The 57,671-nt window shown below is 67.5% G+C and carries 48 protein-coding genes and 1 tRNA gene (2 of these 49 cut by a window edge); 21 read left to right on the forward strand and 28 right to left on the reverse strand.

Annotated elements, in window-relative coordinates; all coding sequences use genetic code 11:
* From EJ105_RS08895 to gltA, 4 genes are all read left to right on the forward strand, one after another.
* Positions 1-164 carry the end of a hypothetical protein gene (locus EJ105_RS08895; protein WP_250166033.1) on the forward strand. 406 nt of this gene lie to the left of the window's left edge, so 164 of the gene's 570 nt are visible here — the last part of the coding sequence; the start codon falls outside the window, past its left edge; its stop codon occupies positions 162-164.
* A gap of 254 nt (positions 165-418) precedes the next feature.
* Complete coding sequence (locus EJ105_RS08900) at positions 419-3,166, forward strand: glycosyltransferase (protein ID WP_250166034.1); 2,748 nt, start codon at positions 419-421, stop codon at positions 3,164-3,166.
* A gap of 98 nt (positions 3,167-3,264) precedes the next feature.
* The gene (mobA, locus tag EJ105_RS08905) at positions 3,265-3,915 is read left to right on the forward strand and encodes a molybdenum cofactor guanylyltransferase MobA (RefSeq protein ID WP_250166035.1); all 651 of its coding nucleotides are present in this window, start codon (positions 3,265-3,267) and stop codon (positions 3,913-3,915) included.
* Positions 3,916-4,084: 169 nt separating this feature from the next.
* Positions 4,085-5,395 carry a citrate synthase gene (gltA, locus tag EJ105_RS08910; RefSeq protein ID WP_024279289.1) on the forward strand — a complete coding sequence of 437 codons (1,311 nt, stop codon included), beginning with the start codon at positions 4,085-4,087 and terminating at the stop codon, positions 5,393-5,395.
* A gap of 100 nt (positions 5,396-5,495) precedes the next feature.
* Here gltA and lpxB read toward each other — a convergent pair whose 3' ends face one another.
* From lpxB to EJ105_RS08990, 16 genes are all read right to left on the reverse strand, one after another.
* Complete coding sequence (gene lpxB, locus EJ105_RS08915; protein ID WP_250166036.1) at positions 5,496-6,692, reverse strand: lipid-A-disaccharide synthase; 1,197 nt, start codon at positions 6,690-6,692, stop codon at positions 5,496-5,498.
* Positions 6,689-7,612, reverse strand: a complete 924-nt coding sequence (locus tag EJ105_RS08920) for an LpxI family protein (RefSeq protein ID WP_250166037.1) — start codon at positions 7,610-7,612, stop codon at positions 6,689-6,691. Before EJ105_RS08920 ends, lpxB begins: the two co-directional genes overlap by 4 nt.
* A gap of 3 nt (positions 7,613-7,615) precedes the next feature.
* Positions 7,616-8,422: an acyl-ACP--UDP-N-acetylglucosamine O-acyltransferase gene (lpxA, locus tag EJ105_RS08925; protein WP_250166038.1), complete on the reverse strand. Its 807-nt coding sequence runs from the start codon at positions 8,420-8,422 to the stop codon at positions 7,616-7,618.
* Positions 8,422-8,928, reverse strand: a complete 507-nt coding sequence (fabZ, locus tag EJ105_RS08930; protein ID WP_051679217.1) for a 3-hydroxyacyl-ACP dehydratase FabZ — start codon at positions 8,926-8,928, stop codon at positions 8,422-8,424. The genes lpxA and fabZ overlap by 1 nt, the downstream gene beginning before the upstream one ends.
* Complete coding sequence (gene lpxD / locus EJ105_RS08935; RefSeq protein WP_250166039.1) at positions 8,925-10,022, reverse strand: UDP-3-O-(3-hydroxymyristoyl)glucosamine N-acyltransferase; 1,098 nt, start codon at positions 10,020-10,022, stop codon at positions 8,925-8,927. Before lpxD ends, fabZ begins: the two co-directional genes overlap by 4 nt.
* Before the next feature lie 456 nt (positions 10,023-10,478).
* Positions 10,479-12,977: an outer membrane protein assembly factor BamA gene (gene bamA / locus EJ105_RS08940; protein WP_029558282.1), complete on the reverse strand. Its 2,499-nt coding sequence runs from the start codon at positions 12,975-12,977 to the stop codon at positions 10,479-10,481.
* Between the two features lie 206 nt (positions 12,978-13,183).
* Entirely contained in the window at positions 13,184-14,341 is a 1,158-nt protein-coding gene (gene rseP, locus EJ105_RS08945) for an RIP metalloprotease RseP (RefSeq protein ID WP_250166154.1), read from the reverse strand.
* Positions 14,342-14,445: 104 nt separating this feature from the next.
* Positions 14,446-15,615 carry a 1-deoxy-D-xylulose-5-phosphate reductoisomerase gene (dxr, locus tag EJ105_RS08950; RefSeq protein WP_250166040.1) on the reverse strand — a complete coding sequence of 390 codons (1,170 nt, stop codon included), beginning with the start codon at positions 15,613-15,615 and terminating at the stop codon, positions 14,446-14,448.
* Positions 15,616-15,625: 10 nt separating this feature from the next.
* Positions 15,626-16,438 carry a phosphatidate cytidylyltransferase gene (locus tag EJ105_RS08955; RefSeq protein ID WP_250166041.1) on the reverse strand — a complete coding sequence of 271 codons (813 nt, stop codon included), beginning with the start codon at positions 16,436-16,438 and terminating at the stop codon, positions 15,626-15,628.
* A 5-nt stretch (positions 16,439-16,443) separates the two neighbouring features.
* A complete protein-coding gene (locus EJ105_RS08960; protein WP_250166042.1) occupies positions 16,444-17,256 on the reverse strand; it encodes an isoprenyl transferase in 813 nt (270 codons plus the stop codon).
* A gap of 69 nt (positions 17,257-17,325) precedes the next feature.
* On the reverse strand, positions 17,326-17,889 hold the full coding sequence (gene frr, locus EJ105_RS08965) for a ribosome recycling factor (protein ID WP_024279300.1): 564 nt from the start codon (positions 17,887-17,889) through the stop codon (positions 17,326-17,328).
* A gap of 278 nt (positions 17,890-18,167) precedes the next feature.
* On the reverse strand, positions 18,168-18,938 hold the full coding sequence (gene pyrH, locus EJ105_RS08970; protein WP_284145363.1) for a UMP kinase: 771 nt from the start codon (positions 18,936-18,938) through the stop codon (positions 18,168-18,170).
* 23 nt (positions 18,939-18,961) lie between these two features.
* Positions 18,962-19,885 carry a translation elongation factor Ts gene (gene tsf / locus EJ105_RS08975; RefSeq protein ID WP_024279302.1) on the reverse strand — a complete coding sequence of 308 codons (924 nt, stop codon included), beginning with the start codon at positions 19,883-19,885 and terminating at the stop codon, positions 18,962-18,964.
* Between the two features lie 121 nt (positions 19,886-20,006).
* Positions 20,007-21,011, reverse strand: coding sequence for a 30S ribosomal protein S2 (locus EJ105_RS08980; RefSeq protein WP_038193451.1), 1,005 nt, complete (start codon positions 21,009-21,011; stop codon positions 20,007-20,009).
* A 249-nt stretch (positions 21,012-21,260) separates the two neighbouring features.
* Positions 21,261-22,913, reverse strand: coding sequence for a long-chain-fatty-acid--CoA ligase (locus tag EJ105_RS08985; protein WP_250166043.1), 1,653 nt, complete (start codon positions 22,911-22,913; stop codon positions 21,261-21,263).
* Positions 22,914-23,099: 186 nt separating this feature from the next.
* Complete coding sequence (locus tag EJ105_RS08990; protein WP_029558274.1) at positions 23,100-24,452, reverse strand: OmpP1/FadL family transporter; 1,353 nt, start codon at positions 24,450-24,452, stop codon at positions 23,100-23,102.
* A 401-nt stretch (positions 24,453-24,853) separates the two neighbouring features.
* Here EJ105_RS08990 and EJ105_RS08995 point away from each other — a divergent pair, with 401 nt between their 5' ends.
* The 5 genes from EJ105_RS08995 to EJ105_RS09015 all read left to right on the forward strand — a co-directional run bounded on the left by EJ105_RS08995 (position 24,854) and on the right by EJ105_RS09015 (position 31,496).
* A complete protein-coding gene (locus EJ105_RS08995) occupies positions 24,854-25,255 on the forward strand; it encodes a MerR family transcriptional regulator (RefSeq protein WP_250166044.1) in 402 nt (133 codons plus the stop codon).
* A gap of 211 nt (positions 25,256-25,466) precedes the next feature.
* Positions 25,467-26,612, forward strand: a complete 1,146-nt coding sequence (locus EJ105_RS09000; protein ID WP_250166156.1) for a thiolase family protein — start codon at positions 25,467-25,469, stop codon at positions 26,610-26,612.
* Positions 26,613-26,622: 10 nt separating this feature from the next.
* Positions 26,623-28,953, forward strand: coding sequence for a 3-hydroxyacyl-CoA dehydrogenase/enoyl-CoA hydratase family protein (locus tag EJ105_RS09005; protein ID WP_250166045.1), 2,331 nt, complete (start codon positions 26,623-26,625; stop codon positions 28,951-28,953).
* A gap of 209 nt (positions 28,954-29,162) precedes the next feature.
* The gene (locus tag EJ105_RS09010; RefSeq protein WP_250166046.1) at positions 29,163-30,953 is read left to right on the forward strand and encodes an acyl-CoA dehydrogenase C-terminal domain-containing protein; all 1,791 of its coding nucleotides are present in this window, start codon (positions 29,163-29,165) and stop codon (positions 30,951-30,953) included.
* A 231-nt stretch (positions 30,954-31,184) separates the two neighbouring features.
* Complete coding sequence (locus tag EJ105_RS09015; protein WP_029558269.1) at positions 31,185-31,496, forward strand: SCP2 sterol-binding domain-containing protein; 312 nt, start codon at positions 31,185-31,187, stop codon at positions 31,494-31,496.
* Positions 31,497-31,530: 34 nt separating this feature from the next.
* Here the strand turns inward: EJ105_RS09015 and EJ105_RS09020 are convergent, their stop codons facing one another.
* The 7 genes from EJ105_RS09020 to EJ105_RS09050 all read right to left on the reverse strand — a co-directional run bounded on the left by EJ105_RS09020 (position 31,531) and on the right by EJ105_RS09050 (position 44,024).
* Entirely contained in the window at positions 31,531-33,582 is a 2,052-nt protein-coding gene (locus EJ105_RS09020) for an acyltransferase family protein (RefSeq protein WP_250166047.1), read from the reverse strand.
* 215 nt (positions 33,583-33,797) lie between these two features.
* Positions 33,798-35,882: an acyltransferase family protein gene (locus EJ105_RS09025; protein WP_250166048.1), complete on the reverse strand. Its 2,085-nt coding sequence runs from the start codon at positions 35,880-35,882 to the stop codon at positions 33,798-33,800.
* A gap of 196 nt (positions 35,883-36,078) precedes the next feature.
* Positions 36,079-39,228 carry an efflux RND transporter permease subunit gene (locus EJ105_RS09030; protein ID WP_250166049.1) on the reverse strand — a complete coding sequence of 1,050 codons (3,150 nt, stop codon included), beginning with the start codon at positions 39,226-39,228 and terminating at the stop codon, positions 36,079-36,081.
* A 4-nt stretch (positions 39,229-39,232) separates the two neighbouring features.
* Positions 39,233-40,408: an efflux RND transporter periplasmic adaptor subunit gene (locus EJ105_RS09035; RefSeq protein ID WP_250166050.1), complete on the reverse strand. Its 1,176-nt coding sequence runs from the start codon at positions 40,406-40,408 to the stop codon at positions 39,233-39,235.
* 174 nt (positions 40,409-40,582) lie between these two features.
* On the reverse strand, positions 40,583-41,767 hold the full coding sequence (locus EJ105_RS09040; protein ID WP_250166051.1) for an aminotransferase: 1,185 nt from the start codon (positions 41,765-41,767) through the stop codon (positions 40,583-40,585).
* Positions 41,768-41,817: 50 nt separating this feature from the next.
* Positions 41,818-42,141: a hypothetical protein gene (locus EJ105_RS09045; protein WP_024279318.1), complete on the reverse strand. Its 324-nt coding sequence runs from the start codon at positions 42,139-42,141 to the stop codon at positions 41,818-41,820.
* Between the two features lie 104 nt (positions 42,142-42,245).
* Complete coding sequence (locus tag EJ105_RS09050) at positions 42,246-44,024, reverse strand: potassium/proton antiporter (RefSeq protein WP_250166052.1); 1,779 nt, start codon at positions 44,022-44,024, stop codon at positions 42,246-42,248.
* Positions 44,025-44,169: 145 nt separating this feature from the next.
* On the opposite strand from EJ105_RS09050, the gene EJ105_RS09055 reads away from it, so the two are divergent.
* Positions 44,170-44,457, forward strand: coding sequence for a hypothetical protein (locus EJ105_RS09055; protein ID WP_250166053.1), 288 nt, complete (start codon positions 44,170-44,172; stop codon positions 44,455-44,457).
* A gap of 10 nt (positions 44,458-44,467) precedes the next feature.
* Here EJ105_RS09055 and EJ105_RS09060 read toward each other — a convergent pair whose 3' ends face one another.
* The 5 genes from EJ105_RS09060 to EJ105_RS09080 form a co-directional block, all read right to left on the reverse strand.
* A complete protein-coding gene (locus tag EJ105_RS09060; RefSeq protein ID WP_250166054.1) occupies positions 44,468-44,689 on the reverse strand; it encodes a hypothetical protein in 222 nt (73 codons plus the stop codon).
* Positions 44,690-44,738: 49 nt separating this feature from the next.
* Positions 44,739-44,981, reverse strand: coding sequence for a hypothetical protein (locus tag EJ105_RS09065; RefSeq protein ID WP_024279322.1), 243 nt, complete (start codon positions 44,979-44,981; stop codon positions 44,739-44,741).
* A gap of 41 nt (positions 44,982-45,022) precedes the next feature.
* Positions 45,023-45,994 carry an L-histidine N(alpha)-methyltransferase gene (gene egtD, locus EJ105_RS09070; RefSeq protein ID WP_250166055.1) on the reverse strand — a complete coding sequence of 324 codons (972 nt, stop codon included), beginning with the start codon at positions 45,992-45,994 and terminating at the stop codon, positions 45,023-45,025.
* The gene (gene egtB, locus EJ105_RS09075) at positions 45,994-47,304 is read right to left on the reverse strand and encodes an ergothioneine biosynthesis protein EgtB (protein ID WP_250166056.1); all 1,311 of its coding nucleotides are present in this window, start codon (positions 47,302-47,304) and stop codon (positions 45,994-45,996) included. Before egtB ends, egtD begins: the two co-directional genes overlap by 1 nt.
* Positions 47,305-47,467: 163 nt before the next feature.
* Entirely contained in the window at positions 47,468-48,283 is an 816-nt protein-coding gene (locus EJ105_RS09080) for a LysR family transcriptional regulator (protein WP_250166057.1), read from the reverse strand.
* 96 nt (positions 48,284-48,379) lie between these two features.
* On the opposite strand from EJ105_RS09080, the gene EJ105_RS09085 reads away from it, so the two are divergent.
* The 11 genes from EJ105_RS09085 to EJ105_RS09135 form a co-directional block, all read left to right on the forward strand.
* A complete protein-coding gene (locus EJ105_RS09085; protein WP_250166058.1) occupies positions 48,380-49,510 on the forward strand; it encodes an NAD(P)H-dependent flavin oxidoreductase in 1,131 nt (376 codons plus the stop codon).
* Positions 49,511-49,610: 100 nt separating this feature from the next.
* The gene (locus EJ105_RS09090) at positions 49,611-50,570 is read left to right on the forward strand and encodes a PDR/VanB family oxidoreductase (RefSeq protein ID WP_250166059.1); all 960 of its coding nucleotides are present in this window, start codon (positions 49,611-49,613) and stop codon (positions 50,568-50,570) included.
* A gap of 49 nt (positions 50,571-50,619) precedes the next feature.
* Positions 50,620-50,820 carry a hypothetical protein gene (locus EJ105_RS09095; RefSeq protein ID WP_024279328.1) on the forward strand — a complete coding sequence of 67 codons (201 nt, stop codon included), beginning with the start codon at positions 50,620-50,622 and terminating at the stop codon, positions 50,818-50,820.
* 170 nt (positions 50,821-50,990) lie between these two features.
* Positions 50,991-51,067 (forward strand) — tRNA-His (locus tag EJ105_RS09100).
* 212 nt (positions 51,068-51,279) lie between these two features.
* Entirely contained in the window at positions 51,280-52,101 is an 822-nt protein-coding gene (locus tag EJ105_RS09105; protein ID WP_081762645.1) for a GntR family transcriptional regulator, read from the forward strand.
* Positions 52,102-52,193: 92 nt separating this feature from the next.
* On the forward strand, positions 52,194-53,384 hold the full coding sequence (locus EJ105_RS09110; RefSeq protein ID WP_250166060.1) for an ABC transporter substrate-binding protein: 1,191 nt from the start codon (positions 52,194-52,196) through the stop codon (positions 53,382-53,384).
* A gap of 28 nt (positions 53,385-53,412) precedes the next feature.
* Positions 53,413-54,366, forward strand: a complete 954-nt coding sequence (locus EJ105_RS09115) for a hypothetical protein (protein ID WP_250166061.1) — start codon at positions 53,413-53,415, stop codon at positions 54,364-54,366.
* A gap of 1 nt (position 54,367) precedes the next feature.
* On the forward strand, positions 54,368-55,303 hold the full coding sequence (locus EJ105_RS09120) for a hypothetical protein (RefSeq protein WP_250166062.1): 936 nt from the start codon (positions 54,368-54,370) through the stop codon (positions 55,301-55,303).
* Between the two features lie 181 nt (positions 55,304-55,484).
* Positions 55,485-56,366, forward strand: a complete 882-nt coding sequence (locus EJ105_RS09125) for a branched-chain amino acid ABC transporter permease (RefSeq protein WP_250166063.1) — start codon at positions 55,485-55,487, stop codon at positions 56,364-56,366.
* A gap of 4 nt (positions 56,367-56,370) precedes the next feature.
* Positions 56,371-57,372, forward strand: a complete 1,002-nt coding sequence (locus EJ105_RS09130) for a branched-chain amino acid ABC transporter permease (RefSeq protein WP_250166064.1) — start codon at positions 56,371-56,373, stop codon at positions 57,370-57,372.
* Positions 57,369-57,671, forward strand: the beginning of a protein-coding gene (locus EJ105_RS09135) for an ABC transporter ATP-binding protein (protein WP_250166065.1). The gene runs 489 nt beyond the window's last position; only the first 303 of its 792 coding nucleotides appear in the window; its start codon is at positions 57,369-57,371; the stop codon falls past the right edge of the window. The genes EJ105_RS09130 and EJ105_RS09135 overlap by 4 nt, the downstream gene beginning before the upstream one ends.

Raw genomic sequence — 57,671 nt, forward strand, 5'->3', positions numbered from 1 at the left:
GCTGCCTCGTTCGGCAGGGCAAGATCGACACCAAGGCCGGCGAGAAGGTCGCGGCCCGTGCGCAGCAGTGCTGGGTGAACCCTGACTTTGTCGCCGCCGCACCGGCCCCTGCGGCAGGCGCAGCGCCGGCCGCGCCGGCCGCCCCTGCCGGCGCTGCGCAATAATCAGATCATTGCGCAGACACTCGGCTGACGCAGCGTCGTCGAAGAGGCGCCATGATCGGGATTTATCTCTCTGCGTGAGAGTGTTAGTGTCTCGATGCATTGCAGCGTAAATTTACCATTAATGCTGCAATGCCGACCTTGGGGCAGGTCGAAAGGGTGCCCTGGTACGTTCGCGTAATTCCCGGAAACGTCCTCTGGAACCTGTGCCTTAAGCCAGCGTTGGGTTCCGACTTCCCCTATGGGTGGGCCTCGCCATGCGTCCCGGTCTTGCTGCTGCGGCAGCGGTCATTGCGGTTGTGACCTCGTTCCACGCCGCGATGTGGCTTTCCATGCGTCCCGAGGCGAGCGCTCCGAACATCACGGACCGCTTCCAGAGCCTGTCCTTCGCGCCCTTCGCGCGGAACATGAGCCCGGAAGGCGACGCCCCCACCACCGAGGCGCAGGTGCGCTCGGACATGGCGGTGGTCGCGCCCTACAGCCGCGGCGTGCGCACTTATTCGTCCACCAACGGCAAAGAGCTGATCGCCCCCATCGCGGCCGAGCAGGGCCTGCGCGTGACCGCCGGCGCCTATCTTAACCGGGAAGTCGACAAGGATACGGGCAAGCCGATTGAAGTGGTCGACAAGGCGACCGGCAAGAAGGTCACCGTCAAGGAACGCAACGACATCGAGATCGACGGGGTCGTCAAGGTCGCCCGCCAGAACCGCAATGTGAACGCGGTGATCGTCGGCAACGAGACGGTCCTGCGCGGCGATATGTCGAAGTCCGAGCTCGCCGCCGTCATCCGCAAGGTGAAGCGTCAGGTCAACGTGCCGGTGAGCACCGGTGAAATCTGGAACACCTGGCTGGAGCCGGATGCGCCCGAGCTGGTCGCGTCCGTCGACTTCATCCTCGCCCACATCCTGCCCTACTGGGAAGACGTGCCAGCCGATCAGGTGGTCGACTACACCATCAACGCCTACAACCGCCTGCGCGCCGCTTATCCCGGCAAGCGCGTCGTGATCGGCGAGTTCGGCTGGCCCTCGCACGGCTACAACCGTGGCGCCTCCGTGCCTGATCCCATGGAGCAGGCCAAGATCATCCGCAATTTCGTCGCCCGCGCCGATGCGCTGGGCATCGAGTACAACATCATCGAGGCGTTCGACCTGCCCAAGAAGCAGAACGAAGGCTCGGTGGGTCAGTACTGGGGCGTGTTCGATGCGGACCGCACCCTGAAGTTCCCCCTCACCGGCCCGATCTTCGAGAAGACCTACAACCAGACCGCCATCCTGGCGCTGCTCTTGGGCGTGCTCTTCACCCTGCCGCTGCTGCGCATGCGTGACCTCACCGTGACGCAGGGCCTTGTGCTGGCCGCCTCGGCCAACGGCGTCGCAGCATGGCTGGCGCTGGTGGTGGACTACTGGCTCAACCATTACGTCAGCGGCGGTGACTACCTCACCCTTGCCCTCAGCGTCGTGATGCTGGTGCCGCTGGTGTTCGTCCTGCTCTATCGCATCGAGGAACTGGCGGCGGTGGCCTTCGGCAGCGGCCCCAAGCGCCTCGTCGAAGAGCAGAAGCACGCCGCGCCCTCGCGCTTCCCCAAGGTCTCCATCCACGTGCCCGCCTATCGCGAGCCGCCGGAGATGCTGATCCAGACCATCGATGCCCTCGCCCGGCTGGAGTATCCCAACTACGAGGCGATCATCATCGTCAACAACACGCCGGACCCGGCGATGGTGGAGCCGGTGCGCGCCCACTGCGCCACGCTCGGCGACCACATCAAGTTCATCAACGCCGAGAAGGTGGCGGGCTTCAAGGCCGGTGCCCTGCGCATCGCCCTCGATGCGACGGCCCCCGATGCCGAGATCATCGGCGTCATCGACGCCGACTATGTGGTGACGCCCGACTGGCTGAAGGACCTCGTGCCCGCCTTCGACGATCCGACCGTCGGTCTCGTCCAGGCGCCGCAGGATCACCGCGATGCCCATCGCAGCCCGCTGCACGAGGCGATGAACGCCGAATATGCCGGCTTCTTCGACATCGGCATGGTGCAACGCAACGAGGACGACGCCATCGTCGTCCACGGCACCATGTGCCTCATCCGCCGCGCGGCCATGGTGGAGGCCGGCAACTGGTCGTCCGACACCATCTGCGAGGACACCGACCTCGGCCTGTCCATCGCCGAGAACGGCTGGAAGACCCACTACACCCGCAAGCGCTATGGCTATGGCCTGCTGCCCGACTCGTTCGAGGCCTTCAAGAAGCAGCGTCACCGCTGGGCCTACGGCGGATTCCAGATCATTAAGAAGCACTGGCGCCGGTTCCTGCCGGGCAATTCCCGCCTGACCACGGCGCAGAAGCGGCACTTCGTGCTCGGCTGGATTTCCTGGCTCGGCTCGGAATCGGTGGGCGCCTTCATGGCCGTTGCCTCGCTGCTGTTCGTGCCCTTCGTCGCCTACTTCTCCATCTCCGTGCCGGCCCATGTGCTGACGCTGCCCATCCTCATCACCTTCCTGGTGTATGTGCTGCACTTTATCAGCCTGTACCGCCTCAGGGTGGAGACCACGCCGATGCGCATGCTCGGCGCGGCGGTGGCGGCCAGCGCGGTGCAGTTCACGGTGGCCAAGGCGGTGTTCGACGGGTTCCGCTACAAGGATCTCGCCTTCGCCCGCACCGCCAAGGGCAACAACTGGCTCGCCGGCGCGGCGCGCTCCTTCCCGGCCCTGCCGGAAGCCATCATCGGTGGCCTGCTGATCGCGGCGGGGACCTACATGCTGGTGGCGAACAACCTGCCGGGCTCCACCATCGTGAAGACCTCCAACGACTGGCGCCATATCCGCGAGATCAACCTCTACGGCATCGCTCTGCTGGTGCAGAGCCTGCCGTTCGTGGCCGCGGCGATCATCGGCGCCTTCGAGCCTTCGCGCCTCAATGACTTCGCCACCTGGCGGGTCATCGGCGCCAAGCTCTCGGCGGTGCCCCGCCGCCTCGGCCTCAACGCGCGCCGCGCCGTCGTGGACTGACCGGGGCCGCAGACCTGAACCGAACGCCCGGCCCTCGTGCCGGGCGTTTTCGTTTGTCCTCCCCTGCGCCGCCCGGAACGGTGGCGTCCTGAGCCGCGATGCCCGAGCAGCCGACCAGCCCCCCACCCTCCCCGGCTCCCCCCGCCCTGATCCTCGCCGGGGGCCTCGGCCGGCGGATCAACGCGCCGGCGCTGGGGGCCGCGGAAAAGCCGCTGGTGGCGCTGGGAGGCCGGCCCCTCATCGCGTACGTCATCGAACGCCTGAGGTCGCAGGCCGGCCCCCTCCTCATCAACGCCAACGCCCCCGCCGGGACCTATGAGAGATTCGGCCTCCCGGTGCTGCCGGATACCATCGCAGGCTATCCGGGGCCGCTCGCCGGGGTTCTGGCGGGCCTTGACCATCTGGCGCAGATCGCGCCCGCCTCAAGCCTCGTCACCGTCGCCGCCGACACGCCGTTCCTGCCGCAGGATCTCGTCGCCCGGCTGACGGAGCGGCACCGGGAGACCGGCACCGTTGTGTGCGCGGCATCGGGTGGACAGCGCCATCCCGTCATCGCCCTGTGGCCGGCAGCGGCTCGCGCCGCGCTGCGGCAAAGCCTTGAGGCGGGACGGCTGAAAGTCGGGCTTCTCCTCGATGCCCTCAATGCCGTAACGGTGTCGTGGGATGGCCTTCCGGATGACCCATTCTTCAACGTGAACACGCCGGAAGACCTTGCCATTGCAGAGAAACGCCTCGCTGCCCGCCAATGAAGCATGGTCATGCTTGCGGCAGGATTGGGGAGGGTTTAGGACTGCAGGACGGCGGCTTCGCATTCGCGAAGATGCCGGAGCGGAGACGGACTTGCCGCTCGGAGACCGGACCGCCACCTCCGGCCCTCCGCCGAAAACGGGGTCTGTCCGCCCAAAGGATGAGGGATCCATGGACGCCACCACCAACACCGGGGCAAAAGCGGCCAAGCTAAGCTTGGGGGAGAAGAGCTGGGACCTTCCGATCCACGAAGGCTCCATCGGACCCGACGTGGTCGACATCTCCAAGCTCTACGGCCAGACGGGGATGTTCACCTACGACCCCGGCTTTACCTCGACCGCTTCCTGCGAAAGCAAGATCACCTACATCGACGGCGACGAAGGCGTGCTGCTCTATCGCGGCTACCCCATCGAGCAGCTTGCCGAGAACGGTGACTTCCTCGAGACCTGTTACCTCCTGCTCTACGGCGAACTCCCCACTGCGGCGCAGAAGGCGGAATTCGACAAGTCCGTGACCAATCACACGATGGTCCACGAGCAGATGACCCGCTTCTTCCAGGGCTTCCGCCGCGACGCCCACCCGATGGCCATCATGGTGGCGTCGGTCGGCGCGCTCTCGGCCTTCTATCACGACTCCACCGACATTTCCGACCCCACCCAGCGCCTGATCGCATCGATCCGCATGATCGCGAAGATGCCGACGCTGGCGGCCATGGCCTACAAGTATTCCATCGGCCAGCCGTTCGTTTATCCGAAGAACGATATCGACTATACGTCGAACTTCCTGCGCATGTGCTTCGCTGTCCCGTGCGAGGAATACAAGGTCAACCCCATTCTCTCGAAGGCGATGGATAAGATCTTTATCCTCCACGCCGATCACGAGCAGAACGCGTCCACCTCCACGGTGCGCCTCGCCGGCTCTTCCGGCGCCAACCCCTTCGCCTGCATCGCCGCCGGCATCGCCTGCCTGTGGGGCCCCGCCCACGGTGGCGCCAACGAGGCGGCCCTCAAGATGCTGGCCGAGATCGGCTCCGTGGACCGCATCCCCGAATACATCAAGCGCTCGAAGGACAAGAACGATCCTTTCCGCCTGATGGGCTTCGGCCACCGGGTCTACAAGAACTACGACCCGCGCGCCAAGATCATGCAGCAGACCTGCCACGAAGTGCTGACCGAGCTCGGCATCAAGGACGATCCGCTGCTCGACGTGGCCGTGGAGCTGGAGCGCATCGCGCTTCACGACGACTACTTCATCGAGAAGAAGCTCTACCCGAACATCGACTTCTATTCGGGCATCACCCTCAAGGCGATGGGCTTCCCCACCACCATGTTCACCGTGCTGTTCGCCCTCGCCCGCACCGTGGGCTGGATCGGCCAGTGGAAGGAAATGATCGAGGACCCGAGCCAGCGCATCGGCCGTCCCCGCCAGCTCTACACCGGTGCCGCCCAGCGCGACTACGTGGCCATGTCCAAGCGCAAGTGATCTCCAAGCGCAAGTGAGCGCTGGAGGTCGTCTGAATAAGGAAAACGCGGCCTTCGGGCCGCGTTTTTCGTTTGAGGATCAGTGTGGCCGCACCAGCGCTTCAGCCCGGTGACGGCAGGGTGCCGGGGCGGCCGTCCCGCGCGAGGCGCAGCACCACCTCGGCCGCGCGCGCGCTGGGGCTTGGGCCGGCAATGCCGAAGATGTCGTCGAAGCTGGCGAACGCCGCCTCCTGCCGCTGCCGCGCCGGGCTGTCCTCCAGAAGACTGCCGAGGGCACCGACGAGCGCCGGCACCGTGCAATATTCCTGCAGGAACTCCGGCACCACATTCTCCCCCGCCACCAGATTGGCGAGGATCACCGTCGTGCCCTTCAGCACCCGCCGGCCGATCTGCGCCTCCAGCCAGCCGATGCGGTAGGCGGCAACGTGGGGAATGCCGGCGAGTGCCAGTTCCAGCGTCACCGTGCCGGAGGCGGCGAGCGCGGCGTGGGCGGAACGGAAGGCTTCCAGCTTCTCCGCCTCGCGCGTCACGATGCGCGGCTTCAGCGGCCAGCTGGCGATGGTCTCGCGCACCAGCCCCTCCAGCCTTGGCAGGGTGGGCAGCACAAGTTCCATCTCGTGGGCGCGACCGACCTCAGCCAGAGCCGCGCCGAAATCCGCGCCAATGCGCGAAATCTCCCGCCGCCGGCTGCCCGGCAACACCAGCACCAGCGGTGGCTTCGCCTGCCGCCGCTCGGCCTCGGCGGGCGACGGGCGCAATTCGCCCAGCCGCTGCAGCAGGGGATGGCCCACATAGAAGGTGGGCGGCCCACCCAGCTTGCGATGGACCTCCGGCTCGAACGGCAGCAGGGCCAGCAGCGCGTCCACATAGGGCCGCATGGCCGCCGCCCGCCCGGACCGCCAGATCCACACGGTGGGCGACACATATTTGACGATGGGAATGTTCGGGTTGCGCGCCCGCACCCGCGCCGCAACGCGGTGGGTGAAGTCCGGCGCATCCACCAGCACCAGTACGTCCGGCGCGTCGGCCAGCACCGCCTCGACCGTCTCCTTCAAGCGCCGAAGGATGGTGGGGAGCTTCCCGACCACGGCGGCGATGCCGATGGCGGTCAGGTCCTCCATGGGATAGAGGCTTTCGAGCCCGGACGCGCCCATGCGCCGGCCGCCGACCCCCCGGAAGGATGCGCCCGGCGCGGCCTCGACCAGCGCTTCCATCAGCGCGCCGCCGAGCTGGTCCCCGGACTCCTCACCCGCAACGATGAAGACCTTCGGGGAGCGCGTACCGTTCTGCGGGGTCACGCGGTATGCCCTCCGATGCCGGCGACGAACAGGCCGGCCGCATCTGCGGCCTCCACCAGCGCCTGCGCATCCGGCACGATGGCCCCGCCCGCCTCGAAGGCGATGCCGGCAAGGCCGACCTCCGCCGCGCGCGTCACGGTCTGCGGGCCGAGGGAGGGCAGATCCACCCGGCGGTCCTGCCCCGGCTTCGGCGCCTTCACCAGCACGCCCTTGCCGGCGGCGAAGCGCAGACGGCCGGAACGGCGCATCTCGCCGTAGCGCGCCAGCATCTGGTCGGTCCCCTCGGCCGCCTCGACCGCTGCCACCAGCCCGTCCACCACGATCACCCCCTGCCCCACGTCGAATGGGCCGAGGGCGCGGATGACATCCAGACCACGCCCGATATCCGCCTGCTGGGTCTCGCTGGGGGTGCGCGCGCCCAGCACGCCCTGCGGCAGCAGCAGGCGCGGGGCCACCTCGTGCGCGCCGACCAAGGTGAAGCCCTGTTCCGAAACCAGGCCCAGCACGCCCGAGAGGAGATGATTGTCGCCGCCGCGGAACAGGCGGGCGATGCGCGGCAGCAACCGCAGCATGGTGAAATCGAAGCCGAGGTCGCGCAAACGCGGGCGGGTGAGCGCACCCACCATCACCACCTCGCGCACCCCGCGCGCTCGCGCCCAGGCCGTGACGGAGCCAAGCGAGCCAAGCCGGAACCAGCGGTGCGGATAGCGCTCCAGCGCCGGATCGGCAAATCCCTGGATGAGGAGCAGCACGACCTCGCGGCCCTCCGCCCCGGCCGCTTCCGCAACCGCCGCAGGAAAGGCGCCGCTGCCGGCGACAATGCCGAGCGGGGTCCGCTTCTGCGCCGCACAGGGGCCGGACGCATCCGGGCGGCGCGCCGCCCCGGCACGCCCCTGCCCGTCTTCCCCCGGCAGGCCCACGGCTCAATCCTCCTTGATGACGCCCCGCGCGGGATGGCAGATCGGGCGCTTGCGGTCGGCATCGATGAAGGCCACCACGGCCGCCGCGAACGCCGATTCCCCGACCATCTGCCGCACCTTATCGAGGCGCTGGTCGAACGTGCCCTCGCCAAAGAAGAGGTCGCGATAGACCGCACGGGCCGCATGCAGGTCGGACTTGGTGAAGCCGCGCCGCTTCATGCCCACCACGTTGAGGCCGACCAGCTTGCCGGCCTGCCCGAGCACGTTGGCGAAGGGGATCACGTCCTCGCGCACGCCGGTGAGGCCGGAAATCATGCACTGGGCGCCGATGCGGGTGAACTGGTGCACCGCGCACTGGCCGCCGAGGAAGGTGAAGTCACCGACGCTCACATGGCCGCCGAGCACGGCATTGTTGGCGAAAATGACGCCGTTGCCCACCGTGCAGTCGTGGCCCACATGGGAGCCCGTCATCATCATCACGCCATTGCCGATGCGCGTGATGCCGCCGCCGCTCACCGTGCCCGTGCTGGCGGTCGCGTGCTCGCGAAGCATGCAATCCGTGCCGATGACGAGCTTCGTCGGCTCGCCCTTGTAATGCACCGACTGGGGCGCGGACCCCAGAGAGGCGAAGGGGAAGACCTGGGTGCGCGCACCGATGGTGGTGACGCCCTGGATGACCACATGGGCGTGCAGCTTCACGCCCGCTTCGAGCACCACATCGGGACCGAGGATGGCATAGGGACCGATCTCGACATCATCCGCGAGCCCCGCCGGGTTCTCCACCCGGGCGGTGGGATCGATCTTCGCCACTAGCTGTTCTCCACGATCATCGCGCCGACTTTGGCCTCGGCCACCAGCTCGCCGCGCACCTTGGCCTCGCCTCGGTACCACCACATGTTGCGGCGGCGGCTGATGCGGGTCATGTGGTATTCGAGCACATCTCCCGGCACCACGGGCCGGCGGAACTTCGCCTCGTCGATGGTCATGAAATAGACCAGCGAGGGCTTCTCCTTGTTTTCCTTGCCCAGCACGCAGACGACGCCCGCGGTCTGCGCCATGCCCTCGATGATGAGCACACCCGGCATCACCGGATTGCCCGGGAAGTGGCCGAGGAAGTGCGGCTCGTTGGCGGTGACGTTCTTGACGCCGATGCAGGAGAGATCGCCGTCGATCTGCTCCACGCGATCCACCATCAGGATGGGATAGCGGTGCGGCAGGCAGGCGAGCACCCTCTGGATGTCCGCGCTGCCGAGCACCTTGGGGGCTTCGGCCTGGGCCGCGCCGGCTTCGCCGGCTGCGCGCGTGGTGTCGTTCATTCCTGCGGTCCTTCCCCTTCCTCGTCGTCCTTGCCCCGGCGGGCGCCGGCGGCGGCGATGCGCCTGAGCGTCGCCACCTCGCGGAACCACTCACGCACAGGCTTAGCCGGCGAACCGCCCCAGCGCACGCCGGGGGGCACGTCGCCCTTCACGTTGCTGGAAGCAGCGATCTGCGCGCCGGTGCCGATGGTGACATGGCCGACCACCCCCACCTGCCCGCCGAGCATCACGAAATCACCGAGCGTGGTGGAGCCCGAGATGCCGGTCTGGGACACCACGATGCAATGGCGGCCGATCACCACGTTGTGGGCAATCTGCACCAGATTGTCGATCTTGGTGCCCTCGCCGATCACCGTGTCGGTGATGGCGCCGCGATCGATGGTGGTGTTGGCGCCGATCTCGGCATTGTCCTGGACCACAACCCGGCCGAGCTGGGGCACCTTCACATGGCCAGCAGGGCTCGGCTGGTAGCCGAAGCCGTCGGAGCCGATGCGCGCGCCGGCATGGATGATGACGCCGTTGCCCAGATAAGCGTGGATCACGCTTGCACCGGGCCCGATGGCGCAGTTGCGGCCGATGCGCACGTTCGGACCGACAATGGCACCGGCGCAGATGACAGTGCCCGCGCCGATCTCGGCGGCGGGGCCGATGACGGCGCCCGGATCGACCGTCACCCCATCCTCCAGCCGCGCCTTCGGATGGACCTGAGCGCCGGGCGCGACACCCTCATGGCCGAAGATCGGCAGCGGGCGGAGCGCGGCCGGAAACATGCGCCGCGACACGGCAAGGAAGGCGGCAGCCGGACGCGGGGCAATCAGCAGGGGCAGGCCGGCCGGAGCCTTGGGGGCAAAGCGATCGGAGGTGATGAGCGCGCCGGCGCGCACGCTGCCGAGCTTCTCCGCGAACAGGAAGGAATCGCAGAAGGCGAGTTCGTCGGGGCCGGCGGTTTCCAGCGTGCCGAGGCCGCTGATGCGCCGGGCACCAAGCTCAGCCTCCTCCGCGGGGCTCGAAGCGGCAAGCCGCGCTCCCGAGAGGGTTGCCACTTCCGCGAGGGTCAGCGGCTCCGGAAGCGGGAAGAAGAGGTCGTGACTCATGACGGATACGCCCAGACGCCGGAGGACGGAACAGGAGGTTTCACGTACGCGCCAAGGAGGCCTCCGGGCAAGCCCCAAGCACGCGCAAATCCCAGCCGCAGGTCGGCCTCAACCGCAGCGGGGGCAGCTTTGAGCAAGACATTCCATCGGGAAGGCGCCCAGCTGCCGGCATCACCCGGCGGTGCGGCATTCGCCCTTACGGATGATCGTGGGGTTGGCTGGCGCGGGATCAGCAAGGCGGAACGACGACCACGGCACCGTGACGCGGAAGACAGCGCGCGGCGGAAGGTCTCGCAGGAGAGGCGGTGCTGCAGGAGCTTGCTCGCGTGGTGGAAATGCGCCTCTCCCATAACGACACTGCCTCCCCGATGCAACGCACCGGAGAGGCAGGGAAGAGGTCTCATCCCGTTGGAGCTTCGGAAGCGAAAGCCGCCGCAGCTCTTCCGTAGAGCCAGATCAGAAGCGGGTACCGCCGGAGAAGCGGAACGCCTGGGTCTGGTCGAACTGGGCCTGCGAGAGCACCCAGGCATAATCGAAGCGCAGCGGACCGAAGGGCGACTGCCAGATCAAGCTGACACCGACCGAGGAGCGGATCGCGTCGTCGTCATAGACGCAGACGTTGTTGTAGCCCCAAGTCTTGCCAATGCTCGGGCAGTTCACCAGGTTCGGCTTGCCGTAGAAGTTGCTGCCGTCCCAGTTGTACACGCCGGGGAACTTCGTCGGGCCGCCGTAGTCGAACAGCGAGCCAGCGTCCGCGAAGATCGCGCCCTTCATGCCGATATCCTTGGGAAGGAAGGCGAAGGGGAACTGGATTTCCGCGGAGACACCCCAGTAGGTCGTGCCGCCAAGCGCGTTCAGCTGGTTGTTGTAGCAATTGTAGGAGAGCGGCGTGCCGGCGTTCGATGCCGCGCAGGGCGCGATATCGCGGGGGCCGATACCGGACGGCGCGAAACCGCGGACGAGGTTCGGACCCATGTAGAAGTTGTCCAGCACGTCCAGGTCCTGATTGCCCCAGGACGAGACATAGCCAGCCTGTGCGCGCAGGATGAGCACGCTGTCGTACGGCAGCGGGGTGTAGTGCCGGAAGTCACCCGTGGTGCGGATGAAGTTCACGTCGCCGCCCACGCCCGCCAGGTCCTGCTTCAGCTCGGCGTAGATGCCCTGGGTCGGGCTCTGGTTGTTGTCGAGCGAATTGAACGACAGCGTGTAGCCCAGCGCCGAGGTGATGGTCGCACCCTGAGCAGCTGCATCACGAATGGCCCAGGAGATGGACGTGGCGCAGTAGCTGTAGGGCAGCGTGCCGACATCGCCGTAGTTGCTGCAGAGGTTGATCGAGCGCTGATAGAGGTTGTAGCGCAGGGCCAGCGTGATCTCGTCAGTGATGGGCAGGCCGAAGCGCAGGCCGCCACCGACCATGTTGGTGCCGTAAGGCGTGTAGCTCGTGGTCTCGGTGTTCTTCCAGTAGAGGTCGAAACCGGCCGCGAGGCGATAGCCGAGGAAGTAGGGCTCGGTGAAGGAGAATTCCGCACCCTGCGAGTACTGGCCCAGCGTGCCGGAGACCTTCACGTACTGGCCGCGGCCGAGGAAGTTCTTCTCGCCCAGCGAGACCTCGCCGATGATGCCGTCCGCAGTCGAGTAGCCGCCGGAGATGGAGAACTCGCCCGTGGGCTGGTCTTCCACGTCCACCGCGAGGATCACACGATCCGGCGCGGAGCCGGGCTCGGTGGTGATCTTCACGTTCTTGAAGTAGCCGAGGTTGCGCAGCCGGCGCTCGGCCCGATCGACCAGCACGCGGTTGTAGGCGTCGCCCTCGCCGATATCGAACTCGCGACGGATGACGTAATCGCGGGTGCGGGTGTTGCCGCGGATCTCGATGCGCTCGATGTAGACCCGCGGGCCTTCCTCAAGCACGAACGCGACGTTGATGAGCTTGGCCTGGAAGTCGCGATCGCCGCGCGGACGCACCTGGGCGAAGGCGTAGCCAGACTTGGACGCCTCAATGGTCAGGTTCTCGACCGACTTCTCGACCAGTTCGGCGTTGTAGATCTGGCCATCCTGCGCACGCACCACGCGCTTCAGGGAGTCCGCGGAGAGATCGCGGATGTTGGAGATCACGTCGACCTTACCGAAGCGGTACTGGTCGCCCTCCTCCAACGTGAACGTGAGGACATAGCCGCCGCCGGCGGGATCGAGCTCGGCGGTCGCGCCGATGATGCGGAAGTCGGCATAGCCGTTCTTCAGGTAGAAGCGGCGCAGCAACTCCTGGTCCGAGTTCACCCGGTCCGGATCATAGGCGTCGGTGGACTTCAGGAACGACAGCCAGTTGGTCTGGGTCGTGGAGATGACGTCCTTCAGCTTCCAGTCCGAGAAGGCCTTGTTGCCGACGAACTTGATGTCCTTGATGCCGGTCTTGTCGCCTTCCTTGATCTCGAAGACCAGATCGACGCGGCCGTTGCCGCGGTCGATGGTGACCGGGTTCACGCGCACGTCGCTGCGGCCCGACCGGCGATAGATCTCGATGATGCGCTGGGTGTCAGCCTGAACGACCGACTTGTTGAACGGCCCACGGGGCTTGGACTGAACCTCGCCCTCCAGCACCTCGTCCTTGATCTTCTTGTTGCCCTCGAAGACGACGCGGTTGATCACCTCGTTCTCGGCCACCCGCACCACGATGCGGCCACCGGACTGATTGATCTGCACGTCGGAGAACAGGCCCGTGGCGTAGAGCGCCTTCCAGGCCTCGTCGATCTTGGCGGCCGTATAGGGACCGGAGCCGAAATAGGAGCGGATGGTATCCGCATCCACACGGCGGTTGCCCTCAACCACGATGGAGCTGGACTGGGCTGCGGCGGGGGACGCCACGACGAGAGAACCGGCCACCGAACCCGCCGCAACGCAGGCGGCGAGACCAAAGGCGGCGGCCAGATTTCTCAGGACCCGGAGCTTAGCAGTCATATGGTGCGCAACCTTGAAATTTCGTTGTTCTCGAACCCGCCGCCTTCCCCGGACAAACGCACCGGGCACAGGGACGGATTCTCACCCTGCGTTGCCGCTTGTACAGGCTTTTACCGCAGGTGCAAACCAAGCCGCGGCTGAAGACTGCCCTTTTCCGGGGACCGTTGCGCGCTCGCCACGACCCCGGTGCGACAAATCAAAATCCCTTACATTGCAGCAATATGCAGCACGTCGTTCCAGGTGGCGAAGATCATCAGCATGAGCACCAGCGCAAGGCCGATACGGAAGCCGATGTCCTGCGTCCGCGCACTCAGCGGGCGGCCACGGATCGCCTCGAAAGCGTAGAACAGAAGGTGTCCGCCATCCAACAGCGGGATGGGAAAGAGGTTAAGCAATCCGATAGACACAGACAGCACCGCCGCCAGGGAAAGGAGTGCCCCGATACCAAATGTCGCGACCTGCCCGGAGACCTGGGCGATGCGGATGGGTCCGCCGAGCTGATCGGCCGACTCGCGCCCGGCCACGAGGCCGCCGAGGTAGTCGAAGGTGCGGGCCACCACGAACCAGGTTTCCTGCACGCCCATGCCGACGGCCTCGACCGGGCCGAAACGCTGAGTCGTCACGTCACCCGCCGCCAGCGAGCGCGAGATTCCCAAAAGGCCGGTGCGATGACTGTTGCCGAAGGGGTCCTTGACCTCCTTCAGCTCGGGCGTGGCCGTCAGCGTGACCTGCCGATCGCCGCGCTCGACGGTGAAGGCGAGCGGCTGGCCGGCGTGAGAGCCGACGATGCGCTGCATGTCGGAGAAGCTGTCCACCTTGGCGCCGTCGATCTCCAGAACGAGATCGCCGGGCTTGAACCCGGCCATTTCCGCGGCGCTGCCGGGGTTGATCTGGTCCACGCGCGGTGCCGTCACCTGCTTGCCGAACACCATGAAGACGATGGCGAAGATCGCGATCGCCAGCAGGAAATTGGCGACGGGGCCGGCGGCGACGATGGCCGCGCGCCAGGCGACCGGCTTGTAGAAGAAGCTTTCGTTGCGCTCGGCGGCGGTCATCTGGGAGAGGCGCGCGGCATCGGGCGTGGACGCAGCGTCTTCATCGCCGAAGAAACGCACATAGCCGCCGAGGGGCACCGCGGCGATGCGCCAGCGGGTGCCGTGCCGGTCGTTGAAGCCGACGATCTCCGGTCCGAAGCCCAGCGAGAAGGTGACCACCCGGACGCCGGCGCGGCGCGCCACCCAGAAATGGCCGAGCTCGTGGAAGAACACCACCAGCGTCAGGACGAACAGGAAAGGGATGACGTAACCAAGAAGAGTGGAGGACAGCGTGCCAAGGTTCGCACCGAGACCGGAAATCACGTCCATCATCGTTCCTCTTCTCCCGGGCGCCCGCAGGCGGGCTAACCCTACACACTTATCCCGCGCTCGCCAGCCTCGGGACACCGGCCCCGCGCGGCCGAAGACCGCTCTTAGGACGCCTTTGCGGCAAACTTGGGCAGGAGTCCGGAGGCTGTGCGGCGCGCAAGCTGGTCTGCCTCCAGCGCATCGGCGATGCTCGAAGGTGCCGGACCACCATTGATGCGGTCGAGGGTCGCTCCGACGATATCGGTTATGCCGTAAAAGCCGATCCGCCCGTCCAGATAGGCCGCAACGGCGATCTCGTTCGCCGCATTGAGGACGGTGGCGGCCATGCCGCCCTGCTTCAGCACCGCGCGGGCAAGAGCGAGCGCCGGGAATCGGCTGACGTCCGGCGCTTCGAAGCTGAGGCGGCCGAGGGCCACGAGGTCGAGCTTGCGGCAGGAGGTGGCCACCCGCTCGGGATAGGCGAGGCAATGGGCGATGGGCACGCACATGTCGGGCAGTGCCAGCCCTGCGGTCACCGATCCGTCGATGAAGGAGACGAGGCCGTGCACCACCGACTCAGCATGCACCACCGCGTCGAGCTGGTCAGCGGTGACGGAGAACAGGTGCTGGGCCTCGATCAGCTCCAGCCCCTTGTTCATGAGCGTCGCGGAATCGATGGTGACCTTGGCGCCCATGTTCCAGTTGGGATGCTTCAGCGCGTCCTGCGGCAAAGCGCGGGCGATCTCCTCCCGGCTCTTGAGGCGGAAGGGACCGCCGGAGGCCGTGAGCGTGATCTTCTCCACCGCCTTGTGGGGACCGGCCGCCAGCGCCTGGAAGATGGCGTTGTGCTCGGAATCCACCGGGAGGATTTCGGTTTCCAGCCGCGCCGCCTCGGCCATGAAGAATGCGCCGGCGGCGACGAGGCATTCCTTGTTGGCAAGAGCGATGCGCCGGCCGGGCGCGAACGCGGCGACCGTGGGGGCAAGGCCGGCACAACCGACGATGGCGCTCACCACCACGTCGGTATCCCGCCGCGCGGCTTCCAGTACCGCCTCGGGGCCGGCGCCGCACGCGATGCCGCTGCCGGAAAGAGCATCCTTCAGCGCCGCGCCACCGGAGGGGTCCGCCAGCGCCGCGAAGCGGGCGTCCAGGGCTCGCGCGGTCTCGGCAAGGGCTGCGGCGTCGCGTCCGCCGGCCACGGCCTCGACCCGGTAGAGGTCCGGCGCATCCGCGAGGACCTTGCGGACACTGTGGCCAATGGAGCCCGTGGCCCCGAGCACGGAGAGACGTTTCATGGGGAGCGTCCTACCACAAAAGCAGACCGGCCGCCGGATCGCCCGCATTGCGCAGCACCGCGACGACGACCGCCACCAGTGCGGCGGCGGCGAAGCCGTCCAGCCGGTCGAGCAGGCCGCCATGGCCGGGAATGAGCCGGCTCGCATCCTTCACGCCGAACAGGCGCTTCACCGCCGATTCCGCGAGGTCGCCGGCCTGGCTGACGATGCTGAGCAGGAGGGAAAGGCCGGTGAGCGGCAGCAAGGCCGGCGCGCCGGAGGCGTAGGCGACCGCGAGGCCGCAGAGGGTTCCGAGCAGCGTTCCGCCGATGGCGCCCGACCACGTCTTGTTCGGCGAAACCCGCGGCCACAGCTTCGGGCCACCCAGCGCACGGCCGGTGAAATAGGCGAAGATGTCCGTCGCCCAGACGATGGCGCACAGATAGAGCACAGCGGAAAGGCCCAGCGGCGAGGTGCCGCGCAAGACCACCACCGGAAGGGCCGCGCTGGCCGCCGCGAGCACCCCGAGCATGGCCCACGCGCTCTGCCGCGGCACGGCGAGGCTGCAGGCTGCAGCCCCCAGCACGGCGACGCTGAAGGCCCAGGTGGGCTCGGCCATCACCGCCAGCACACCGCCGGCAACGATGCCGAGGCCGCCAAGGCCGAGATAGACCGGGCGATGATCGAGGCGCGCGATCACCGCCCATTCATTGAGAACGAGGAGGCCGGCCGCCACCCACAGCACAGCGAAGGGGATGCCGCCATACCAAGCGGTGGCGAGCACCACCGGCACGAGCACGAGGGCGGAAAGGGTGCGATGTCCGAGATCGGAGCCGAAATGCACGTGGGTCAGGGTCCGGGGCGAGGCGTCACGCCGCCGAACCGCCGGTCGCGCCGGGCATATTCGTCGATGGCCGCGATGAGGGCGGCCTTGTCGAAGTCAGGCCAGTAGATGGGCAGGAACACGAATTCCGAATAGGCGGCCTGCCACAGCAGGAAATTCGACAGCCGCTGCTCGCCGGAGGTGCGCACGATGAGGTCGGGATCAGGGATGCCGGCGGTTTCGAGCCGCTGGGAGATCATCTCCACATCCACGTCCTCGGGCTTCACCCGCCCGGCCGCCACATCCGCCGCGATGCGCGCCACGGCCGAGGCAATCTCCTGCCGCGCGCCGTAATTGAAGGCGACGACCAGCGTCAACCCGGTGTTGGTGCAGGTCAATGCCTCGGCATCGTCCAGAAGCTGGCGGATGTCGGGGGCAAGGCCCGCCCGCTCGCCGATCACCTTCACCCGCACGTTGGCGGAATTGAGCTCGGCGAGATCGTGCCGCAGGAAGAACTTCAGCAGGCGCATCAGCTCCGTCACCTCGGTGACGGGACGCGACCAGTTCTCCGAGGAGAAGCTGTAGATGGTGAGGAAGCGGATGCCGATTTCGCGAGCGGCGCGCACGCACCGGCGCAGCGCTTCGACGCCCCGGCGATGCCCTTCCACACGCGGCAGCTTGCGGGACGTGGCCCAGCGACCGTTGCCGTCCATGATGACACCGACGTGCACCGGGACGCACCGGGGCGCCGCGGCGGGCGTCGGCTGACCGGCCGCCACGGGGGCGGCCGACGACGTCCGGCCGGGAACAGCGGCTTCGCTCGCGGCGCGCAGGGTCATGGCTTGCTCAGGGCTCACACCTTCGTCCTCAAACCGCGTTGGCTCTCAAACCGCCGCCGCTGTCCCCGCTCAGACGGACAGGATTTCCTTTTCCTTCTGGGCGAGCGTCTGATCGATCTCGGCGATGGTCTCGTCGGTCGCCTTCTGGACGTCCTTGGACAGGCGGTCGAGTTCATCGGAACCCATCTCGCTGTCCTTTTCCAGCTTCTTCAGCAGGTCCATCCCGTCGCGACGCACATGACGTACCGCGACCCGGGCGGCCTCGGCATACTTGTGCGCAACCTTGACGAGTTCCTGCCGGCGCTCCTGGTTGAGTTCGGGGATGCGCAGGCGCAGCACCTGGCCTTCCGTCGCCGGATTGAGGCCGAGATTCGAATCGCGGATCGCCTTCTCGACGGCGTTCACCATGCCGCGGTCCCACACCTGCACGGAGAGCATGCGGGCCTCGGGCACGGACACGGTGGCAACCTGGTTCAGCGGCATCCGCGCGCCATAGGCCTCGATCGTGATCGGCTCGAGAAGGCTGGCCGAGGCACGGCCGGTGCGCAGGCCGCCCAGCTCGTCCCTGAGCACGCCGACCGCGCCATGCATGCGGCGCTTGAGATCGGCCATGTCGAAGGTCCCGGTGGTCATGACTATCCTCTGTCTTCAAGATCGCGGGCACGCTTCATTCGCACGGAAACGTTTCTGATTCCATGCGAACGCGCGGTTCCTGGCGGGAAAGGCGCGGCGGGAGGAGCCCTGGTCGAGGTTGCGGCTTGCCCGGACATGACAGGACGGCACGGCAATTCAGTGGCCATGCCGCACGCGGCGCGACCAGGGCGATGCCCGGGCCCCAGCCTTCTGCCTGCATCCGTCGACAGCGCCCCCTGTCCTTCCGGAAAACTCAAGCCGCGATCCGTCTCGCCGGATCAGGGCGCGACGACCGTGACGCGCCCCACTCCCATCGCCGCCGTGGCGATGGCGCCCGGCTCGCGGATGGAAAACACGATTATCGGCAACGCCGCTTCGCGGGCAAGCGCGAACGCGGCCGCATCCATCACCTTGAGGTCGCGCGAGAGCGCCTCGTCGTGGGTGATGCGGTCGTAGCGGGTGGCCGAGGGGTCGAGCTTGGGATCGGCGGAATAGACGCCGTCCACATTGGTCGCCTTCAGCACCGCGTCGCAATCGAGCTCGGCCGCGCGGAGCACGGCGCCGGTGTCGGTGGTGAAATAGGGATTTCCCGTTCCGCCGGTCAGCACCACGATGCGGCCGCGCCGCAGATGCCGCATGGCCGGCTGGCGGGCGTAGGGCTCGCACACCGTCGGCATGGGGATGGCGGAAAGCGTGCGCGCGGGCGCGCCGGCGGCCTCGATGGCCCGTTCCAGCGCGAGGCCGTTCATGACGGTCGCGAGCATTCCCATGTGGTCCGCGGTGGCGCGATCGAGATTCTCGTCCGCCACCCGCGCGCCGCGCAGGATGTTGCCGCCGCCGACGACCACTGCCACCTCGCACCCCGCCGCACGGGCGGCGACGAGGTCACGGGCGATGCGGGCGACGGTGGGGGGATGCAGGCCGAAGGGCTCGGCCCCCATCAGGGCCTCGCCCGAGACCTTCACCAGAATGCGGGGATAAGGCAGTCCCGGCGCCGCGAAGGGCGCCGGGGGTTCCGGATAGTCCGAGTCGTCGGAGATGGCGGTCATGGGAGCCCCCTCCCCGCCTGCGATCAGGACTGGCCGGCGGCGGCGGCCACCTCGGCCGCGAAGTCGGTCTCTTCCTTCTCGATGCCCTCGCCGAGCGCGTAGCGCACGAACGCGGTGAGCTTGACCGGAGCGCCGACCTGGCCCTCGGCCTCCTTCAGCACCTGCGCGACGGACTTGGAGCCGTCATGCACGAAGGGCTGGTCGAGGAGGGTGTTCTCCTTGAAGAAGCTCTTCATGCCGCTTTCGGCGATCTTGTCCTGCACGTTGGCGGGCTTGCCCTGGTGCTTCTCGAGCAGGATGGCCTTCTCGCGGGCGATGGTGGCCTCGTCGATGCCGGAGGCGTCGAGCGCCAGCGGGTTGAGGGCCGCCACGTGCATGGCGATCTGCCGGCCGAGGGTGGAGAGCTTCTCCACGTCGCCCTCGGACTCGAGCGCCACGAGCACGCCGATGCGGCCCTGGCCCTCGACCACGGCGCCGTGCACGTAGGATGCAATCACGCCCTTGGAGACCGTGAGCTTCACCGAACGGCGGAGCGTCATGTTCTCGCCGATGGTGGCGATGAGCGCCGTGAGGCGGTCGGCGACGGTGACGTCCTCGCCCGGGAACTTGGCGGCGGCAACGGCCTCCAGGGAGCCGTCCGTGTTGAGGGCGACCTTGGCCACCTCACGCACGAACGCCTGGAAGTCGGGGTTGCGCGCCACGAAGTCGGTCTCGGCATTCACCTCGACGGCGGCGGCGTAGTGGCCGGAGGACTCAACCGCGACCAGGCCCTCGGCGGCCACGCGGCCGGCCTTCTTGGCGGCCTTGGCGAGACCCTTCTTGCGCAGCCAGTCGATGGCAGCCTCGACGTCGCCGTTCGTCTCGGTGAGCGCGGACTTGCAGTCCATCATGCCTGCGCCGGTCTTGTCGCGCAGTTCCTTCACGAGCCCGGCGGTGATCGCAGCCATGTTCAATCCCTTCTTCTCGCGCCACGGCCGGCCACGGTGCGCCCGAGCCGGCCGTGGGGGCGCGGTGCGCCCCATTACTCTCGATTCGTTTTCAGATCTGCGACAAGGACGGTGACGGGTGTCACTCGACCTCGGCAGACATCTCCTTGGCCTGGGCAATCCAGCCGTCCACGCGGCCGGGCAGACCCACTTCCTCGCCGATGCGGTGCGCATCGACGGCGTCGAGGCCGGCAATCTGGCCGAAGTGGAACACGCCGAGATCGTTGAGCTTCTGCTCGATCTCGGGGCTCACGCCGGTGAGCTTCTTCAGGTCGTCGGCAACGCCGCGCGGACCCGACAGGGGCTCGAAGGACGACCACACGCTGGTCTCGACCGGCAGGTCCTCGACGAGCGGAGCCTCTTCGGCGCCCACGTCGTAGCCGAGATCGCTGTGACCGCGGCCGATGCCGTCGATGGCGGCGCGGGCGATCAGGTCGCAATAGAGCTGGATGGCGCGGCCGGCGTCATCGTTGCCCGGGACCGGATAGGCGATGCCGTCGGGATCGCAATTGGTGTCGAGGATGGCCGCCACCGGGATGCCGAGGCGCTGGGCCTCCTTCACGGCGATGTCTTCCTTGTTCGTGTCGATCACGAACAGCAGGTCCGGCAGGCCGCCCATGTCGCGGATGCCGCCGAGCGCCTTGTCCAGCTTCTCCTTTTCACGGGAGAGCGTCAGGCGCTCCTTCTTGGTGTAGCCGGAAGACGCCTCGGGGGCGGCCAGCATCTCCTCCAGCTTCTTCAGCCGGGCGATGGAGTTGGAGATGGTCTTCCAGTTGGTGAGCATGCCGCCGAGCCAGCGGGAGTTCACATAATACTGGGCGGAGCGGCGGGCGGCGTCCGCCACCTGCTCCTGCGCCTGGCGCTTGGTGCCGACGAACAGCACGCGGCCGCCCTGGGCCACGGTGTCGGACACGGCCTGCAGGGCGCGGTGGAGCGCCGGCACGGTCTGCGACAGGTCGAGAATGTGGATGTTGTTGCGAACGCCGAAGATGTACGGAGCCATCTTGGGGTTCCAACGGTGGGCCTGATGGCCGAAGTGCACGCCAGCTTCGAGGAGCTGACGCATCGAATAATCGGGAAGAGCCACTTTGGTATTCTCCGGTTGAGCCTCCGCGGACGTACCTTCGCCAATGGCGATAGGCACCGGATGGCCGATATGGCCTGTGTCCGCGTGCGGAATGGGTCGGGCACATACACGAGGTGGGGCTGATAGGCAAGGGTGGCGCCCCGCGGGGGTGTGCCCTGCCCTCTCGCCGCCATGCTCCGGCGTGCCGGCGACGGGGCACCTGAATACGGCAACGGCCGCAGCGGGACGCGGGGTGGCGCCCGCCCCATTTTACCCTCCGGCGGCGCGCTGGCGCTCTTCTTCCACCAGTTCCTTCTTGGAGAGCTTGCCCACGACGCTCTTGGGCAGGCTCTCGCGAATCTCGACGGCCTTGGGCATCTCGATCTTGGAAATCTGGGCGGAGAGGAAGTCCATCAGCTCGGCCGGAGTCGCCTGCGCGTCCTTGCGCAGGGTGACGAAGGCCTTGGGCGCCTGGCCGCGATAGCTGTCGGGAATGCCGATGGCCACCGCCTCGGCCACCGCCGGATGGAGGTAGAGCGCCTCCTCGATCATCCGGGGATAGACGTTGTAGCCGCCGCAGAGAATCACGTCCTTGATGCGGTCCACGAGGAACAGGTAGCCGTCCTCGTCGAGATAGCCGACATCGCCGGTGCGCAGCGCCCCGTCCACGAAGACGGCGGTGGTTTCGTCCGGGCGATTCCAGTAGCCGGCCATGACCTGCGGACCGCGCACGCACACCTCGCCTTTCTGGCCCACCGGCATCATGCGGGCTGAATCGGCGAGGTCGCGAATCTCGATCACCGTCTCGGGCAGAGCGGTGCCCACCGAGCCGTCCTTGACGAGACCGAGCGGCGGGTTGGCGCTCACCACCGGCGAGCTTTCGGAGAGGCCGTAGCCCTCCACCAGCGGGCAGCCGGTGAGTTCCTGGAATCGCGTGCGCACATCGAGCGGCAGCGGCGCGCCGCCGGAGATGGAAAGCGTGAGGGAGGAGAGGTCGCGCTTCTCGATGTCCCCCACATTGTTGATGGCGGCGTAGATGGTCGGCACGCCGGGGAACATAGTGGGCTTCTCGCGCTCGATGTCGTCGAGCAGCGACATGAGGTTGAAGCGCGGCACCAGGATGATCTCGGCACCGAGGCAAATCGGGATGAGCATCACCGTCTGCATGGCGAAGACGTGGAACAGGGGCAGCACGCCCAGCACCCTTTTCACCCCGATCCGCTCGCACTCCGCATGCTGGACCAGCTGGCGGGCATTGGCCGAGACGTTGGCGTGGGTGAGCATGGCGCCCTTGGGCACGCCCGTGGTGCCGCCGGTATATTGCAGCACCGCGAGGTCTTTGGCCGGGTCCACCTTCACCGGTTCGGGGCGGTCGCCGTGCTTGAGGAGCGAAGCGTAGTCCACATGCATCCCGTCGCCGGTGCTGTAGACCGCCTTCTCCTTGCGCTTGAACAGGTTGAAGAGCAGCCCCTTGGGAAACGGCAGGATGCCGGACATGGGGCAGACGACGATGGATTTCAGCCCCGACTCATGGGCCACCGCGAGGACGCGGGAGTGGATCAGCTTGAGGTCGGGGACCACCATGATGGTCGTGCCGGAATCGCGGATCTGGTGCCTCAGCTCGCGCTCCACATAGAGCGGGCTGAAGTTCACCACCGTGCCGCCGGCCTTCATCACCGCGAAGAAGAAAATGACGGAATAGGGCGTGTTGGGCAGGCACAGGCCCACATGGGTGCCCTTGCGCACGCCCATGGCCTGAAGCCCTGCCGCCACCTTGTCCACCGTGGCGCCGACCTCGGCATAGGTCCACTTGCGGCCGAGGAAGCTCAGGGCCGGCTTCGCGCCATGCGCCGCGACGCTGCCTTCCAGAAGCTCGGGCACGGGCGAGATGGCGATGGCCGCCGCATCGGTGCGATGGAGCATGATGTCCCTCCTGCGCCGGCGCTCTTCTGTTTTCTTGGGCAAGCCGGCGGCGTCATCTCCGACGTTGGATCAGCAACGCCGTGATTCAAGAATGCTGGCGCGCGATTGCGCCAGAAAGGCGGTTTGTGCCGGGTCGACTGAAGCGGAAACCGGCGGCGCGGACGCCGCCGGGGATCGCGCTAGGCCCTACTTGGTGATGAGGGCCGCCGCCTGCGGCGCGTCGAACTTGTAGCGCAGGCCCACCGAGACAATGTCCACGTAGCCGTTGCTCACCTGGCCGACCAGCGTTCCGCGCAGGGCGTTGGCCGGATCGGCGGGGGTGAGCATGATCGGGCTCGTCTCGCCGAAGATGTGGGTGTAGGCGAAGTCCGCCGAGAACTGCGACGTGAAGTTGTAGGTCAAGCCGCCCGAGAGCCAGAAGCGGTTGGTGTCAGGCAGGCGCGGAGAGCGGGTGGCATCAGGCACGGGCGTCAGCTCGTAGCCAATGCCGGCGCGCAGGGCGAGCTTGGGGTCCCACTGATACTCGACGCCGCCGGAGAAGAACCAGCCGTCGTTCCACTGGAGGTCGAGCGTGCTGACCGGCAGGCCGAAGGCCTTCACCGTCAGCTCCTGGACCGTCGACCAATTGGTCCACTCCACCGTGCCGAGCACAGTCCATTGGGCATTGAGCTTGGAGCGGAACGAGGCGGTGATCTGGTCGGGCAGCGTCAGGCCGGCCGTCGCATTCACGCTCTTGACGGGCACGATATTGGCGACGGACACGTCCAGCATGCCGTTGAGGGTCTGCGAGATCTGCGACTTGTAGCCGATGCCGAGCGTGGTTCCGGGCGCCAGCGTGAACAGCACGCCGAGATTGATGCCGTAGCCGATATCGTCGCCGTTGACCTGGGCATAGAGATTGTTGGACGGCGGCGCGAAGCCCGCGAACTGCGCGTTGGTGAGCTTGGCGTTGATGTAATTGATGTTGAGACCGCCGCCGATGGTCATCCAGTCAGTGAGCTTGTAGGCCACCGAGAGCTGGGCGTTCATGTCGAAGATGCTGCTGGTGCAGCCGTAATACCGGCCGGACCAGCTGCACGGCGCGTCGGTGACGAGGCCGAAGGGCGAGGTCAAGCCGAAGCCGATCGCCCACTTGTCCCAGGCATAGGTGGCGAAGAAGGTCGGCAGCGTGCCGTTGTCCACGATATCGCTGACGCCGGCATTCCCGAGGCTGGCGCCGGTGATAGGCGCAGTCGCCGAGAACACGTCAATGGAGGCGTGCGGCGCAATATAGGTGACATTGCCTTCCACGTTCAGCCCCGGATTGAAGCTGATGGCCGCGGGGTTCCAGGTCATGGCGGCGAGGCCGTCGCCGCCGGCCGCCGTGCCAGCGAAGGATGTGCCCTGATAGTAGGAGCTCTGCTCGCGCAGCCCGAATCCGCCGGCATGGGCGGCGCCGTTCGCCAAGACGGCGGGAATCGCAACGGCGGAAATGGCAAGCACCGGAGCCACGCGGCGTGGCCAATCGCGATTGGCCCTGGCCCACTTGTGCATCGTCATGAAGACCCCCTCCTAGGCTGAATTCCTCCGGGCCCGGCACGCTGCGGTGCACTATACGTTTTATCGGTGCCCTATACGTCACCCAGCATGCCGCTCGCGAATGATCCGTCAACCGGCTTCCTGCAGCGTAGTGGGCCAAGACGCTGGGGAAATCGGCAAGCGTTGCGCCGATGCAACAGTGGCGAAACGGAAGCGCTGCTGTCCAGAAAACTCGCCGGCCGCAGGGACGCTATCCACCGGCTTGTGGCGCTCCCTGGCTCCACCGCTTGTGAAGACGCCACCACCGCGTCATCTGCCAAACGGGTCTTGCGGAGAAGGTCAAAGCATGTATCTTCGGGGCGACTGGGTGACGTATAGGTGAACCGGTGGCATCCTCTGGCAAACGTGGCGGCGCGTCCGCTTTGACCGACACGTTCTTCACCGTCACGCAGCTGGCGCGGGACCTCTCGGTCACGCCGCGCACCATCCGATTCTACGAGGACAAGGGGCTCATCACCCCGCGTCGCGCCGGCACCATGCGCGTCTACACCAAGCGCGATCGCGCCCGCATGGCGCTGATCCTGCGCGGCAAGCGCCTCGGCTTCTCGCTGCGCGAGATCAAGGACTATCTCGACCTCTACGACCTCGACCCGAGCCAGAGCGAGCAGATTCGCCTGCTTCTGAAGCAGGTTCAGGACCGCCTCGAGATGCTGGAGGACCAGCGCCTCGCCCTCGAGGAAACCATTATCGAGCTCAAGGATATCGAGGAGCAGGCCCTGTCTGCCCTCGCCAGCCAGACCGGCGACCAGAAGGCCGCCGGCTAGGCCGACGCCGGCCGGCCCACGGGGCCGGGTCGAGCGCAGGCCATTCCGAGTTTTTCGTGGGGCTTTCCCGGGCGGATTTTTCATTCGCGTGGATCGCCCCATCACGCCCCCAACCGCCGCACCAAGCGGTGGCGCAAATGATCGAAACCCGCCGCTCGAAAAGTGGCGGCCGACAACAATGGACAGGCAGGAGATCCCAATGAACGCGCCGATGCGCAACGTCGTGATTGCAGGCTATGCCCGCTCGCCCTTCACCCTCGCCAGGAAGGGTGATCTGGCGCGCGTGCGCCCCGATGATCTCGCGGCCCAGGTGGTGGCCGATCTCGTGGCCCGCACCGGCGTGAAGGTGGACGACATCGAGGACCTGATCGTCGGCTGCGCCTTCCCCGAGGCCGAGCAGGGCTTCAACGTCGCCCGCCTCATCGGCATGATCGCCGGCCTGCCCGAGAGCGTCGCCGGCGTGACGCTGAACCGCTTCTGCGGCTCCTCCATGCAGTCGGTCCACAACGCGGCCGGACAGATCCAGCTCGGCGCGGGCGAAGTGTTCATCTGCGCCGGCATCGAGAGCATGAGCCGCGTGCCCATGACCGGCTTCAACCCCATGCCCAACCCCGCGCTCTACAAGTCCATGCCGCAGGCCTACATGGGCATGGGCGAGACCGCCGAGAACGTCGCGGCCAAGTGGCAGATCACCCGCGCCGATCAGGACGCCTTCGCCCTCAAGAGCCACCAGAAGGCGACGAAGGCCGAGGCGGAAGGCCGCTTCAAGGACGAGATCGTCGCCATCAAGGCCAACGGCAAGGTCAACAAGACCGTGGATCAGGACGGCTGCATCCGCCGCGACGCGACGGCCGAAGCCCTCGCCGCCCTCAAGCCCTCCTTCGACGAGAATGGCACGGTGACGGCCGGCACCGCCTCTCCCCTCACCGACGGCGCCTCCGCCGTGCTGGTGTGCACCGAGGACTACGCGCTGAAGAACGGCCTTACCCCCCTCGCCCGCATCCGCAGCGTGGCGGTGGCCGGTTGCGCGCCGGAGATCATGGGCATCGGCCCCGTCGCCGCGACCAAGAGGGCGCTGGCCCGTGCCGGCATCGACGTGTCCGAGATCGAGGTGGTGGAGCTGAACGAGGCCTTCGCCTCCCAGGCCCTCGCCTGCCAGCGGGAACTCGGCATCAAGGACGAGGTGCTGAACCTCGACGGCGGCGCCATCGCGCTGGGCCATCCCCTCGGCGCCACCGGCGCGCGCATCGTCGGCAAGGCGGCCTCGCTCCTGAAGCGGGAAGGCGCCAAGTACGCCCTCGCCACCCAGTGCATCGGCGGCGGACAGGGCATCGCCACCATCCTCGAGCGCGTCTGAGGAGGGCCGGATGTCTTTTGAAATCAGGAAAGTCGCCGTCATCGGCGCCGGCGTCATGGGCGCAGGAATCGCCGCCCATGTGGCCAATGCGGGCGTGGAAGTGCTGCTCCTCGACATCGTTCCCGAGGGGGCGGCCAACCGCAACGCCGTCGCCGAAAAGGCGGTGGAGAAGCTGCTGAAGGCCGATCCCGCGCCCTTCATGTCCAAGGCCGCGGCGAAGCTGGTGAAGCCGGGCAACATCGAGGACAACCTCGCCGACATCGCCGATTGCGACCTCATCATCGAAGCCATCATCGAGCGGCTCGACCTCAAGCAGGCGCTCTACGCGAAGATCGAGGCCGCCCGCCGGCCCGGCTCGGCGGTGTCGTCCAACACCTCGACCATTCCGCTGGCGGACCTCACGGCGGGGCTGCCCGAGAGCTTCCGCCGCGACTTCCTCATCACCCATTTCTTCAATCCGCCCCGCTATATGCGGCTGCTGGAGATCGTCTCCGGGCCGGAGACGAATGCGGACACGGTGGCCGCCGTCGCCCGCTTCGCCGACGTGAAGCTCGGCAAGACGGTGGTGATGTGCAAGGACACCCCCGGCTTCATCGCCAACCGGCTCGGCACCTACTGGCTGCAGCTGGCGGTGGGCGAGGCCTTCGCGCTGGGCATGAAGGTCGAGGATGCGGACGCGGTGATGGGCCGGCCCTTCGGCTTCCCCAAGACCGGCGTGTTCGGCCTCATCGACCTCGTGGGCCTCGACCTGATGCCCCACGTCCAGGGTTCGCTGAAGCGCGCACTTCCGGCCACGGACCCTTTCCACGCCACGCTTCGCGATGAGCCGCAGATCGAGAAGATGATCTCGACCGGCTACACCGGCCGCAAGGGCAAGGGCGGCTTCTATCGCCTCAACCGCGAGGGCGGGCAGAAGCTGAAGGAAGCCATCGACCTCTCCACCGGCGCCTATCGCCCGCAGGCGAAGGCCCAGGTGGCGGAGCTGGAGGATGGCGGCGGCCGGGATCTCTTCGCCCTCCTCTCCGCCCCCGGCGAAGGCGGGCGCTATGCCCGCGCGGTGATGGTGCGCACCCTCGCCTATGCCGCGCGGCTGGTGCCCGAGGCAGCCGATGACATCGTCTCCATCGATGATGCCATGCGCTTGGGATATAATTGGAAATCCGGTCCGTTCGAGCTGATCGACAAGATCGGCGCGGCCCGCCTGATCGAGCTGTTGAAGGCGGACGGGGAAGAGGTGCCGCCGCTGCTGGCCCTCGCCGCCGACAAGCCCTTCTACCGGGTGGAAAACGGCCAACGTCAATACCTTACGCTGGATGGCACCTACCGCGACATCGTGCGCCCCGAGGGCGTACTGCTGCTCGCCGACATCAAGCTGAAGTCCCAGCCGCTGGCCAGGAACGGCTCGGCCGCGCTGTGGGATATCGGCGACGGCGTCGTGTGCCTGGAATTCACCTCCAAGAGCAATTCGCTGGACGAGGGCATCATCACGATGCTCGCCAAGGCGCTGAAGCTGGTGAAGGACAAGTACAAGGCGCTCGTCATCTATAACGAGGGCTCGAACTTCTCCGTCGGCGCCAATCTCGGCCTCGCTCTGTTTGCCTGCAACATCGGTGCCTTCGGCGAAGTCGAGAAACTGGTGGCCACGGGGCAGAAGACCTATCAGGACGTGAAGTACGCGCCCTTCCCGGTGGTGGCCGCGCCTTCGGGCCTCGCCCTCGGCGGTGGATGCGAGATTCTCCTGCATGTCGGTGCGGTTCAGGCCCATGCCGAGAGCTACATCGGGCTTGTCGAATGCGGAGTCGGGGTCCTGCCGGCCTGGGGTGGCTGCACGGCCATGCTGGAGCGCTGGGCGGCCGATCCGAAATTCCCGAAGGGGCCCATGCCGGCCCCCTCGAAGGTGTTCGAGACCGTCTCCACCGCCACCGTCGCCAAGTCCGCCGCCGAGGCGAAGGAGCTGAAGTTCCTGCGCGAGGGCGACGGCATCACCATGAACCGCGACCGGCTCCTTGCTGATGCCAAGGCCAAGGCCTTGGCGATGGTGGAAGGATACGCGCCGCCCAAGCCCGTGGAGTTCTTCCTGCCAGGTCCCTCCGGCAAGGCGGCCATGGACATGGCGGTAGAAGGCTTCGCCAAGAAAGGCCTCGCGACCCGTCACGACAAGGTGGTCTCCGCGGCCCTCGCCGAGGTGCTCACCGGCGGCGACGCCGACCACATCGCCCCAGTCCCGGCCGCGCGGGTGCTGGAGCTGGAGCGGGAAGGCTTCATGAAGCTCATCCGCACCACGGCCACGCTGGACCGCATCGAGCACGTGCTCGAAACCGGCCGGCCGCTCAGGAACTGAGGGGCGCCGCGGCCTAACCGAAGATCAAGCCGTCATGGCCGGGCTTGTCCCGGCCATCCACATGGAGAGGCAGGGCGCCACGTTCCGAAGGGAGCGCAAGCGGCCCGACGTGGATGCCCGGGACAAGCCCGGGCATGACGGCACCGAGGGAATCAGACGCCCCCTCCCCCACGAGGGACGGAGGCGAGCCAAAAACGGGAGCCAACGCCATGCAGGTCTATACCCCCCCGCTGCGCGACATGCGCTTCGTCCTCCACGAGTTGCACGGCAGCGAGGAGCTGAGCAAGCTCAAGGGGCTGGAGGAGCTTTCGCCCGATCTCATCGATGCGGTGCTGGAGGAGGCGGGCAAGTTCGTCACCGAGGTGCTCGCGCCGCTCAACCAGTCCGGCGACCTTGAGGGCTGCACCTATGAGAACGGCGTGGTGCGCACGCCCAAGGGCTTCAAGGAGGCCTACACCGCCTTCCGCGAGGGCGGCTGGAACGGCATCGCCTGCGATCCGCAATATGGCGGCCAAGGCCTGCCGGCGAGCGTGAACAAGCTCGTCGAGGAGATGCTCTGCTCGGGCAATCTCGCCTTCGGCATCTGCCCCGGCCTCACCCACGGCGCCTATCAGGCGCTCAAAGCCTATGCCTCCGAGGAGCTGAAGGACCGCTTCCTGCCGAAAATGGTGGATGGCGTGTGGTCCGGCTCCATGTGCCTCACCGAGCCACAATGCGGCACCGATCTCGGTCTCGTGCGCACCAAGGCGGAGCCGCAGCCGGATGGGTCCTACAAGGTCACCGGCAACAAGATCTTCATCTCCGCCGGCGAGCAGGACATGACGGAGAACATCGTCCACCTGGTGCTCGCCCGCCTGCCGGACGCGCCCAAGGGCATCAAGGGCATCTCCCTGTTCCTCGTCCCGAAGTTCCTGCCGAAGGAGGATGGCTCCGTCGGCCCGCGCAACGGCGTGCTGTGCACCGGCATCGAGCACAAGATGGGCATCCACGGCTCGTCCACCTGCCAGATGTCGTTCGACGAGGCCACCGGCTGGCTCGTGGGCGAGCCCCACAAGGGCATGCGCGCCATGTTCGCCATGATGAATTCGGAGCGCCTCTCCGTGGGCACGCAGGGCCTCGGCCTTGGCGAAGCCGCCTATCAGGCCGCCGTCGTCTATGCCAAGGAGCGCCTGCAGGGCCGTTCGCTGACCGGCGCCAAGCACCCCGACAAGCCGGCCGATCCCATCATCGTCCACCCGGACGTGCGCCGCACGCTGATGACCATGCGCGCCTACAACGAGGGCTGCCGGGCGCTCGCCGGCTGGGTCGCCCGCGCGCTGGACCTGATGGAGCGGGCGGAAGACCCGGAGGAGCGCAAGCGCGCCGAGGACTTCACGGCGCTGATGACGCCCATCGTGAAGGCCCTGTTCACGGATCTGGGCTTCGAGGCCACCTCCATGGGCATGCAGGTCTATGGCGGGCACGGCTACATCCGCGACCATGGCATGGAGCAATATGTGCGCGATGCCCGCATCGCCATGATCTACGAGGGCACCAACGGCGTGCAGGCGCTGGACCTCGTGGGCCGCAAGCTGCCGGCGCACATGGGCCGTTATTTGCGCTCCTTCTTCCATCCCGTGCTGAACTACATGGATGCGAAGCTGGACGACGAGAATCTCGGCCCGCTGATTACCCCCCTCTCCAAGGCCTTCGGCGCGCTCCAGCTCGCCACCGCCCACATCGCCGAAAAGGGCCTGAAGGACCCGGAGGAGGCCGGCGCCGCCGCCACCGAATATCTGCGGCTGTTCGGCCTCGTGGCGCTGGGCTACATGTGGGTGCGCATGGCGGAAGTGGCCTATGAGAAGCGCGTCTCTAACCCGGACGACGCCGCCTTCTACGACGCCAAGATCGTCACCGCGCGCTTCTTCATGGAGAAGCTCCTGCCGGACGTGGCGGCCCTGTGGGGTTCCATCAAGGCCGGCAAGGGCGCCATGATGGCGCTGGACGAGGCGATGTTCTGAGTGTCGCGCCTCTTCGGTGGCGTCACCGTCATGGCCGGGCTTGTCCCGGCCATCCACGTGGCGAGGCCGGGGACCGCTTGCGGGTTTGGGCTCCAGCGGCTCGACGTGGATGCCCGGAACCCGCATGTTTGCGGGCTCCGCTCTTGGGGACGGAAGTCGGCAACCGACTTCCGGCACAAGGCCGGGCATGATGGCGGCAAGAGCCCGCAATAATATTTACAAGGATCACCGATGGCCGATCTCTCCTCCCTCGTCGAAGCCATACGCGACCGCGCCGAAGCCCTCTCCGAGCTGGGCTACAAGGTGCGCTTCGACCTCAGCGATACCGGCGAGGCCATCCTGCTCGATGCCACCGGCGGCAGTGTCGAGGTGGGCGAGGGCACGGGCGAGGCGGATGCGGTGCTGAAGCTCTCCACCGACACGCTGGACAAGCTCATCACCGGTCGCATCGGCCCGATGATGGCCTTTTCCACCGGCCGCCTGAAGGTGGAAGGCTCCCAGGGCGTCGCCCTGAAGCTTGCCGGCCTTCTCGACAAGGACTGAGCCGGGGCCCAACGGCCCACAGCCTTTTCTCTCGTCAGTCGTTCGCCGTCGCGGTGGTCGCCCCACCGGCGGCGAGTGCCTGCATGAGCGTCTGGCGCAGCGCCTTGTCTTCGGCGGCATGGCGCGCGCCGGTGACGGAGAGGTGGTCCCCGTCCACATAGAAGAAGCGCGTGCCCTCCCCGGCCGTGCAGCGGTCGTCCCGGCAGAAGATGTCCGCCATGCGGAAGGCCGAGACGCCGGGATGCCGGCTGGCCGTGGCCGCGAGGACCTCGTTGCCGAAACCGACGATGTCCAGCGCGCTCGCGCGCGGCTGGCTCATGCAGGCCTCAGTGCCGCCCGTCCCGTTGAACTCGCGCGTCGCGACGCAGCCGGCCGGGGCGGGCTTATATTCCGGCGACTGGCCCAGCACGATCACCTGCGGGCCGATCTGGCGCAGCTCGGCGACGGTGCGCTCCACCATGTGGGCGAACACCTGCTTGCTGGTGGCCCGGTCGCGCGTCATGCCGCCCGGAATCTCGCTGCTGACGAGGGAGAATCCCGCATTCGACCGCGTCGTCCAGATGGACCAACGCCCCACCAGCACCACCACCTTGGGCTTGACGCGGCGGATCTCGTCCATCACGGCGGCGACGTAGCTGGCGCAGACGTTGCCGTTGTTGTGCTCCTGCCGGGCGATGCCGCCCACGAGCGGCGGGCACCCCGCCATGGTCTGGAGCCGCGCGGTGAGACCCATTTTTTCCACGACTTCCGCGAGGCCGAGGAAGGTCGCGCCCGCATGGGAATCGCCCCACACCAGCACGTCGTAGCTGCCCTTGGCCGCGCCCGGCCCCGCCGCGCACAGGGCGATGGGCTGCATCTGGTCGGGGGTCCAGAACCGCGCGTTGTTGTTGCACCGGCGCTGGAAGGCGCTGCGGTCGTCGGCCGCCGCCTCGGCCGCCGCGCCGAGCGCCGAGATGGGGAACACGCCCCGGCCGACCTTCTGAAGCGCAAGGGCGACACCCACCGTGAGCAGGATGGCGCAGGCCCCGGCGCCAATGCGCATCAGCCGTCGCCCGCCCAGCGCGCTGCCGCGCCGGAGCGGCGCCTCCACATATTTCAGCGACAGGCCGGAGATGACGCCGGCGGCGAGGATGACGATGCCGGATTCGATATAGGTGGTGTGCCGCCCCTTCCAGATCGCGATGAGCACCAGCATGGGCCAGTGCCACAGATAGAGCGCGTAGGAGATGCGGCCCACATAGACCATGCCCTTCAGGCTGAGCACGCGGGCGACGACGCCGTTCGGCGCGAAGCCGCCGGACATGATGATCGCCACCGCGCCCAGCACCGGCGGCAGGGCCCACAGCCCGGGGAAGACGGTTTCCTTGCCGAAGGCGAACACCGGGACGACGATGGCGAGCGCCCCGGCGATGCCGAGCCATGACGCGGCCTTTTCCGGCAGGCGCGGCAGCGTGACCATGGCGAGGAGCGATCCCGCCAGCAACTCCCACGCCCGGCTCTGCAGCAGGAAGAAGGCGGCCGACTGCTCGGTCTCCACAATGCTCTCGGCATAGGCGAGCGAAGCCACTGCGATGAGGGCCAACACGCCGACCGCGAGCCGGCGGCCGCCCAGCTTCATCAGCACGAACAGGACGAGCGGGAAGAAGATGTAGAACTGCTCCTCCACCGCCAGCGACCACAGGTGCAGCAGTGGCACCTCGTCGGCGGCGGGGCCGAAATAGTTGAGCAGGCTCTCGAAATGGATGTTGGCGAAGAACAGGGCCGAGGGCACCAGCGTGCCCACATAGCCCTGCATCTGTCGCGGCATCAGGATGAGCGCGGCGAACAGCGTCGTCACCGCCATCATCAGGAACAGCGCGGGGAAGATGCGGCGGATGCGGCGGTCGTAGAAATCCACCAGCGAATAGGTGCCCGCCGTCATCTCCTGATGGAGGATGGACGTGATGAGAAAGCCGGAGATGACGAAGAAGACGTCGACGCCGATATAGCCCCCGGTAAAGGGCGGAATGCGTGCATGGAACAGAACCACGCTGCCGACGGCGATGGCCCGAAGGCCGTCGATGTCGGACCGGTAGGCCAGACTCATCCTGGTGTCCTTGATCGGCGCGCCCTACGCGCACGCCCCCGCGGGGACCGCTTACCGACAAAATCCGGCTGGGGCAAATCGCGCGGAAGCCCGCCGCGCCGCCCGTCCGGGGCTGACGCAACGTTCGCCGCCGCTCCGCGCGGCCACGCTCCAGCTCACGAAAAGCGGGGCGGTAGGGGGTAGGCGGGAACCGGCGGGACGGCCGGTCGCCCCGGTCAGTCCTTGACCGTCGCCGGGGCCAGCGCGGCGCTGGTGTTGCCGCCCTCGCCGAGCGCCTTGAGTAGGGCCGCGCGCAGTGCCGGGTCCTGGCTCATGTGGTGGGCGCCGGTGGCGGAGAGGTGGTCGGCGTCCACATAGAAGAACTTCTCGCCGTCGCCGGCACGGCAGGTCCCGTCGCGGCAGAACACGTCCGACAGCAGGAAGGTGGTGGTACCGGGGAAGCTCGTCGCCGCCTTGGCGATCATCTCGTTGCCGATGCCGAGCACCTTGTCCGCCGCCGCGCTCGGCAGCTCGAGGCAGTTGCCGAGCTTGCTGCGATTGTAGAACTCCTTCTCGGCCACGCAGCGGCCGGGGGAGCGGCCGAATTCCGGCGTCTGGCCCACAAGAACCACGTGGATGCCGAGGTCGGAAAGCTCCTTCAGGGTGCGGTCCAGCATGTGGGCGAACACCTTCTGGCTCACCTCCCTGGAGCGCACGCCACCGCCCGGCACCTCGTCGGACGTGAGGGTGAAGGCGGGGCCGGCCTTGCTGGTCCACATGGCCCAGCGGCCCACCAGCACGGCGACCTTGGGCTTGATGCGGCGGATTTCCTGCAGCACCTCGGCGTTGAAGGCGGTGCAGGTCCAGCTCGGCATGTCGTCGCGATGGGCCTGTCCGCCAATCAGGGGCGGGCAGCCGGCCATGGTCTGGAGCCGGGCCGTGTGGCCGAGGGCAGCCACCTGCTCGGCGATGCCGATGAAGGAGGCGCCGGCGTGGGAATCGCCCCACACCACCACGTCATATTCGCCCTTGGCCGCGCCCGGCCCCACCGAGCAGGCTGAAGCCGGGTTCAGCGCGGCGGCGCTGAAGCCCTTGGGCGAGTTGTTGCAGGAGCGGCTGAAGGGGCTCCTGTCCTCCATGGCCGCCTCGGCGCGCGCGCCGAGCGGAGAGATGGGATAGAAGCCGCCGCCCAGCCGTTCGAACAGCACGCCCACGGCCAGTGTCATGGCCATGGCCATGATGCCCGCCGCGAAGCGGCCCCGGCGCTTGCCGCCCAGCGAACCGGCGTGGCGCAGCGGCGTCTCCACATATTTCAGCGACAGCGAGGCGAAGATGAAGGCGACGATGAGCATGCCGCCGGCTTCGAAATAGGTCAGCGCGCGGCCCATATAGGTCTTGCCGAACACCAGCAGCGGCCAGTGCCAGAGATAGAGCGCATAGGAGATGCGCCCCACATAGACCACCTTCGGGCGGCTGAGCAGGAAGTTGGCGTAGCCCGCCGGATTGATGGTGCCGGCATAGATCACCGCCGCCGTGCCGAACACGATGGGCGCGGCGGACAGGCCCGGGAAGGTCATGTCGTGGCTGTAGGCGAAGACCGGGACCACGATGGCGAGGAGCCCCGCCACGCCGATCCAGTTCGCCGTCTTCTCCGACACCTTCGGCATGTGCACCAGCGCGAGCAGCGCGCCGACCAGCAGTTCCCAGGCGCGGCTCTGCAGCAGGAAGAAGGAGGCGGTGGGCTGGGTGCGTGCGCTCAACTCGGCATAGACACCGGATACGACGGCGATGGTGAGGAAGCCGAGGATCGCCATCCGCCGCGGGCCGAGCACGATCCGCCCGCCGGTCTTGAGGAAGGCGAACATGAGCAGCGGGAAGAAGATGTAATACTGCTCCTCCACCGCCAGCGACCACAGATGGAGCAGCGGCGTCTCGTCGGCCTGGGGGCCGAAATAGTTCATCAGGCCCTGGAAGTGGATGTTGGCGTAGAACAGGGCCGAGGGAACGATGGATTGCGCGAACAGCACCATCTGCCGCGGCATCAGCAGGAAAGCCGCAATAAAGGTCGTCACCGGCAGCACGACGAACAGCGCCGGGAAGATGCGCCGGATGCGGCGGTCATAGAAATCGACGAGCGAGAACTCGCCCTTCATCATGTCATTATAGAGAATGGAGGTAATCAGGTAGCCAGACAGGACGAAGAAGATATCGACGCCGATGAAGCCGCCGCGAAACGGGGGAATGTGGGCGTGAAACAGCAGCGCCACCACGACCGCGACGGCGCGCAAGCCATCGATATCCGGCCGATACTTCAGATTCATGCCCGCCCCCGGATCATGGCGCGCGGCCGCCCGCGCGCAAACCTCGCCTCAGGCGGGATAACAAAGCGGCGACGTTGGGGCAATTCCTCGCAAGGCGAGGAATGGTCACGGTTCCTTAATCATTTTGTCATGGGGCGCAGGTGCAACACCTGGAGGTAGCACCTACAGGCATACGCGTGGTGGTCGCAGAAGCCCCCTACTCCGCCGCCATCCGCTCCGGCGGCACGGGATGCGCGGGAGAGGCCTTCTCCTCGTGCCGCCCGGAAACGGCGTGGTGCACGATGGCGTCCAGCCGGTCGAGATAGAGGTAGACCACCGGCGTGATGAAGAGCGTGAGCAGCTGCGACACCAGAAGGCCGCCCACCACCGCGACACCCAAAGGCTGGCGCAGCTCGGAGCCGGCGCCGGCGCCGAGCGCGATGGGCAGCACGCCGAAGATGGCGGCGAGCGTGGTCATCATGATGGGCCGGAACCGCAGCAGCGCCGCCTCGCGGATGGCGTCCTGCGCCGCCGCCCCGGCGCGCCGACGTTCCAGCGCCACGTCGATCATCATGATGGCGTTCTTCTTCACGATGCCCACCAGCATGATGATGCCGATGATGGCGATCACCGACAGCTCCATCCCCGCTGCCATCAGGGTCAGGAGCGCGCCGATGCCGGCGGAGGGCAGGCCCGAGAGGATGGTGATGGGGTGGATAAAGCTCTCATAGAGCACGCCCAGCACGATGTAGATCACCACCACGGCGGCCAGGATCAGCAGCGGCTGGTTGGAGAGCGAATCCTGGAACACCTGCGCGGTGCCCTGGAAGCCGGTGATGACGCTGTCCGGCACCCGCGCCTCGGCGGCCGCCGCATTGATCTCCTCCACTGCCTGCCCCAGCGAGGTGCCCGGCGCGAGGTTGAAGGAGATGGTGACGGACGGCTGCTGCTGCTGGTGCTGCACCGAGAGCGGGCCCACCGTGCGCTTGATGTTCGCCACCGTCTCCAGCGGCACCACATTGCCGGAGGTGGTGCGCAGATAGACGCGGCCGAGGTCGCTCGGGTCGCGCTGGAAGATGGGCTGCACCTCGGCGATGATCGCGAACTGGTTGGTGGGCGTGTACAGCGTCGCGATCTGGCGGGTGCCGAACTGGGTGTAGAGCGCATCCCGCAGCTGCTGCTCGGTGATGCCGAGCGCCGCCGCCTTGTCCTTGTCCAGATCGATGGTGAGCTGGGGATTGGTGATCTGGAGGTCGGAGGTCACGTCCCTGAGGCCCGGAAGCGTCGCGAGGCGCTGCTCCATCTGCTGGGCAAAGGTGTAGAGCGTCTCGGTATCCGGGCTCTGGAGCGTGTACTGGTACTGGCTCTTGGAGGCGACGCCGCCCACGTTGATGTTCTGCACGGGCTGGAAGAAGACGTTGACGCCAGGCACCTGCGCGACGCGCTTCCGCAGGCTCTGGATCACGTCATTGGCCGAGCCCACGCGCTCGCCCGGCCCGTTGCCCTTGGGCTTCAGGGCGATGAACAGGCGGCCCGTGTTGGTGGTGCGGCTGCTGCCGGTGGCGCCGGCGGTGGAGACGATATAGTCCACGGCCGGATCGGCGCGCACCACGTCCGCCACCTGCTTCTGGCGCTCCACCATGGCGGCGAAGGAGCTGTCCGTCGCCGCTTCAACCGTGCCGGTGATGAAGCCGTTGTCCTCCTGCGGGAAGAAGCCCTTGGGGATGACGATGTAGAGATAGACCGACAGGCCGATGGTGGCGAACGTCACCACCAGCATGAAGGGCTTGTGCCGCAGCACGAAATCGAGACTCACCCGATAGGCGTTCAGCCAGCTGTCGAACATCCGCTCGGTAACGCGGAAGAACCAGCCGGGCTTCTTCGTGTGGTCCACCGGCTTCATCACGCGGGCGCACAGCATGGGCGTGAGCGTGAGGGAGACGAAGCCGGAGACGAGGATGGCCACCGAGATGGTCACCGCGAACTCGCGGAACACCCGGCCCACCACGCCGCCCATGAACAGCACGGGGATGAACACCGCCACCAGCGACAGCGTCATGGAGATGATGGTGAAGCCGATCTCGCGCGAGCCGCGCAGGGCGGCGCGGAACGGGCTCTCCCCCGCCTCCACGTGGCGATAGATGTTCTCCAGCACGACGATGGCATCGTCCACCACGAAGCCGACGCACAGGGTGAGCGCCAGCAGCGTCATGTTGTTGATGGAATAGCCGAAGCCCCACATGGCCGCGAAGGTGGCGATGATGGACAAGGGCAGCGCCAGCGAGGGGATGATCGTCGCGCGCACATTTCGCAGGAACAGGAAGATCACCAGCACCACGAGGACGATGGCCTCGAACAGGGTCTTCTGCACGTCCGCCACCGCATCGCGCACGGAGACGGAGCGGTCGTTCAGCACCTCGATCCCCACCGAGCCGGGCAGCTGGGCGCGGAACTGGGGCAGGCGATCGCGCACCTCATTCACCACCTGCACGGTGTTGGCGTCGGGCTGGCGGACCACGGCCAGCACCACCGAGCGGCGATCGTTAAACCAGCTGGCGACGCGCTCGTTCTCCACGCCGTCCGAGACGACCGCGATCTCCTCGAGCCGCACCACCGAGCCGTCGCGCGCCTTCACCACCACCCGGCGGAACTGGGAGGCGTCCGCCTTGGGCGTGCCCATGTCGATGGTCTGCGCCTGCTTGGGCCCGGAGACGATGCCGAGCGGCGTATTGGAGGCCGCAGCCTCCACCGCCCGCTGGATGTCGTCCGGAGAGATGTTGCGCGCCCCGGCGGCGGCGGGATCGACGCGGATGCGCACCGCATATTTCTGCGAGCCGTAGATCTGCACCTGCGCCACGCCGGGCAGCTGGGAGATCTGCTGGCCGATCAGCGTGTCGGCATATTCGTTCACCGCCGACAGCGGCAGAGTGTCCGAGGAGATGGCAAGCAGGATCACCGGCGCGTCGGCGGGATTCACCTTCCGGAAGCTCGGCGGGGTGGTCATCTCGTCCGGCAGCTGGCGCTGGGCGACGGAGAGGGCGGACTGCACGTCGAGGGCCGCCGCGTCGATGCTGCGGTTCAGGTCGAACTGCACCGTGATGGAGGTGGAGCCCTGGGTGGACGATGAGGTGAGCGAGGAGATGCCGGCGATGGTGGCGAGCTGGCGCTCGATGGGCGTCGCCACCGAGGTGGACATAGTCTCCGGGCTCGCACCGGGCAGGCTGGCGGAGATGTTGATGGTGGGGAAGTCCACCCGCGGCAGCGCCGCGACGGGAAGCTGGCGATAGGCGAACAGGCCCGCCACCACGAGCGACAGCATCAGCAGCGTCGTCATCACCGGGCGGCGGATGCACAGTTCGGAGAACATGGGCTCAGCTCCCGGTGGCGGGTGCGGCGGCGCGGGTGCGCACGTTCACGCGGCCGCCCTCGCGCAGGGAGAGCTGACCGTCCGTCACCACCGTCTCGCCGCCGTCGAGCCCCTTCGCAATGACGGTGCGCCCGTCCACCGTGCGCGCGACGGTGACAGGCCGCACATGGGCGATGCCATCGTCCACGATGAAGACGAACGGGCCGTCCTGCCCGTTCTGCACCGCCTCGCTGGGCACCGCGACCACGTTGTCCTCGATGCGCAGCGTCACCGTCACCGCGCCGAGGGCACCGGGCCACAGGCGCTCGTCGGCATTGGGGAAAATGGCGCGGGCGGTGAGGGTGCCGGTCTGCGGCTCGATGGTGTTGTCGATGACTGCCACGGTACCGCCCGAGACGGTCTCGCCCGTGCCCTGGAAGGTGAAGGACACCTTGGCATCCTTCGCAGCCCTGAGGCCGGCGATGTAGCGCTCGGGCAGGCCGAAGGCGACATAGATGGGCGCGAGCTGGCGCACCGTCGCCAGCGTGTCGTCCACCCGGATCACCGTGCCGGGGCGCACCGCGGACACGCCGATGCGGCCGGTGGCGGGGGAGCGGATCTCGTAATAGCCGCGCTGCACCTTGAGCGCCGTCAGGTTGGCCTCGTCCTGCGCCACGGTCGCCTTCTGGACGTCGGCAGTGGTGCGGGCATCGTCCACCTGCACCTGGGAAACGGCGTTGCGGGTGGCGAGGCCCGCGTAGCGCTCCACGTCGCGCAGGTTCTTTTCCAGCTGAACCTTGTCGCGGTTGAGGGTCGCCTCGGCCTGGAGGATCTGCGCGTCGATCACCCGCGGGTCGAGCTGATAGAGGAGGTCGCCCTCCTTCACGGTCGCGCCGTCGGCGAAGCCCACCTTCTCCACGGCGGCAGCGACGCGCGAGCGCACCGGCACCGTGACCATGGATTCCACCGTGCCCAGCGCCTCGACCCGCACCGGCAGGGAGGTGCGCTCCGCCTTGCCGGCAAGCACCGCGATCACGCGCGGCTGCGGCGCTGCCTTCTGGGCGCCCGTGCCGAGCCACGGCTTCTTGTCCCAGACCCACGCACCGCCGCCGAGGACGGCCAGAAGCAGGACTGCGAGGACAACCTTACGGCCGGCCGATCCGCCGCTCTTCGCGCTACCAGGTGCATTCTCGGCTGGCATGAACGTCCTCGATACTCCGCAGCGTCAGACCCGTCCGCGCCGCGATGCAACAACAATTCAGCGCTCTGGTCCAATTAAGCTTTTGTCACGCCTTGCGCGATGAACGAGAACGTAATGACGCATTCGTGAACAGCCAAGACCACGCTTGATTGCCGCGCTTGACTTGACCCTGGGTCAGAACTTGCGCGTGAGGTCGGCCAGATGCGCCAGCGCCCGGTCGATGGTCGCATCGTGCTTGGCGAAGCAGAAGCGCACCACGCTCTTCACCGCATCCTCCGCGTAGAAGGCGGAAACCGGGATCGCCGCGACCTTCCGGGTCTTGACCAGATCGAGGCAGAAGGCCTCGTCGTCGAAGGCGTTGGCGTGGGCAGCAAGGTCGATGGAGAGGAAATAGGTGCCGCGCGAGGGCAGCACCTCGAAGCCCAGCCCCTTCAGCCCCGCCGCGAGGCGGTCGCGGGAGCGCTGGAGGCCGGCGCGCATGGTGGTGAAGTAATCGTCCGGCTTGCCGAGCCCATAGGCCACCGCCGCCTGCAGGTTCGGCGGCGTGGTGAAGGTGAGGAACTGGTGCGCCTTGGACAGCACCTTCATGAGATGGGGCGCGGCGAAGACGAGGCCCACCTTCCAGCCGGTCATGCCGAAGATCTTGCCGGCGGAGGAGATCTTCACCGTGCGCTCGCGCATCCCCGGCAAAGCCATCAGCGGCTCGAACGTGAGGCCGTCGAACACCACGTGCTCCCACACCTCGTCGCACACCGCATAGGCGTTGAAGCGCACGCAATAGTCGGCAAGGAGCTGCATCTGCGCGCGGTCGTAGACGACGCCGGTAGGGTTCTGGGGATTGTTGAACAGGACGAGCTTGGTGCGCTCGGAGAACACCTGGTCCAGCTTCTCCGGCGTCATGGCCCAGGAGGGCGGCTCCAGCCGCACGAGGCGGGGGATGCCCCCAGCCCTCTGCACCAGCGGCAGATAGGCGTCATAGAGCGGCTGGAACAGCACCACCTCGTCGCCCGGCTCGATGAGCGAGAAGAGCGCGCCGGCCAGCGCCTCGGTGGCGCCCGACGTGACCATGATCTCCGCCTCGGGATCAAGTTCCAGCCCCTGCCAGTGGCGATAGTGCGCGGCGGCGGCGCGGCGCAGCTCGGGCAGGCCCATCATGGGCGGATACTGGTTCCAGCCGTCCACCACCGCCTCGGCCGCCTTGCGGCGCACGTCCTCGGGGCCGGGATCGTCCGGAAAGCCCTGGCCGAGGTTCACCGCCTCATGGGTGCGGGCGAGCCCGGACATCACCTCGAAGATGGTGGTGGGCAGCCCGGCATAGATGGGATTGAGCGGACGGGGCGTAAATTGCGGGTGGGACATGGGAAATTCGCGATGTAAAGGGAGCGGACAAAGGGTCTGGCCCGCGCCCTTTAGACCCTTCCGTCTTCCTGCGGAAGTCCGGTTGAGACCGCCGCCTCGCCCGGCATCAGCGGTTTCAGGGCCGCAAGCAAGGCCTCCGGCGTCACCTGCCCCATGGGCATCAGCACCTTGGCAGCCTCGGTGCGGCGGCCGGGGCGCATCACCAGCACCACCGTCTCGGCTCCGCCGCAGGCCGGATCACCGCAGGAAATCTCGGAGACGGAGACGGTCGCCTCCTCCTCCAGCGACAGGGTGGTGCGCACCAGGTCCGCGAGGGTCCGCGAGGCATCGAGGGCGGGCCCGGCCTCGCCGCGGCGGCGCATGAACAGTCGCATCCAGTGGATCTCCGTGTACGGACGACTTCAACGGCGGACCTGTTTCGCCCGCGCTCGCGGCATGAACATGACGGCTGCGCGACTTTGGTGGCGCGACTTGGCCCCTATTCGTCGTCCTCGTCCTGCTCCGGGGGAAAGCCGAGCAGGCGGCGGACACGGGCGATGGAGCGCTTCAGCCGGCCCGCCTCCAGCCGCAGCACGGCATAGCTCACCCGCCCGTCCGTCACGCCGCGCACCTCGATCACCGCATGCCCATAGGCGATGCGCATGCCCGGTGCCGGCTGGTCGTCGGAGCGGTCGGCAAAGGCGTCGGCGATGGTGAGGCCGAGTTCGCTGTCGGGCACGGCGAGGCCGTAGAAGCTGGCGAGATCGCCGAGCCGCACCTCGCCGACGAAGGGGAAGGCGGCGCTGTCGTCGAGTGGCGTGGTCTCCTCGGGACGGAACATGCGGTCGAGCTGGTGGACGCGCTTGGGCGGCGCCAGCAGGTAGCCGTAATCGCCGGCCTTGAGCGTGCCGGCCGCCTCCGGCGTCAGCGTCTCGTTGGCCCGCACCACCATGACCAGGCGCGCCCAGGAGGGCAGTTGCGCCTGTCCCACCGCCGGCGTGCCGGCCATGACGGGATAGGCCACCAGCTCCATTTCCGTCTGCCCCGGCAGGTCGATCTCGAAGCGCCGCACGCCGGGATCGGGATCGGACAGCGCCACGTCGAGCCGCCGCGCCGCATAGCCCATGGTCCATCCGTGCAGGATCAGCGAGACGACCACCACCGCGAAGGCGACGTTGAAATAGACCTCGGCCATGGGCAGGTGCGCCAGCATGGGGATGGTCGCGAGGAAGATGGAGACCGCGCCGCGCAAGCCTGCCCAGGAGACGAACAGCTTCTCCTTCAGCGAGAAATGAAACGGCGCGAGGCAGGCGAACACCGCTGCCGGCCGCCCGACGAGAATGAGGAACGCCGCCACCCCCAGCGCCGGCAGCGCGTACTGCATGATCTTGTTGGGGGATACCAGCATGCCCAGCATCACGAACATCACGATCTGGCAGAGCCAGGTGATGGTATCGAGAAACGATGTGATGGAGGCGATGGCCCGCACCGGCCGGTTTCCCACCACCAGCCCGGCGAGATAGACGGCGAGGAAGCCCGAGCCGTGCAGCAGCGAGGTGAGCGCGAACAGCAGCACCGCCACGCCCACCACCATCACCGGATGAAGGCCGCCGGGCAAGTCCACGCGATTGAGCAGCGCCACCAGCGCATAGCCGCCGGCGACTCCCAGTACCGCGCCGACCACCATCTCGCGCAAGGCGCCGAATACCACTGCAAGGCCAGGGTCGGCCATCTGGCTGGTCAGCAGCTCCACCAGCAGCACGGTTAGGAACACGGCGGCGGGATCGTTGGTGGCCGACTCGATCTCGATCACCGAGCCCACACGCCGGCCGAGGTGCAGCCCCTGGGCCCGCACGAGGAACAGTACGGCCGCGGCGTCGGTGGAGGCGACGATGGCGCCCACCAGCAACGCCTCCATCCAGCCGAGCCCCAGCAGCGGCGCGGCGACCAGAGCCACCAGCACGGCGGTGAAGGCGACGCCCACCGTCGAAAGGCCCACGGCGGGCAGGATGGCGCCGCGCATGGAGGCGACGCGCATCCGGAGGCCGCCGTCGAACAGGATCACCGCCAGCGCGGCGGACCCCACCATGTAGGTAGCCCAGTAGTCATCGAAATGGATGCCGCCCGGCCCGCCCTCGCCGGCCGCGACGCCCACGGCGAGGAACACCAGCAGGATGGGCGCGCCGAAACGGGCGGCGAGCAGGCTGGAAAGCGTTCCAACAACAACCAGCGCCGCAACCACGAGGAGGACAATATTAGAGACGACAACCGATCCCATGTGCTTCGAAAAGCCCCACCCCCTCGAATCCAGAACGCCACAGTAGCGCGACGACCGTCTAAGGCGTAAGGTTCCTAGTGTCGCGGTGCCGAATTACCAATTCTGTACTACGGACGGACCGATCCGGGGGCGGAAAGGGACGAGAATGACATCCAGCGGCACCCCCAACGCCTATCTGGTCATGGCGATGGTAAACGAGGAGGGGAACCTCCTCCTGCAGAGCGAAACGATCTGTTTCGATCGCGACCTTGCCTTCTCCATCGCGGATGATGAAGGCGACCATTGCACCTGGGTCGGGGTCTATGCCCTCGATGCCGACGGCCGGAGCATCCAGAACGGCGCCCTCTATTCCAGCGGCTCCCTGCACGCCTTCGGCTCGTCCAGCCGTGGCTACGGCATGGGCAGCGCGCAATCGGGCATGACGCTCTCTTAAATCGCTTCGATCAGCCGCCGGATCGATCCGCGGCGAGTCGCCCGTTGATGAAGGCCACCGCCTCGAACGGCGAGGCCACGCGCACAAGGCGCACGCGCCGGCTGCCGCACAGGTCGCAGCGCAAGGTGTTTCCCCGGATTTCGCTGGTGTCCTCAAGCCGCCCATCCTCGGACCGTGAGGAGAGGATGGAACGGCGGTGGCAGCGGTCGCATTCGGCGCAGATCATGGGCATGGGATAACCGCCGATCGCGGTCACATGATGGCCGCATTTGCGAATGTCCTCACAGCAGCGCGCGGACCTCGAAGAAACGCCGCACCTGCTGCTCGGCGAAGGCCACGTCCTCCGGCCGTCCCGCCTCGGCGGCGCCGATCAGTGCCTTGAGGGCGCTGTCCAGCTCCGGGCCTTGCTCGCCTTCTGAGAAGCGCTGGAGCAGCACGCGGCCGCAATCGCCGAGCGTCGCCATCCACGAGCCGTCGTGGAGCCAGATGGGGCGGAGGAGTTGGGTTTCCCAGAAGCGTGCCATGGTGGAGGACTAACGAGGCCGGCGGCGGTTTGTTTCCCGGCTCAGACCGCTTCCAGCACCGCCACGGCGAACCAGCCGCGCGGATCGGTCCAGAGCGCCCCCTGCCGCCATCCGGCCGCCTGCGCCATGCCCATCAAACGCGGCGCGGCGTATTTGTAGGAATTCTCCGTGTGGATGGTCTCGCCCGGGACGAAGGTGAAGCGCGCGTCGTCGAGCCGCACCGTCTGCGCCGCACGGCTCTCCAGATGCATCTCGATCCGGCTCTCCGCTTCATTGAACAAGGCGCGGTGGTGGAAGGCAGCGAGGTCGAAATCGGCGCCCAGCTCGCGGTTGATGCGCGTCAGCAGATTGAGGTTGAAGGCGGCGGTGACGCCCTGATGGTCGTCATAGGCGGCTTCCAGCACCGCCCGCTCCTTCGGCAGGTCGAAGCCGAGCACCAGCGCCGCCCCCTCCCCCAGCGACTGCCGCGCATGGGTCAGGAACACGCCCGCCTCGCTCGGGGTGAAATTGCCGATGGTCGAGCCGGGAAAGAAGCCGACGCGCCGCCCGCCCTCGCCGAGGTGGGGCAGCGCCAGCGGCCGGGTGAAGTCGCCTTCCACCGGCGTCATGGCCACGGTGGGATAGTCCCGTGCCAGAGCGGCGACGGCGGCGCGCATGTGCGGGCCGGAAATGTCGATGGGCACATAGGCGGCCGGCCGCTCCAGCGCATCGAGCAGGAGGCGCACCTTGACGCTCGATCCCGAGCCGAACTCCACAAGGCTGGCGCCCGGCCCGGCGATGGCGGCGATGTCGCCCGCATGGGCCTTGAGCACACCGAGTTCGGTGCGGGTGGGATAGTATTCGGGCAGACGACAGATGAGATCGAACAGGCGCGAGCCGGCCTCGTCATAGAAATACTTGGGCGAAAGCTGCTTGGGGCTGGCGGACAGTCCCTCGATCACGTCGGCGCGGAAGGCCGCGCTCTCGGGCGTCTCGTGGCTCTGCTCGGCACGGAGAAGGGTCGAAGCGCGCATCAGGCATCCTCGGCAAGGCGCAGGCCGGCGAAGGCCCAGCGCTGGTGGGGATAGAAGAAATTGCGGTAGGTGGCCCGGGCATGGCCCTCGGGCGTGGCGCAGCAGCCGCCGCGCAGCACCATCTGCGACGACATGAACTTGCCGTTGTATTCGCCGAGCGCGCCGGGCGCGGGGCGGTAGCCGGGATACGCGACATAGGGGCTCTGCGTCCATTCCCACACATCGCCAAACATCTGCGCGGGCAGATCATCGGTCGCGGCGGGAAGCGGGCGCAACGCGCCGCTGTCGAGGAAGTTGCCGGCTACGGGAAGTCCGCGCGCGGCCACTTCCCACTCCGCTTCCGTTGGCAGGCGCTTGCCGGCCCAGCGGGCGAAGGCGTCGGCCTCGTAATAGCTCACATGCACCACCGGCGCGGCGGGATCGAGCGGGTTCAGGCCATTGAGCGTAAAGGCCTGCCAGTCCCCGTCGTGGCTTTCCCAATAGAGCGGCGCCTCATACTCTCCTGCCTTCACCCGCGCCCAGCCGTCCGCCAGCCATAGGTCCGGCCGGCGATAGCCGCCGTCCGCGATGAAGGCGAGCCACTCGCCGTTGGTCACGGCGCGGGAGGCAAGGCGGAAGGGGCGCAGCAGCACCTCGTGGCGCGGGCCCTCATTGTCGTAGGAAAAGCCCTCCCCCGCATGGCCGATCTCGAAGATGCCGCCGGGATAGTCGATGAAGGCGAGCGGCCGGGCCTCGGCCGTCATCGCCGGGCGACCCGGCCGATAGGCGGGGCGCAGGGGATTGGCGGCGAACAGGTTCAGGATGTCCATCAGGATCAGCTCCTGATGCTGCTGCTCGTGGTTGATGCCGATCTCAACCAGGGGCGCGAGGCGGGCATACGCCTCCTCGTCGGCATAGGCCAGAAGGTCGGTCATGGCGTGGGTGACATGCCGGCGATAGTCGGCCACCTCGGCCACCGTGGGGCGGGTGATGAGCCCGCGCGCGAAGCGGGCGTGGCGGGGGCCGGCGGCCTCGTAATAGGAATTGAACAGGAAGGCGAAGTCCGCGTTGGCGACTTCGTAGCCCGGCAGGTGCGGCACCAGCAGGAAGGTCTCGAAGAACCACGAGACATGGGCGAGGTGCCATTTGGTGGGGCTGCAATCCGGCATGGATTGCACGGTCTGGTCCTCGGGATGGAGATCCCCCGCCAGCGCTTCGGTCTGTCCCCGCACCTTGAGAAAGCGAGCGATGGCGGCATCCCGCGTGCCCGTCTCGCTGGCGTCCGATGGGGATGGACGCGCTGCCGCGTGCGGGTTCCAGGGTTTGTTCATCGTTCCTCGCCCAACCTTGCGGCCCGATCCGCCTCCCGCTTAAACGCCGGGAGTGGGCCTGCGGTTTCTACGGGCATGTTCGGCTTCCGGACGCCAAACGTTACATCCCGCCTCGCGCGGGCCCTCGCACGATGTCGCGAGGCTGATGTCGGGGCGGTACCTTTCAGCCGGCAGCGAGGCCGATGAGCGCGTCGATGGAGCGGCGCGACGCGTTCGACGGCCGGAACATCGCCAGCGTGCGGACGCGACCGAGCGTGCCGTCGAGAGGCCGCGTCTCCACCTCCCCCGCCCGGCGCCAGCGCTCCACCGCCGCTTCAGGCAGGAGCGTGCGTCCGAGCCCGGCGGCGACGCAGCCCATGATGCCGTCCAGCGTCCCAAGCTCCAGCACAGGCAAGTCGCCGAACGTCTCGGCGAAGCGTGCGCGATAGCAGCAGCCCGCCCGGAACACGACGGCCGCCGCCTCCGAAACGCCGCCGACGGGCAGCACCTCCACCAATTCCTCCTCGAACAGCGGCACGCTGGCGAAGCGCGCTTCCGCCGCCTCCTCGGCCACCAAGGCGAGATCGATGTCGCCCCGCCCGAGGGCCGCAACCAGCTCGCCGCTGGTGCCGGTGGTGATGGACAGGCGCAGGTCCGGCAGCTTCGCCCGCACCGCCTTCAGCAGCGGCGGCAGGCGGACGGCGGCGGTGGTTTCCATGGTGCCGAGGCGCAGTGGTGGAAAGGCCTCTGCGGCAGAGCGCAGCCGCTTCTCCGCCTCCTCCGACAAACGCACGATGCGCGCGCCATAGTCCAGCGCCAGCACGCCCGCCGCCGTGGGCACCATGCGCCCGTCGATGCGCTCCACCAGCTTCTGGCCGAGCCGGTCCTCCAGCTTGCGCAGGCGGGTGGTGACGTTGGACTGCACGCAGCCGAGGCGCCCGGCGGCGCGGGTGACGCTGCCGGTCTCGGCCACCGCTTCGAGGAAGCGGAAATCGCGCAAGTCCATCATCAGAAGTGAACGATAATATCAGAATGTTTCAATTTCAATGATTGGTGGAAGCGCGATAATGGCGGCCACCTCGCGGGAGACAACGCCATGACAGACACCCTCGATGACGAAGCCGCCACCCGCTGGCCGGATCGGCGCATCCTCGATCTGTTCGGCATCGATCATCCCATCCTGCTCGGCCCGCTGGCCGGTCCCGGCTCGCCGGAACTGGCCATTGCCGTGGGCTCGGCCGGCGGCCTCGCCTCCCTGCCCTGCGCCATGTATGGGCCGGACGATCTGAAGGCGGCGGTGGCGAAGATCCGGGCGGGGCTCCCGGGCAAGCCGCTGAACCTCAACTTCTTCTGCCACACCCCGCCGCAGGACGACCCGGCGCGGGCGCTGCGCTGGCGGGCGCGGCTGGCCGACTATTATGTCGAGGCCGGGCTGGACCCAGCCGCCACCACGCCCTCCCCCTCCCGCGCACCGTTCGACGCCACCTTCTGCGCGGTGGTGGAGGAGGTGCGCCCCGAGGTGGTGAGCTTCCATTTCGGCCTGCCGGCGCCAGACCTCGTGGACCGGGTGAAGGCGACGGGAGCGAAGATCATCTCCTCCGCCACCACGGTGGCCGAAGCCCGCTGGCTGGAGGACCACGGCTGCGACGCCATCATCGCCATGGGCTTCGAGGCCGGCGGCCATCGCGCCCTCTTCCTCGGCGGCGACTATTCTCAGACCCCCATCAGCTGGCAGGACGTGGCGCGACAGGTGGGCACCTTCTCCCTCGTGCCGCAGGTGGCGGATGCGGTGAAGGTGCCGGTGATCGCCGCCGGCGGCATCGCCGATGCGCGGGGCATCGTGGCGGCGCTGGCGCTGGGGGCCTCGGCGGTGCAGATCGGCACCGCCTTCCTGTTCTCGCCGGAAGCGAAGGTGCCCGCCGTCCACCGCGCCGCGCTTGAAGCGGCGACCGACGAAAGCACTGCGCTCACCAACATCTTCACCGGCCGCCCGGCGCGCGGCATCATGAACCGCGTCATGCGCGAGGTCGGCCCCATCGCGCCGGAGGCGTCGGCCTTCCCCACCTCCGGCGGCGCCCTCGCCCCGCTGCGCGCCAAGGCCGAGGCCGAGGGCCGGGACGATTTCACCAACCTCTGGTGCGGCCAGTCCGCCGCCCTGAGCCCGCGCCTGCCGGCCGCGGACCTCACCCGCAAGCTCGCCGCGGAGGCACTCGCGCGGCTCGCCTGAACCGCCCCACGCGGACACCATCTCCCGCACCGCAGCGAAATTGGCCTCCCGTTTGCACCTCCTCCCTCAGCGTTCCTGTGCGGATGGTTTGGAGGATGCGATGTCGGACGATGCCCTGAGCCCGGTGATCGTGGCCAAGAAGACGATCGAGGCCGAAAACATGGCCTCTTTCGAACTGATCCCCGCCGAGGGCGGCGAGTTGCCCGCCTTCACCGCCGGCTCCCATGTGGATGTGAGCATCCCCGGCGGCCTCGTGCGGCAGTATTCGCTCATCAACAGCGAGAGCGAGCGCCATCGCTACGTGATCGGCGTGTGGAAGGACGCCAACAGCCGCGGTGGCTCCAAGGCGCTGTTCCAGCAGGTGAACGAGGGCGATCGACTCGCCGTCGGCACCCCGCGCAACCGCTTCGCCGTGCCGCGCGACACCAAGCGTGCGCTGCTCTTCGCCCGCGGCATCGGCGCGACGCCCATCCTGTCCATCGCCGATCATCTCAAGGCGAAGAACATCCCCTTCGAGTTCCACTACCTCTTCGCGGGCGGCTCGCCGGGCGCGTTCAAGTCCCCCATCGAGGCGTCCGCCTTCGCCGCCAATACGAGCTTCTATTTCGAGGCCCTCGAGCCGCGCCTCAACCCCGCGAACCTGCTCGCGGACCGGCCGGACGACACGCACCTCTTCCTGTGCGGCGTGGACTGGTGGCTCGACCCCATCATCGCCAGCGCGCAGCAGAAGGGCTTCGGCGTCAACCGCATCCATGTGGAGCGCTTCACCGGCAAGGCGCCGCCCCCGCTGCTGGACAAGGTGTTCGACGTTAAGATCGCCTCCACCGGCAAGGTCATCAAGATCCCCGGCGACCGCTCCGTCTCCACCGCCATGGAAGAAGCCGGCGTGAAGATCCCCACCTCCTGCGAGCAGGGCGCCTGCGGCACCTGCAAGGTGAAGGTGCTGGAGGGCGAGGTGGACCACCGCGACAAGCGCCTCAAGCCCGAGGAGAAGGAACAGGGCTGGTTCCTGGCCTGCGTCTCGCGTGCCAAAGGCGACCTGCTGGTGTTGGATTTGTGACAATTCCGCTTCGCGCTTGCTGCCCCCGGGCGACGGAAGGACGAGACCCATGGTGACCGAGGAAGATGTCTGGCGCACCGCCTTCATCATCGCCGAGCAATACGGCCCGGAGGGCGTCGCCTTCGCCCACCGCATGGCCGAGAGCTTCGAGATGGGCGGCAAGGTGGAGGCGCATCGCACCTGGGTCTCCATCATGACCAAGGTGGAGGAGCTGGTGCAGGACGAAGACGCCCCGTCCCGCGCCAATTGACGACCAGCAGCGGGCCTGTGCCGCGGCAAACCCGGCGCAAGCCCGCACCGGCGCACGGTTTCACCCTGCGCGCAATGCCGCTGTGGCCAGCGGCTTTCGCCCCCTTGAAATTGCGGAGCACCCCGCGTAGGTTCCGCCCTCTCTTCGGCGCCCCGGTGCGCCGGAGCCGTGCAGGTGTAGCTCAGTTGGTTAGAGCGCCGGTCTGTGGAACCGGAGGTCGGTGGTTCGAGCCCACCCACCTGTACCATTCAGGCACTCCTGCTCCCCAAACGCCTTAGTCTTCACGCCAGACGCGGCAACGCGAGGCTTGGTCGTGTGCGCTTCGGCGCGCGCTCCGCCAGCATGCGCGAAGAAAGCTGTTGCGTGAAATGTATGCTTGATCCTACATTCATATAAAGCCGGCCTGAAGTACGCTTCGGACGGGTTCCAGCGCCAATGTTCGCGCCAGGGTTACGCCCCATGTCCGAGACGTTGACCAGCGTTGCCGCACTGGACGCCGAAGGGCCTTTCCCGCCCCTCGATCGCGCCTCCCCTTTGCCGCTCTACGCCCAGATCAAGCAGCGGCTCATCGGCCTGATCCTCAAGTGGGACCAGGGCGACCGGCGCTTCTTTTCGGATGAGCAGCTCTGCGCCATGTTCTCGGTCAGCCGGGACACCGCGCGGCAGGCGGTGGCGGAACTGGTGCAGGAGGGCCTGCTCACCCGCAGCCGCGGCCTCGGCACGTTCGTCTCCGTGCGCAAGCTGGAAGAGCGCTTCAATCCGGGCATGGACTTCCTGAACCAGTGGGCCGCTACCGGCATGCCCATGCAGGCCACCGTGCTCGCCTTCGAGCGCATCGCGGCCGACGAGACCATCGCCGCGAGCCTCGAGACCGAAGTCGGCGCGCCGGTCCTGTTCATCAAGCGCCTGCGGGCCGCGGCGCGCGTGCCGCTCGCCATCGACTATCGCTATCTGCCGGCCGACCTCACCGCCGACTGGACGGAAGAGGCGGTGCATGGCTCGCCGCTCCACCGCCTGTGGCAGAGCGTCGATCTCAAGGCGGGTGACTTCACCATCGAGGCCGGCGTCGCCGGGCCGGAGGAGGTGGAATATCTGCACCTCTCCAAGGGCGCACCGGTGCTGATCCGCACCCTGAGCTATCGCGACGCCACGGGCCGCCTTGCCCTGTCCGGCCACACGGTGCACCGCGCCGATCTCGTGCGCTATTCGCTCAGCGTTCCCCTTTCGCGCGACGGCGCGCCGCCGGCCGAGATGGACCGCAGCGGCGTCCACGACGACTGACCGCCGCGCCCGCCGCCGTTTCCGCTCCGGGCATGGCGTCCGGGGCACCGTGAACAAGGCGCGAAAAAGCGCCCTTCCAGAGGAGGCCAGAAGTGCAGTTCGGACGACGCAGCTTCCTGAAGATGGTGCCCGCCGCCGCCCTCACGGCCACCGGCACCGGGACCGTGGCAGGCCTCTGGAGCAGCGCCGCCCGCGCCGCCGAGCCGCTGCGCGTGGGCTCCATCCTCTCCGTGACCGGCCCGGCGGCCTTCCTCGGCGAGGACATGAAAGCGGGCCTCGAACTCGCGGTGGACGAGTTCAATGCCGCCGGCGGCATGGGCGGCCGCAAGATCGAGTGGACCTATTACGACGCCGAGAGCCAGACCCAGAAAGGCATCACTGCCACGCGCCGGCTCATCAGCCAGGACAAGGTGGAAGTGATCCTGAGCGGCGGCAACATGAGCGGCATCGCGCTCGCCATGGCGCCCATCACCAATGCCGCCAAGGTGCCCTTCATCTCGTCGGAGGGCGCGCTCGCCATCGTCACGCCGGTGGCGGAGCGCCAGTATGTGTTCAAGAGCACGGTAGACGATGGCGACGTGCTGGAGCGCATCGCCGACTATCTCGACAAGAAGAAGATCAAGAAGGTGGCGCTCATCGCCGATACGTCGGGCTTCGGCCAGGGCGCGGTGGGGCAGATGAAGATCGTCGGGCCGAAGCGCGGCCTCGATGTGATGTATGAATCCTTCGCCCCCTCCGACACCGACATGATGCCCCAGCTGACCCGCATCCGCGATGCCGGCGCCGAGGCCATCATCTGCTGGACGGTGACGCCCGCCGGTGTCGTCTTCCTCAAGCAGGCGCAGCAATTGGGCCTCGATAAGAAGACGCTGATCCACAGCTACGGCTTCGTCTCGGCAGACTACATGAAGCTCGCCGGCGACGCCGCCAACACCCTGCTCCTCGCCAGCCTCAAGCTGCCCGTGGGCGACCAACTGCCGGACAGCGACCCGCTCAAGGCCGGCATCCTCAAGCTGATGAAGGCCTATGAGGCCCGCTTCAAGCGCCCCGCCAGCATCTATGCGGCGGAATCCTACGACGCGGCGCTGCTCGCCCGCGAGGCGCTGAAAAAGGTGGGGGGCGATGTCTCCAAGCTCACCCAGGGCATGGAGCAGATCAAGGATTTCCCCGGCATCTCCGGCGTCTTCACCTTCTCGGCGGAGCGCCATTCGGGGCTCTCGAAGCAGGACATCGTGCTGGTCAACTGGCGGGACGGCCGCTTCAACCTCGCCGACTACGCCTGACGGGAACCATCAACGGGAGGAAACAGCCATGGCCCTTTCGCGAGACATGTCCGCCGAGCAGGCGTTCGAGGTGGTCCAGACGCTGCTGGACGCCCCGGAGGACCGCTTTCCGCTGACCTTCAATTCGGACCTGCCGCGCATCCGCGAGCTGTTCCACGCGGCGACGCGGAACCAGTGGGACCCCAAGACCGACGTGGACTGGGACCAGCTCGATCCGTCCAAGTACACCGATGAGCAGCGCTACGCCGCCCGGCTCTACTGGAGCCGGCGGGCGTGGAGCGAGTACGGCGCCATCTCCGAAAGCCCGGCGCTGCAGGTGCGTTTCGGGGTGGAGAACCGCCCCTCCGACATGCAGCTCTTCTTTACCATCCGCTCGCAGGAGGAGGCGCGCCACGCCGAGGCGTGCCACGCCATGGCGGAGAAGCTCGGCGGCTATATCGAGAAGCCGGTGCAGCAGCTGTTCGAGGGTTCGGTCTCCACCCACGGCGTGCGCCGCGCCGCGCTCAATGCGGACGTGCCGCTGGAGGGCATCATCGCCGCCCTCGTCTGCACGGCCGAAGAGATCGCCTTCGACGTGTTCAAGCACCTGAACGACGTCACCCATGATCCCGTCGCCAAGCAGATCGTGCGCTACATCATGCGCGACGAGAGCCGGCACTGCGCCTTCGGCTGGTACTTCCTCGAAGCCATCTGCGAGCAGCTCACCCCAGAGCAGAAGAAGATGATCGAGGATGCCGTCATCACCATGATGGAGAAGGTGGAGCTGAACGGCTACCACAGCGCGTGGCTGGCGCCGGAGAACCCGGCCTCCAACGCCGAGGTGGAAGCCGATCGCATCACCTACGAGGCGGGCCTCGGCTCCACCGTGGAAGAGGTGGAGAAGCCGGTGTTCATCGCCACCGTGCAGCGCATCCGCGAGCAGATGCGGGCGCTGGGCATCGAGCTGCCCCCGTTCACGCATTCCAAGCTCGGGACCATCTGACATGCCGCTCCACGCCACGCGGGCCGAGCCCTCCCTGCCGCCGGTGCGGCTGCTGGTCGAGCGGCGCTTTCCGCTCGAGATGAACGTTACGCTGCCGGACATCCGCGCCCTCTACGACACGGGCAAGGCCGGCCGCTGGAACCCGCACCGCGACGTGGACTGGAGCGCGCTCAAGCCGGAGAGCTATCCGGACGCGGTGCGCGCCGCCGCCCGCCGCACCTGGAGCCGGCGGGTCTGGACCGAGGCTACCGGCCTGACCGAGACGCCGGCCCTCATCGTTCGCTTCTGCATGGAGGTGGGCCGGGAGATCGACCCGAAATTCTATCTCACCACTCGCAACACCGAAGAGGCGTGGCACGTCGAGTGCTACGACCGGATCGCGGAGGGCTTCGGCGGTCGCCTCGCCCGCCCCGCCGCCAAGGCCTATGAGGCGGTGTTCAATCGCCACCTGCATCGCCGGGTGATGGATGCGAGCCAGTTGCTCGACGCCTATGTGGCGGCCCACGCCGCCTTCGAGGATGGGCTGGAACTGGAACTGGCCAAGGCCTGGCGCGCGGCGGCGACCAACCCAGCCGTGCAGTCCGTGCTCGACCATGTCATCGCCGACAAGGAGCGCCACGCCGCCTTCGGCTGGCTCTATCTCGCCGCGAAGGCGGAGGGCTGGAGCAAGGAGGCACGCGAGACCATCGCCACCGAGCTGTCAGACTATGTGCGGGACGTGGTGCTGAAGGGCTATCACTGCCCCTGGCTCGCACCGGAGCACGCCGCGGCCGAGGCGGAAGCCGACGCGATCACCGCCGAGGCCGGCCTCGGCGGCGCGCCGCGCGGGGCGGAGGAGGATGCGCTCGCGACGTTCGCCGGCAACGCCCGTGCCCGCCTCGCGGAACTCGGGGTGATGGTGCCCCTGTTCGAGACCAACCGCATGCGCAGTTTCTGATCCCTCGGACGTCTCGTTCCGAGGAAACGGGCGGGCCTTGTGCCTGACCCGGACCTGTCCCGGCCGTCCGCGCCCATCGGGGGGAAGCCCTGATCCTTCCGGAGCGCGGCGGCCGGGACTTTCATCCCCTCCCCGGAGGGATATTCACCCAGAGAGCTGCCAAAGGCCGCCCTTCACAGCCATGCAGACCACAACCGCCCTCCTCCAGGTCCTGTCATCCGGCATCGGCACGGGCGCCGTCTATGCGCTGGTGGCGCTCGGCTTCAACGTGGTCTTCAAGAGCACGGGCGCGATGAATTTCGCGCAGGGCGAATGGGTGGTGATGGGCGGCATGGTCACAGCCCTCCTCATCGGCACCTTTTCCAGCGTGGGTCTCGCGGTGGTGGCGGCGGTGGTGCTGGTGGGCGTGGTGGGGCTCCTCTCCGAGCGCCTCACGGTGCAGCCCCTGAAGCGGCCGGATGCCCTCGTCATCACCCTCGTCACCATCGGACTCTCCATCGTCAGCCGCAGCCTCGTGATGTTGGTGCTGGGCAAGAAGCCGGTGGGCTATGCCGGCTTCTCCGGCAACACCGCGCTCTCCTTCGGCGGGGTGAGCATCCAGAGCCAGACGCTGTGGATCATCGCCATCACCCTCGCCTTCCTTGTGGTGATGCACGCCTTCTTCGAGCGCACCATCCTCGGCAAGGCGCTGCGCGCGGCGGCGGCGGACCGGGAGGCGGCGGCCATCGTGGGCGTGAATGTGGGAAGCACCGTGCTGCTCTCCTTCGGCATCGCGGCGCTGGCGGGAGCGCTCGCCGGGGCCATCGTCACGCCCCTCACCCTCGCTTCCTACGACCAGGGCGCCATATTCGGCTTCAAGGGCTTCAGCGCCGCCATGCTGGGCGGGCTCGGCAGCCTGCCGGGCGCCGTGGTGGGTGGGCTGGCGCTGGGGCTCCTGGAGGCGTTCGGCAGCTTCTACATCTCGTCCGATTTCAAGGATGCCATCGCATTTGCCGTGCTGCTGCTCATCCTGTTCGTGCGCCCCTCCGGCCTGCTCGGCCGGGCCGACATCGTGAAGGTGTGAGGCCATGGCGAGCATCGAGGCGAAGACCGGACCGATGACCCACAGCCGCCTGCCCCAGCGCGGCCTCTCCCGCCATGCCCGCCTCGCCTTGGTGTGGCTGGCGCTGGCGGCGGTGCCCTTCGTGGTGCCCAATGCCTACTGGATCTCGCTCGCCAACCTCGCCCTCATCAATCTGGTGCTGATCGCCTCCCTCAACCTGCTGATGGGCTATGGCGGCCAGATCTCCCTCGCCCACGCCGGCTTCTTCGGCCTGGGAGCCTATGCGAGCGGCATCCTGAATGTGCGCTACGGCGTGCCACCCTGGGCCGGGCTGCCGGCGGCCGCCGTCGTCGCCGGCCTTGGTGCGCTTCTCATCGGCATTCCGGCGTTGCGGCTGCGCGGGCACTATCTCGCCATGGCGACGCTGGGGTGGAACGCCATCCTCGTCGTCTTTTTCACCCAATTGGTGGGGTTCACCGGCGGGCCCAACGGCCTCCTCGGAGTCGAGCCTTTCTCGATCTTCGGCCATGCGCTGGACACCGAGGCGAAGGCCTTCCCGCTGGCGTGGGCAGTGGCCTTCTTCGTGATGCTCGCCATCTCCAATCTTCTCGCCTCGCGCATCGGCCGCAGCATTCGCGCGGTGGCGACCAACGAGCTGGGCGCGCAATCGCTGGGCATCGACAGCTTCCGGACCAAGCTCGCCGTGTTCGTGCTCAGCGCTGGCATGGCCGGCATCGCCGGCAGCCTCTATGTCCACATCAACCAGTATGCCTCGCCGGAGACCTTCGGCATCGCGCCCTCCATCATGCTCCTCGTGATGGTCGCCATCGGCGGGGCGGGCACCTTCTACGGGCCGATGCTGGGCGCGCTGATCTACACCGCCGTGCCGCAGATCCTGCTCGATTATGAGGATGCCGAGCTGATGCTGTTCGGCCTCGGCCTTCTGGTGGTGCTGATCCTCTTCCCGCGCGGCCTCGCAGGCATCCCCGCGGCACTGACCGGCCTTGTGCGCAGGAGGCGGGCATGAACACGCCGCGCAGGACCGACGATCTTCTGGAGGTGGAAAACCTCACCTGCCGCTTCGCCGGCGTCACCGCCGTGGACGACCTCTCCTTCCGCGTGAAGGCCGGGGAGATCAAGGCGGTGATCGGCCCCAACGGCGCCGGCAAGTCCACGCTGTTCAACATGATCGCCGGCGTCACCCGCCCCACCGACGGCACTATCAAGTTCGACGGCGCGCGCATCGACCGCCTGCCGACCCACGCGCGCGCCCGCCGGGGCATCGCCCGCACCTTCCAGAACCTGCAGATCTTCCGCGAGATGAGC

The organism is Xanthobacter aminoxidans, assembly GCF_023571765.1.
GTDB classification, from domain to species: domain Bacteria; phylum Pseudomonadota; class Alphaproteobacteria; order Rhizobiales; family Xanthobacteraceae; genus Xanthobacter; species Xanthobacter aminoxidans.

Coding starts and splice junctions, on each gene's coding strand:
- EJ105_RS08900 (WP_250166034.1), top strand. CDS start 419: ATGCGTCCCGGTCTTGCTGCTGCGGCAGCGGTCATTGCGGTTGTGACC.
- mobA (WP_250166035.1), top strand. CDS start 3,265: ATGCCCGAGCAGCCGACCAGCCCCCCACCCTCCCCGGCTCCCCCCGCC.
- gltA (WP_024279289.1), top strand. CDS start 4,085: ATGGACGCCACCACCAACACCGGGGCAAAAGCGGCCAAGCTAAGCTTG.
- fabZ (WP_051679217.1), bottom strand. CDS start 8,928: ATGAACGACACCACGCGCGCAGCCGGCGAAGCCGGCGCGGCCCAGGCC.
- lpxD (WP_250166039.1), bottom strand. CDS start 10,022: ATGAGTCACGACCTCTTCTTCCCGCTTCCGGAGCCGCTGACCCTCGCG.
- bamA (WP_029558282.1), bottom strand. CDS start 12,977: ATGACTGCTAAGCTCCGGGTCCTGAGAAATCTGGCCGCCGCCTTTGGT.
- rseP (WP_250166154.1), bottom strand. CDS start 14,341: ATGGACGTGATTTCCGGTCTCGGTGCGAACCTTGGCACGCTGTCCTCC.
- dxr (WP_250166040.1), bottom strand. CDS start 15,615: ATGAAACGTCTCTCCGTGCTCGGGGCCACGGGCTCCATTGGCCACAGT.
- EJ105_RS08960 (WP_250166042.1), bottom strand. CDS start 17,256: ATGACCCTGCGCGCCGCGAGCGAAGCCGCTGTTCCCGGCCGGACGTCG.
- frr (WP_024279300.1), bottom strand. CDS start 17,889: ATGACCACCGGGACCTTCGACATGGCCGATCTCAAGCGCCGCATGCAT.
- pyrH (WP_284145363.1), bottom strand. CDS start 18,938: ATGACCGCCATCTCCGACGACTCGGACTATCCGGAACCCCCGGCGCCC.
- tsf (WP_024279302.1), bottom strand. CDS start 19,885: ATGGCTGCGATCACCGCCGGGCTCGTGAAGGAACTGCGCGACAAGACC.
- EJ105_RS08985 (WP_250166043.1), bottom strand. CDS start 22,913: ATGCTCCATCGCACCGATGCGGCGGCCATCGCCATCTCGCCCGTGCCC.
- EJ105_RS08990 (WP_029558274.1), bottom strand. CDS start 24,452: ATGACGATGCACAAGTGGGCCAGGGCCAATCGCGATTGGCCACGCCGC.
- EJ105_RS09000 (WP_250166156.1), top strand. CDS start 25,467: ATGCGCAACGTCGTGATTGCAGGCTATGCCCGCTCGCCCTTCACCCTC.
- EJ105_RS09005 (WP_250166045.1), top strand. CDS start 26,623: ATGTCTTTTGAAATCAGGAAAGTCGCCGTCATCGGCGCCGGCGTCATG.
- EJ105_RS09010 (WP_250166046.1), top strand. CDS start 29,163: ATGCAGGTCTATACCCCCCCGCTGCGCGACATGCGCTTCGTCCTCCAC.
- EJ105_RS09015 (WP_029558269.1), top strand. CDS start 31,185: ATGGCCGATCTCTCCTCCCTCGTCGAAGCCATACGCGACCGCGCCGAA.
- EJ105_RS09020 (WP_250166047.1), bottom strand. CDS start 33,582: ATGAGTCTGGCCTACCGGTCCGACATCGACGGCCTTCGGGCCATCGCC.
- EJ105_RS09025 (WP_250166048.1), bottom strand. CDS start 35,882: ATGAATCTGAAGTATCGGCCGGATATCGATGGCTTGCGCGCCGTCGCG.
- EJ105_RS09030 (WP_250166049.1), bottom strand. CDS start 39,228: ATGTTCTCCGAACTGTGCATCCGCCGCCCGGTGATGACGACGCTGCTG.
- EJ105_RS09035 (WP_250166050.1), bottom strand. CDS start 40,408: ATGCCAGCCGAGAATGCACCTGGTAGCGCGAAGAGCGGCGGATCGGCC.
- EJ105_RS09040 (WP_250166051.1), bottom strand. CDS start 41,767: ATGTCCCACCCGCAATTTACGCCCCGTCCGCTCAATCCCATCTATGCC.
- EJ105_RS09045 (WP_024279318.1), bottom strand. CDS start 42,141: ATGCGACTGTTCATGCGCCGCCGCGGCGAGGCCGGGCCCGCCCTCGAT.
- EJ105_RS09050 (WP_250166052.1), bottom strand. CDS start 44,024: ATGGGATCGGTTGTCGTCTCTAATATTGTCCTCCTCGTGGTTGCGGCG.
- EJ105_RS09055 (WP_250166053.1), top strand. CDS start 44,170: ATGACATCCAGCGGCACCCCCAACGCCTATCTGGTCATGGCGATGGTA.
- EJ105_RS09060 (WP_250166054.1), bottom strand. CDS start 44,689: ATGCCCATGATCTGCGCCGAATGCGACCGCTGCCACCGCCGTTCCATC.
- EJ105_RS09065 (WP_024279322.1), bottom strand. CDS start 44,981: ATGGCACGCTTCTGGGAAACCCAACTCCTCCGCCCCATCTGGCTCCAC.
- egtD (WP_250166055.1), bottom strand. CDS start 45,994: ATGCGCGCTTCGACCCTTCTCCGTGCCGAGCAGAGCCACGAGACGCCC.
- egtB (WP_250166056.1), bottom strand. CDS start 47,304: ATGAACAAACCCTGGAACCCGCACGCGGCAGCGCGTCCATCCCCATCG.
- EJ105_RS09085 (WP_250166058.1), top strand. CDS start 48,380: ATGACAGACACCCTCGATGACGAAGCCGCCACCCGCTGGCCGGATCGG.
- EJ105_RS09090 (WP_250166059.1), top strand. CDS start 49,611: ATGTCGGACGATGCCCTGAGCCCGGTGATCGTGGCCAAGAAGACGATC.
- EJ105_RS09095 (WP_024279328.1), top strand. CDS start 50,620: ATGGTGACCGAGGAAGATGTCTGGCGCACCGCCTTCATCATCGCCGAG.
- EJ105_RS09105 (WP_081762645.1), top strand. CDS start 51,280: ATGTCCGAGACGTTGACCAGCGTTGCCGCACTGGACGCCGAAGGGCCT.
- EJ105_RS09115 (WP_250166061.1), top strand. CDS start 53,413: ATGGCCCTTTCGCGAGACATGTCCGCCGAGCAGGCGTTCGAGGTGGTC.
- EJ105_RS09120 (WP_250166062.1), top strand. CDS start 54,368: ATGCCGCTCCACGCCACGCGGGCCGAGCCCTCCCTGCCGCCGGTGCGG.
- EJ105_RS09125 (WP_250166063.1), top strand. CDS start 55,485: ATGCAGACCACAACCGCCCTCCTCCAGGTCCTGTCATCCGGCATCGGC.
- EJ105_RS09130 (WP_250166064.1), top strand. CDS start 56,371: ATGGCGAGCATCGAGGCGAAGACCGGACCGATGACCCACAGCCGCCTG.